This window comes from Streptomyces sp. NPDC024698 (genome assembly GCF_055559015.1).
The window spans coordinates 296,909-351,738 of record NZ_JBVHLK010000006.1; the positions used below are offsets into that span (position 1 = coordinate 296,909).

Consider the following 54,830-nt stretch of genomic DNA (forward strand, 5'->3'; position numbering starts at 1 on the left):
CGCTCGCCGCGGCCGCCGTGAAGTCGCCGTAGTAGGCCCCCAGCGACACCGACAGGAGCTCCATGAGCTGGTCCGTGTCCACACCGCTGGTTCCTGTCATGTGACCCACCCTACGCCAGGAAGTTTGACCATCTCAAATATTCACGGCTACGGTCAGATCATTGCTTGAAGTTCTCAAGCATCGAGGTTGTTAACTAGTTAGGGCAGACTTTCCGTGTCTCACACACAGCAAGCGGCGTCGCCGAGGTCCTCCGGGAACACCCGGATCGTCCTCGTGCTCGGGCTCGCCGCCATGGTCGTCTCGATGATGCAGACCCTGGTCGTCCCGATCCTGGGCATGATCCAGAGCGACCTGAAGGCCAGCACGGCGAACGTCAGCTGGGTGACCACCGCCACACTGCTGTCCGCCGCCGTGTTCACCCCGCTGCTCGGCCGCTTCGGTGACCAGCACGGCAAGAAGCCCACGCTCGTCGGTGTGCTGGTCGTGATGATCGCCGGGTCGGTGCTCGCCGCCACCACCACCTCGCTGACCTGGCTGATCGTCGGACGGGTGATGCAGGGAGCCGCGACCGCGATCTTCCCGCTGGCCCTCTCCGTCCTGCGCGAGGAGATCGCGCCGGAGAAGCTGCACGGAGCCATGGCCCTGGTCAGCGGCACACTCGCGTTCGGCAGCGGGCTCGCCCTGGTCGGCGCCGGCCTCCTCACCCAGGGCTCCCACCCCGACTACCACCGGCCCTTCTGGCTGGCGGTCGTGCTCGCCGTGGTGGCCCTGATCGGCGTCCTGGTCGCCGTGCCCGCCTCCCGGACGAAGACGGGCGGGCGGACGGACTGGCTCGGCGCGCTGACCCTCGGCATGCTGCTGGTGCTCCTGCTGCTGCCCATCTCTCAGGGCCACGAGTGGGGCTGGACGTCCGGCCGCACCCTCGGCAGCTTCGCCGGTGCCGTCGTCATGGCGGGCGTGTGGGTGCTGACCGAGAACCGGGTCAAGGAACCCATGGTGGACATGAAGATGTTCGTCCACCGGCCCGTGCTCTTCACCAACCTGGCCGGACTGCTGCTGGGCTTCGCGATGTTCACCCAGTTCATCGGCGTCTCGTACCTCGTGCAGATGCCGGACCGCCTCGTCGGCTACGGCTTCGGCGCCTCCGTGCTCGCCGCCTCCGTCGTGTACCTGCTGCCGACCACGCTCGTCTCCCTCGTCGGCGCCCAGTTCGGCGGAGTCCTGGTGCGCAGGCTCGGCGCACGCGTCACGCTCGCGGCGGGCGCCTGCTTCGGAGTGCTCGGCTTCGCCTGGCTGACCGCCGCCCATGACACCAGCGCGTCCGTCATCAGCGCGGGCATGCTCATCGGTCTGGCGATCAGCTTCGGCTACGCCTCCATGCCGGCCCTCATCGTCGCCGGCGTCCCGGCGCACCAGACCGGCATCGCCAACGGCATCAACTCCATCTCCCGCTCCGTCGGCAGCGCCGTCGCGAGCGCGGTGATCACCTCGCTGCTCGCGTCCAAGACCGTACGGCTGCCGGCCGGCATGCCCGCCCTGCCGCAGGAGAGCCAGTTCACGCTGAGCTTCGCCATCGCCGGAGCGGCGTTCATCCTGGTCGCCGTCGTCGCCCTCGTCGGACTCAAGGCGGCGCACGCCCCTCGTACGGCCGTCGTCCGCGAGTCCGCCGCGCCGGAACCCACGGCGCCGGAGTCCACCACGCCCGAGCCCGCGGAGCTCGCGGCGGCCGGATCCGAGGCCAAGTCCGCCTGACCAGGCCCTCGTTCCCCTCGTAGAAAGGCACCCGATCGATGAAGTCCCCGGACAACGGCGCACAGACGGCGACCCCGGTCGACCACCGTGCGGCGATCACGGCGCAGACCGCCCGGTTCGTCGCGGCGCTCGACAACGCCGACTCGACGACCCCGGTGCCGAGTTGCCCCGGCTGGACGCTGGCCGACCTGGTCAAGCACACCGGCAGTGTCCAGCGCTGGTTCTCGGCCCTCCTGCACGCCCGTGTTCAGGAACCCCCGCGATCGCGTGACGTCGACCTGCGCCTTCCGGAACGGTGGGACGGCTACGCCGACTGGCTGGCCGAGAGCGCCACGGTGGCGGCGGAGGCCTTCGCGGCCACCGACCCGAACCTCCCCATGTGGGCCTGGGGCGTCGACCAGCACGCCCGTTTCTGGGCCCGGCGGATGCTCTTCGAGACCCTGCTGCACCGGATCGACGCCGAGGTGGCGCTCGGCCTGCGGCCCACCGTCGACCGCGCGCTCGCGGTCGACGGCATCGACGAGTTCCTCGTCAACCTGCCGTTCGCCACCTCCTTCGCACCCGACGTCGCCAACCTGCGCGGTCCCGACCGGACCATCCGCTTCCGGGCGACCGACGGAGACGGCGACTGGCTGGTCCGGCTGCGGCCCGACGGCTTCGGGCTCGACGGCTTCGGGCCCGACGTGTCCGGCGCGGCGGCCGGAACCGCGGAGGCGACCGTCCGGGGAACGGCAGCCGACCTGTTGCTGCTCGTCTACGGCCGCATCCGGCGCGACGCCGGGACCGTCACCTGCGACGGGGACGAGGACCTGCTGACCCTCTGGTTCGACAACTCTGCCTTCTGACAGACGAGTTGGCGGAGTCGGTGGGCGGAGAACCGTCGGGGCGGGTGCGAACGCGTGCCGTTCGCACCCGGCGACGGTTCCCGCCCGCCGAGGGGGCGGGGCTCTTCGGGGGCGCGGTGGGTCGTCGGCGGCACGGGTGAAGTGGTCCCGTTCCGGGGCGGTCCGTACAACCAAAACCTTGACCGTCATGTCGTACATGGCAGGCCCACAGAGAGCCGCGGAACAAAGGGGAACCCCATGCGTACGAGACGATCCATGGCGGTGCTGGCCGCCCTGACCATGGCGGGCGCGGGCCTGGTCGTGGCCGTGCCCACGACAGCGGGCGCGGCCACGACGACGGTCACCTGTCCGACCGGCTGGGGCAGCCTCGCGAAGACGGCGGCCGACACCGACGACGGGTCGCTGACCGACATCAGGACCGGCCGGCACGACTGCTACGACCGCATGGTCCTGGACGTGCCCACCGCAGGCACCACGGGGATCGGGTACACCGTGCACTACGTCGACGCCTTCCACCAGGACCCGTCGAACATCCTCATACCGGTCTCCGGCGGGGCGATCATCGAGATCCTGGTGTCCGCCCCCTCGTACGACCCGGAGACCAACGCCGCGACCTACCCGGGGCGTGGCGGCCAACCCCTTCCGGGCGTCGACCTGACCGGCTACCAGACCTTCCGGGACGCGAAGTTCGGAGCCAGCTTCGAGGGCGTCACCCAGGTGGGACTCGGAGTACGGGCCCGGCTGCCGTTCCGGGTGACCCAGCTCTCCGGGCGTCTGGTGATCGATGTCGCGCACTCCTGGTGAGTGAGCGTCTTCCGCATACGGGACGGTGACACACGGCGGTAGCCGTGTACGTGGCGACCGCCCGGCTCGTGGCGGTCGCCGCCCCCGCGTCACCCACTCGGTCGTCATCGCCGCGCCCACCTCGGCAGCGCGCCCACGGCATGCCTACATTCGAACCGGAACAGATCGGTTCATGCCGTCCGCCACCGTGACCGGTGCGGGTCGACCGGGTCGGAGGACAGATGGCCAGGACACGTCGTCCCAACATCCTGCTGATCGTCACGGACGAGGAACGCGCGGTCCTGCCCCGCGCCCAGGGATACACCCTGCCGGCCAGGGACCGCATCGCCGCCCGGGACGTCACCTTCGACCGCTACTACACCGCCTCAAGGGCCGTTCCCTCGTACCGGCGTTGCACGGCGAGCCGGTCCGCGAGGGCGTCCTCGCGGCCATCGAGTCGATCATGATGCTCGACGCCTCCTTCTGGTTCGAGTTCGCCGACCCAGACGCCCCCGGGCGCGTCGCCGCCGGGGACCTGCGCCCCGACTGGAGCAAGCGCGGGTTCCTGCGCGCCTGCATGGATCACCGGTACTCGTTCGGCCGCTACTTCGCCCCGCTCTCCCCGAACCGGCCGACGACTCTCGACGAACTCCGCGCCGACAACGACGTCGTCCTCTACGACCGTAAGGAGGACCCCGCCGAGCTGCGCAACCTGGCCGCCGACCCCGCCCACGACGAACTCGTCGGCCGGTACAGCGCACTGCTGGAGCGCCTGATCGACGAGGAGATCGGCGAGGACTCCCGTGCCTGGGTCACCGAGCGGCCCCGGCTGCTCGGCTGGCCCACCTGGCACGGCGACACGGACCAGCCGTCCTCGTCCCGAGCCGCCGCGGGAGGCTGATCCCGGTGGCCCGGTGGCCCGGTGGCCCGGTGGCCCGGTGGCCCGGTGACCCGACCCGGTGGGCGCCTTGGTGGTGGATGCCGGGGCGGGGGCCTGTACGGAGCTCAGGTGCCCGGTCGAGGGTCCGGCTCACGATGTCCGGCGCGCCGGCTCTCGTAGAACGTGGGCCAGAGCGTGACCGCGACGAGCAGCCAGACCACGGCCACCGTTCCGAGTTCCGCGCCGAACCCGGCGATCAGCAGCGGCACTGCGGCGCACGGCAGGACGACGGAGAGCAGCAGCCGGCGCCGGGCACCGACGGGCTGCCGTGGCGCGGCGACTCCGGTGAGCAGGAAGTACCCGGCGAGCGAGGAGCACAACAGCCATCGTGTGCTGTCGGGCAGCGTCTCCAGGTGCTCCGCCGCCGCGCCGAGACCGGCCGCGAGAGCCGCCAGACAGCCGGACACGAAGCAGTGCAGGGGGAGCGCCGCCCGGGCGGGCAGGGACCGTGCGGTGAGGTAGGGGACCCCCGCGTAGCCGTGCCGGAAGGACAGTGACCACAGGGCGACCAGGAGGAAGAACGCGGCGGTGGCGAGGCCGTAGAGCCGTCTGTTCCACGGGGCCTCGGACGCGGCCTCGATCATCTGGGCGACGCCCTCACCGAGCACGATGATCACGAACAGGCCGAGCCGCTCGCTCAGGTGGTCGGCGTCCGGCGCGGCCACCGACACGGGCAGGACGGCCTCGCGGCGCCGGGAGCGGGTCTCCTCGCGCCGGTCGTGTGCTCGCCGGGCCTCGATGATGTCGCGCGCGGAGACGGTGAACGTGACGTACAGGTCGAGGGCGATGCCCAGGGCCCAGAGCCAGTAGCGGGCGGGTTCGTGCGCCCACAGGGAGACGATCCACGGGATCACGCCCAGGGACATCTGCGCGGCCGGCCAGTCCGCGAGGATCTCCCGGCGATGCCGCCAGGCCCCGTTGGCGAGGAAGCGGACCACGACGTAGGCGAGCGCCAGGGCCCTGGCCTGGCCGTCCTCGCCGGCGTGGACGCCGGGCACGGCGGCTGCCATGACGGCCATGCCGAACATCGCGGCCAGCACCGTGCGGGTGTGCGTGCGCTCTCCCGCCACGTTCCCGTACAGCGTGAAACAGATCCACGCGGTCCAGAACGCCAGGAACAGCAGGACGTACAGCCCGAGATCGGCGGCGCCGGGTTCACCGTGCAGCAGATGCGCGATCTGGGCCACGCCGGCCACGGCTACCAGGTCGAAGAACAGCTCCAGCCAGGTGGCATGCCGTTCCTCTCCCGACGCGGGAATTGCGGGCGTCACCTCGTTCACACCAGTCCCTGTGCTCTCACCAAGACATCGGGGCGTTCCCCGGTCGTACGAGGTGCCCGCGCCGTCCGCCGGACCGTCGCGCGCATCGCGCCGAGGAACCGCCCACATTAGCCAAGCGGCGGCGCCCACCCTCGCTGTCACCGCCAGCGGCGTGATGTGTCAGTGCGGGTCGAGGACGCAGAACTCGTGGCCCTCGGGGTCGGTCAGACAGGTCCAAGGGGTGTCGCCCTGGCCGATGTCGAGGTCGGTGGCGCCGAGCGTCCGCAGCCGGGCCACCTCCATCTCCTTGACGTCGCCCGGATACGGCAGCAGGTCGAGGTGGAGGCGGTCCGGCACCGTCTTCACGTCGGGGGTGCGCAGGAATTCGAGATACGGGCCGACTCCCTTGCCGGAGCGCAGGGTCGCGTGATCGTCGGCCACCTCGTGCAGGGTCCAGTCCGTCGCTTCGCCCCAGAACCGGGCCATGGCCCGCGGATCGACGCAGTCGACGACCACCGCCGCGACCGGCCCCGTGTCACGGTAGACCTCGCGAGGCTCCAGCACGCAGAACTCGTTGCCCTCCGGGTCGGCGAGGACCGTCCACGGCACGTCGCCCTGGCCCACGTAGACGGGCGTCGCGCCGAGCGTCCTCAGGCGCTCGGTCAGCTCCGCCTGATGGGCCGCGGAGGTCGTGGCGAGATCGAGGTGCACCCGGTTCTTCGTCGCCGTCTTGGGCTCCGGCACCGGCACGACATCGAGGCCGAGGAAGACCGGGTCCGGCCAGACGAGGCCGCCGGGAGGCCCGACGTACGTCGTCACGCCGGGGCTGTACGCGCTCCAGCCGAGCGCCTGCGCCCAGAACCGGCCGACCGCCGCGCTGTCGCGCGCCTTGACGATGACATGAGCGGGTCGCAGTGCCATGCCGGCGATCCTATGCGGCAGGCAGCCGGACGACCGCGATTCCTCCGTCGAGATCCACCGTCGTCCGGTTCGGCGGGGCCCCGTCCTCCTCGTCGTCGCGCAGCAGCAGGGCCGACTGGCGTTCCTTCAGCTCGGACTGCTTGCCGGGCGAGAGGCTCGCGTGCAGCTGCTCGAACCCGGTCGCCGAGATCTGACCCTGACGTGCCGAGTTGCGCCAGGGAAGGACACCGGCCTTGCTCGCACGCAGCAACAGCTGATCGACGAAGGACAGCGCCGTCAGCAGGATGACCAGTCCGGGCAGGGTCATGAAGACGAGGAATGCCATGTCCGCAGTATTCCGGCCGGAGCGGGCGGTGTCACCGCCGGGCGGGAGTCCGGATCGCTCCCGTGACCCCGTGGTGAGGCGCTGGCCGTGACGCGGGCGGCCGGGAAGAGTGTCAGGTCCATCATGCCTGCTCGGGGGGCGTTCGCGGTAGGACGGAGCGCACGTCCGTTTGACCTTGGCACGGGCACCGGCCTGCCCGCAGACTCGTCGTCATCCATCCACCGGCGTACGTGCCGGCACCCGACTCGGGCTGCCGGTGCGCTCGTTGTGCTGTCCCGTCGGGTGACGGGGCGGGCCGGGGGTGGTGGAGCGAAGGGGGATCGATGGATCAGGACATGGTCATGCGGGCGAGGGTCATGCTGCTGAGCGCCAACGTGCGGGTGGTGCGGGGTGGGAAGGGACTGTGGATCTACCGGATCCTGACACCGGTCGAGCCGGAGGCCTACGGGTCGAAGCTGGCGTACGTACTGGTGGAGGCGAGCGCCTCCCCCTTGGTGCGGGACCTGCCTGAGCGGCGGCTGGCTCTGCTGGACGAGGCGGTGGCCGTGGCGGCGGCCCTGAGTCCCGCGAACCCGTTCCGGGACAAGGTGCTGGGGAAGGCGCTGGCCGCCAGGCGACGCGAGGCCGAGGGACCGTCGGTGTCCTAGCGGGGGAGGAGGCACCCGCCGGGCACGGCGGCCGGGCCGGGCGACGACCGTCGGTGCGACGGTCGTCCGCCTCGGCCGGCCGTGTGCTTCAGTCGCTCGGCGTCAACGACATGAGGAGGCGGTCGGCGCCCGGGCCGAAGTGGTCGGGGCGCGTGCCCGCGGGGTCACGGACGAACCCCAGGGATGCGTAGAGCGCCATGGCGTGGTCGTTGGCCGGCTCCACCCACAGGAGAACGGTCCCTGTCCCGGCGGTACGCGGGGACTTGAGCGTCTCCCGCATCAACTGCCGTCCCACGCCCATGCCTTGCTCGGCCGGGTTGACCGCGAGACCGACGATCCAGCACGCGGCCGCTTCGACGGGCCCCTAGCGGGGTGGATCGGTGTCGTAGTCGAGTCGGGCCCGTTCGACCCTGTCCAGGTTGGTGGCGGCCCAGCCCGCGAGGTGGGCGAAGAGCGGGGCCAGGCTGCGGCCGAGATCGGTGATCTCGTACTCGACCCTGGGCGGGACTTCCGGGTGATAGGTGCGCAGGACCATGCCGTCGCGTTCCAGCTGCCGCAGCCGCTGGGTCAGCACCTTCGGCGTGATCGTGCCGATCCGCCGTTCCAGTTCGACGAAACGCAGTCGGCCGTGGGTGTTGAGCGTCCACAGGACCGGGGTGGTCCACCGGCTGAACACGATGTCCACGACCGCGCTGGTGGGACAGGCGAGTTCCGGGTCGGTCGCGGCATCCAAGACCCGGTCGGTGCTGTCGGCCACGTACGCCCCCTCGGGGTAGTCACTTTCCTCTAGGTACCTACTATATCGGCGGTGTTAGCGTCCCCGTGTCGCCCGGAGAGCAGCTCTCCGCGGCGGGTCCCGTCCGATCGTGCGGGACAACCACACTGAAAAGACACGGGAGTTGTTCATGCTCGTAGTGACGGGGGCAACCGGCAACGTCGGTAGGTCGCTGGTGAGGATCCTCACGGCAGCCGGGGTTCGGGTGGCCGCGACATCCAGGGGGATCTCGGCGGCGGACGTACCGGACGGCGTCGCGTACGCGCGGGCGGACCTGGCCGATCCCGAGAGCCTGCGCCCGGTGTTCGACGGGGCCGAAGCGCTGTTCCTCCAGAACGGGGGCCCCAGCGCTCATCGGTTGAGCCCGCGGGACATCCTCGACGTCGCCAAGGCCGGCGGCATCGGCCGTGTCGTCCTGCTGTCCTCCCAGGGAGTCGCGACCCGGCCCGGGTCGGCCTCGCACGGGGACACGACGCGTGCCATCGAGGACGCCGTACGGCAGTCGGGCCTGGACTGGACGATCCTGCGGCCCGGAGGCTTCGACTCCAACGCCTACGCCTGGGCCGAGTCGGTCCGCGCCGACCGGACCGTCGCCGCTCCGTTCGCCGACGTCGGCCTCCCGACGGTCGACCCGGACGACATCGCGGAGGTCGCCGCCGCCGTTTTGCGGGAGGACGGCCACGCCGGACGGATCTACGAGCTGACCGGGCCGGTGCCGAACACGCCCCGGCAGGCTGCCGAGGCGATCGCCGACGCGCTCGGCGAGCCGGTCCGGTTCATCGAGCAGACCCCGGACGAGGCCCGTGCGCAGATGCTCCGGTTCATGCCGGAGCCGGTGGTCGCCACGACGCTGTCCATCCTCGGCGAGCCCACCCCCGCGGAACAGCGCGTCAGCCCCGATGTCGAGCGGGTCCTCGGCCGCGCGCCCCGGACCTTCGCCGACTGGGCTCAGCGCCACATCGCCGCCTTCCGGTGACCCCCGCGACCGGTGGGCGGCCGACCGCCTTCCGCGTCCGACGGGGGGAGGTCCGTTGCGTCAGATGCCGCGCGCCTCGGCCAGGACTGCGGCCTGTTCGAGCATGCGGGTCGGCTCGCGGCCGTTGCCCCAGGCGTCGTTGAAGGTCGGCACGGACTCCACGTCCGGGCCGAACTGTCTGCGGATCGCCTCCAGCAGCACGGTCATCGCCTGCGCCTCCAGGTGACGGTCGCCGCCGGACTCCCTGCGGATCGCGCCCTGCGAACACAGATGACCGTCCTCATCGGTCAGCGCTCCCGCGCACCAGCCGTCCGTACGCAGCCGCAGTGAGGCGCGGTGCAGGAGGGCGGCGATGGGCGTGGCGTGCGGGGTGAGGGCCGGGGGAGCGGTGGGGGCCGACGGGAACGGTGCGGCGGGAGCGGGCGCACCGGGTGTCCCGGGTGGCGCTCCGATCCGGGTCCAGTCGACCAGGGGCGTCTGGATGTGCGCCGTGTTGACCTCGTAGGCGACGGCCGCCAGGGCGAGACGGGCGTCCATCTCCCCTTTGACCGCGTCCAGGCGGGCCTCCAGGCTGTCGACGGGAGGCCCGGGGTGAGGCCGCTCGGGCTTCTCGGCGGCCGGTGGAGCGGCGCCGGCGCGTTCGGGCCCCGCCGCCTCGGCGGAGGGGGCGATGGCGACGGGGTGTGGAGTGGGGGACTGCATGAAAGATGGATTCCTGGCACGCCCCGCGTTCAGCGCCGCCGAACGGGCGGTACCGACCGCGGGGCGGCCGGTACCGGGATCAGCTCGCTCGCCAGTATCCGAGCGCGTTGACCCGATGACGCGGCACGGCCAGCTCCTTGCGGACATGTGCCGACAGCGTCCGTGTGGTCGCCGTGTCGCACGCGATCCATACGTAGGGCTGCGGGCTGTCCTTCAGCAGCTCGGGCAGGGCCGTCCTCACCTCTTCGGCCAGATGGCGTCCGGCGTCCCTGCGCGCCACCTCACGCACGTCGTGGTGCGCCGCGGCCGAGAAGGGCAGGCCCTCCAGGCTGCCCTCGAACCAGATCGTCGCGGGGACCGCGCCCAGCGCGGTGAGCAGGGAGTTCAGAGCCGGCAGGGAGGCCGGGTCGGCGACGGCGAAGACATGGGAGGGCGCGGGCTCGGGGTGTTCGAAGCCGGTGCCCTGGACCGTCGCCTCGATGGTGTCCCCCGGTTTCGCCGCCCTGGCCCAGTCGCTCGCGCGGCCCTCGTGCAGGGCGAACTCCAGAGTGAAGGTGCCGGCCGAGGGATCCGGGTCGACCAGGGTGTACGCCCGCTGGTGGGGCTTGCCCGCGTTGTCGAACCACAGCCGTACCCACATCGTCGGGTGGACGCCCGTCGCGGCCAGCATGCCCCCGTCGGTGAAGCGCACGCGGCGGTATTCGGGAGTGACCTCCTGCGAGTCCGTCACGGTGAACACGTAGTCCTTCGCACGCAGCAGTTTGAGAACCGCGCCTTCCCAACCCCGCCCCTGCGCCTGCCCCATCACTTCTTCACCCCTCGGTACGACATCACCTGGTCTTTAGTTAGGTGAGCCTAACCTAATATGGCGATGTGACGCACAGGACGGTCACAGGGAACCGCCGGCGCGCGACCGTGACCGGCTGAACGGAGGAGACCGATGTCCCGCACCCACGCCACGCGCGCGGCCCTGTACGAGCGGTACGTGGAGGGCTACGGCACCGTCCGTGTCCTGCCCCTGGACGCCACGCTCGACGGTCCGGTGGTCCACGACTGGGTGAACGCGGAACGGGCCGCCTTCTGGGGCATGAGAGACCTGACCGAGGATCAAGTCGTCGCGATATACGCCCACATGGAGACGCTCGACACCCATCACGCCCACCTTCTCGTGAAGGACGGTGAGCCGGTCGCGCTGCTCCAGACCTATGAGCCGGGGGCCGATCGCGTCGGCGCCTGCTATCCGGTGGAACCCGGCGACATCGGCGTCCATCTGCTGCTCGCCCCGGCCGGACCCGGCGGCGGGCGTCCCGGCTGGACCACGGCCCTGCTGAGCGCGGCGGCGTCGTACGTCCTGCTGGGCCTGGACCGTGAGCGCGTGGTGGTCGACCCCGACGTGCGCAACGAGAAGGCCATCGCCCGCTTCCACCGGCAGGGCTTCACTCCGGGGCCCGTCGTCGTGCTCCCGGAGATCGACCTTCCCGACGTCCACCTTCCCGAGAAGCGCGCCCAACTCGCCTTCCTCTCAAGGGAGTCGATGTTCCCGGCCAGAGGCCTGGACCGGGCGCGAGCGTCGGACCGCGGCTGAGCGCCGTCAGGCGAGCGTGACCTCGACCGGCAGCTTCTTGATGCCGTTGACGAAGTTGGACAGGACGCGGGGAGCGTCGCCGGCCAGCCTGATGTCGGCGATCCGCGGGATCAGCTCCTCGAACATGATGCGGATCTCGGTGCGGGCGAGCAGGTTGCCCAGGCACAGGTGAGGGCTGCCCTTGCCGAACGTGATGTGGTCGTTGTCGGTCCGCGTGACGTCGAAGTCGTACGGGTTGCCGAAGACCTCCTCGTCACGGTTGCCGGAGGCGAACCACATGACCACCTTGTCGCCCTCCTTGACCTGCTTGCCGCCGAGTTCGACGTCGTGGGTGGCGGTGCGGCGGAAGTGGTAGACGGGGGAGGCCCAGCGCAGGAACTCCTCGACCGCGCCCGGGATCAGGGACGGGTCGTCCCTCAGGCGGGCGAGCTGCTCGGGGTGCTGGAGGAGGGCCAGCATCGAGTGCGAGATGGTGTGGCGGGTCGTTTCGTTGCCCGCGACGACCAGGAGCAGGAAGTAGTTGTCGAAGTCCTGCTCGGTCAGCGGGATCCCGTCGCGCGGAACGGTGTTGACCAGCTTGGAGACCAGGTCCGTGCCGTTGCCGCCGCGGCGCCGGCGGGCCAGCTCCCGCCCGTACTCGAAGACTTCGAGGGACGCGGGCGAACGGAACGGCAGGTCGCGGTACTTGTCGCTCTCCGCGCTGTGCAGCAGCACGTCCGCGTAGTCGGGGTCGGTGTTGCCGATGATGCGGTTGCCCCAGTCGATGAGCCGCTGGTTGTCCTCCGGCGGCACGTCGAGGAGGCGTGCCAGGACGTTGATGGGGAAGTCTGCGGAGACGTCGGCGACGAAGTCGAAGGTGCCCTTGGCCAGGGCCGCGTCCAGGGTCTGCGCCGTCAGACCGCGCAGGAAGTCGCCGTAGCTGTTGATGACGCTCGCGCCGAACTGGCGCTGGATGACGCTGCGCATCGCGCGGTGGCGGACACCGTCGAGCTCCAGGATGGACGCCCGCTTCTTGATCTGGTCGTCGTCCAGCTCTTCGAGGTTGACGAACTTCGAGGACGTGAAGGTCTCCGCGTCACGGTCCACCCGGGCGATGTCCGCGTGCCGGGTGACCGCCCAGAAGCCGGAGTTGGGGGCCTCCTCGGGCTGCCAGTGCACCGGGTCCTCGTGGCGCAGGGTGTGGAACATGCGCCACGGCTTGATGCCGTCGGCGAAGTTGTCGAGGTTCGCGAGGTCCACCTCTTCGAGCGGCAGCGGCTCGGCGAGAGCGGCGCGCAGTTCGGCCTGGGTGGTGGGCGTGGCGGGAACGGTGGGGCTGGTCATGGTGGTTCTCCTGGACCGGGCTTCGAAGGGGTCAGAGGTGGTAGGCGTACTCGGTGAACTCCCAGTCGGTGACGTGCCGTCCGAAGCGTTCGACCTCGTCCCGCTTGTAGGTCAGGAAGGACGCGGTGAAGTCCTTGCCGAGGAGGTCGGTCAGAGCGGTGTCCGCCTCCAGCGCGTCCAGCGCGGCTGCCAGGCTCGTGGGCAGCAGGGCGGAGCGCGCGGTGTCGTAGCCGTAGCCCTCCAGGGGGGCCTCGGGCTCGTCACCGGCCTGGACGCCGAGCAGGGCGGCGGCGATGGTTCCGGCGATCAGCAGGTAGGGGTTGGCGCTGGCGTCGCCGAGCCGCAGTTCCAGGCGGGCGCCCGAGCCGCGCTCCGGCGGGATGCGGACCATGGCGCTGCGGTTGTCGAGTCCCCAGTCGATCAGCCAGGGCGCGAGGGTGTCGGGTCCGAAGCGCTTGTACGAGTTGACGGTGGGGTTGGCGAGTGCGGCGAGCGCGGGGGCGTGGGCGAGGATGCCCGCGATGGCGTGGCGGGCGGTGGCCGAGAGGCCGTACGCGCCCGTCGGGTCGTCGAAGACGTTGTCGCCCTCGGTGTTCTCGCAGGACAGGTGGAGGTGGAAGCCGGAGCCGCCGGCGTCGCCGAAGGGCTTGGCCATGAAGGTGGCGAGGTTGCCTTCCTGGCGGGCGAGTTCCTTGACGGCGGCCTTGAAGCGGAAGGCGCGGTCGGCGGCGTCCAGGGCCGGGGAGTGGGTCAGGTTGATCTCGTACTGGCCGCCGTCGAACTCGTGGTTCCCGGTGACGACCCCGAGCCCGAGGTCGCGCAGCCGGCGCAGGGTGCGCAGCAGATGGTTGCCCGGGTCGGCGCGCAGTCCGGCGGTGTAGACGGCGCCGGTGGCCTCCGGGGAGCGGCGCCAGCCGGTGGGGGTGCCGGAGGCGGGCTCCAGCAGGAAGTACTCCAGCTCGGGGCCGACGACCGGGCGCAGTCCGTGTTCGGCGGCCCGGGCCAGGACGCTCCGCAGCAGGTCGCGCGGTGATTCGGGCGCGGGGGCCGAGGTCGCCGGGTCGGTGACCTCGCCGAGGCAGGTCGCGACCCCGGGCTCCCAGGGCAGTACGGCCGCCGTGGACAGGTCGGGGCGTACGGTCACGTCGGGCAGGCCGGTGTCCAGGCCGCCCGCGACGGGGACCACGTCGCCCTGGGGCGTGGTGTGGTAGACGGCCCGGCAGAAGGCCAGCCCGTGCTCGCAGGCCGAGGGCAGATGGCCGAGCAGGACGTCACGGGCGCGGTCGGTGCCGATCAGGTCGGGATAGACGACCCTGACCACGTCGACGCCCTCGGCGGCGAGCCGCTCCATGTGCCGGCGGATGTCTGGGGTGTCGGATGCGCTCACCGTTGTCTCCTTGGCGGAAGGTGGGGCGTCCCCGTGGCCCGAGGCACCGGGGACGCGTGGTGTGCAGAGAACGGGAGCCGGGGGGCGGGGGAGATGTGCCGGACCCCGAGCAAGTCGTTTGAGCCCGAACGGTATGAGTCGGATTCGGGTCCCGCAAGGGGGTCGCGGAAAGAATTTATCCACCTGGACAGGTATTGACCAGGGTCCGGCGGCTTCCTATGTTGTTTGAAGCCAAACGAGTCAGGGACGCGGTTCCGCGTCCCTTTGGCCGAGGGGCCCGGTCCGACACCGGCCGGGCCCCTCTCATCCCCCTTCACTCCCTGCTCCGACGCCCGCATCCCCAGGAGGACCGGCCATGAAGGTCGTCGTCGACATGATCAAGTGCCAGGACCACGGCCAGTGCGTCTTCGCGGCCCCCGACGTCTTCTCGATGGACGACGCCGGCCACCTCGCCTACGTCTCCGACGTGGAGGAGGCGCTGCGCGACGAGGTCGAGGAAGCCGCCGACGTGTGCCCGCTCCAGGCCATCCGGATCGAGGGCTGAGGGCCATGACCGGACGCGTGGTCGTCGCGGGCGCCTCGATGGGCGGCCTGCGCGCCGCCGAACAACTGCGCGCGGCGGGCTGGACCGGCGCCGTCACGGTCGTCGGCGACGAGCCGCACATGCCCTACAACCGGCCTCCGCTCTCCAAGGAAGTCCTCGCGGGCAAGGCGTCGTTCGCCTCCCTCGCCTTCACCCCCAAGGCAGCCGCGGCCGACGTGGAGTGGCGGCTCGGGACACGGATCACCGGCGCCCGCCTCGACGAGCGGTTCGTCGAACTCGCCGACGGCGAAAGGCTCTCGTACGACGGACTGGTCGTCGCCACCGGAATGCGCCCCCGCCGGCTGCGCTGCCACGGCCCCCTCGTGGGGCGCCACACCGTCCGCACCCTCGCCGACGCCCAGATCCTGCGCGACGCGCTGATCAGGCCCGGAGCGCGCGTGGTCGTCGTCGGCGCCGGATTCATCGGCTGCGAGGTCGCCGCCACCGCCGTAGGACTCGGCGCGGCCGAGGTCACGGTCGTCGATCCGTTGCCGCTGCCCATGGCCGGACCGCTCGGCGACCTGCTCGGCCGCGCGCTGCTCAAGCGGCACGAGGAGCGCGGCGTGCGCTTCGCGCTCGGCACCGGAGTCGCCGGATTCGAGGGCGGCGAACGCGTCACCGGGGTCGTCCTCGGCGACGGCACGGTCCTCCCGGCCGACGTGGTCGTGGAGTCGGTCGGCTCGGTCGCCAACACCGAGTGGCTGGACGGCAACGGACTCGACCTGTCCGACGGCGTCCTCACCGACGCACATCTGCGGGTCGGCGGACGCCCCGAGGTCGTCGCGGTCGGCGACGTCGCCCGGTTCCCCAACGCCCGCTACGACGGCGTACCCCGCCGGGTCGAGCACTGGTCCATCCCGACCGACACCGCCAAGCACGCCGCCAGGATCCTCGCCGGTCATCTCGACGGCGGTGAAGCGGAGTCGGCGCCCTTCGCCCCGCTGCCCACCTTCTGGAGCGACCAGCACGAGTTCCGGCTCCAGTCCTTCGGCTCACCCCTGCTCGGGAAGGACGACGTACGGATCCTCGAAGGCGACCCGGAGGGTGACGTCGTGGTCGGCTACCACAGCGGCGACCTGCTGGTCGGTGTCGTGGCCCTCGGCGGCCAGTCCGCCGCGATGCGCGCGGCCCGCTACCGCGCCCAGCTGCTCAAGCAGCCCGCCCTCACCGCGTAACGAAGCGTAAGGAACCCCAAGTGACCAGTGTCCGTGGATTCTTCCACCCCAAGACGGCGACCGGTGCCTCGTCGCTCGTCCCCTCGCCGCCGTGGCGCTACTCCGGCGACCTGCTCACCGTCGAATACCGCACGGATCCCGCACGGGTCCGTGAACTCCTGCCCGAACCGCTGGAGTTGGCGGAAGAGGACCCGGGCGCGGTCGCGCTGATCTGGGCCGACTGGCAGTCCTGCTCCGGCACCGCCGAGGAACTCCTCGACCCGGTCCGCGCCCAGTACAAGGAGGCCTTCGCGGTCGTCCGCTGCCGGTACCGGGGACAGACCTACAGCCGCTGCGTCTACATCTGGGTCGACAAGGACTTCGCGATCGCCCGCGGACTGCACCAGGGCTACCCGAAGAAGCTCGGCTCGATCCACCAGACCCGCCCGCACCCCTACGGCCCGGCCCCGCGCATCGAGGCCGGCGCCCGCTTCGGCGCCACCCTCGCCGCCGCCGACCGGCGCCTCGCCGAGACCGTGGTCACCCTGCGCGAGCCCTCCGAGACCAACGGCTTCGTCAACGGCCACCCCATGGCCCACCACCGCTGGCTGCCCTCCGTCGACAAGGGCAAGGGCCTCGCGCTCGACGAACTCATCGAGACCGGCGCGGCCTCCTTCGAGGCCGGACAGGCCTGGACCGGCGACGCGGACCTGAAACTGTTCGAGGCGCCCACCGAGGAACTGGCCCGCCTGGAGATCCACGAACCGATCGCCGCCTACTACCGGCAGGTCGGCGTCGTCTGGGACGGCGGACGCCTCCTGGAGTCCGGCACCTCCGGCGCCGAGTGACCCCGACCACCGTACCCACCACAGGACTTGGAGTCCGGACATGACCGAGCACACCCTCACGGTGGCCGGGGTCGCCGTCGACACCCGGCACTGGATCGGCGGCGAACGCGTCGCCTCCGCCGAGACGTTCACCGACGTCTCGCCGATCGACGGAAGCGTCCTCGGCGAGATCTCCCGCGGCACCGAGCGGGAGGCCCACCTGGCCGTGGCCGCCGCCAAGGCCGCCTTCCCCGACTGGGCCGCCACCCCCCGCGCCGAACGCGCCCGCATCCTGCACGCCGTCGCCGACGGCGTGGAGAAGCGCATCGAGGACCTGGCGATCGTCGAGACCACCGACAACGGCGCCCTGCTGCGCTCGCACCGCCGCGGTGTGATGCCGCGCGTCGCCCACAACTTCCGCTTCTTCGCCGACTGGCTCCTGACCCTGGACCACGAGGACTTCGAGACCCGCGGCCACACCAACCACGTCAGCTGGGACCCGGCAGGGCCCTCGGTGCTCATCACCCCCTGGAACGCCCCGCTGATGCTGTCGACCTGGAAGGTCGCCCCGGCCCTCGCGGCGGGCAACACGGTCGTCCTCAAGCCCGCCGAGTGGACCCCGCTGACCGCGTCCCTGCTCGCGGACATCGCCGCCGAGGCCGGACTGCCCGCCGGCGTCCTCAACGTCGTCCAGGGCTACGGCTCCGAGATCGGCGACGCCCTCACCTCGCACCCCGACGTGCGCCGCATCAGCTTCACCGGCTCCGTGCCGACGGCACAGCGGATCACCCGGTCGGCCGCCGTGAACCTCACCCCGCTCAGCCTCGAACTCGGCGGCAAATCACCCCTGTTGGTCTTCGCGGACGCCGACCTGGACCTCGCCGTCGACCTCGCCGTCGAGCAGTACGACAACGCGGGCCAGGTCTGTCTCGCCGCCACCCGCATCCTGGTCGAGGCGTCCGTCGCGGAGGAGTTCACCCGCCGCTTCGCCGAGAAGGCCGCGACGATCGTGCAGGGCGACCCGCGCGACGAGTCCACCGACATCGGCCCGAACATCCACGAACGCCAGCTGGAGAAGATCGACGGCTTCGTGCGGCGCGCCCTCGACGCGGGCGCCCGAGCGGTCATCGGCGGCCATCGCGGAGAGGGCCGGTACTACCCGCCGACCCTGCTCGCCGGCGTCGCCCAGGACTCCGAGATCGTCCAGGAAGAGGTCTTCGGCCCCGTCCTGACCCTCCAGACCTTCTCCACCGAGGACGAGGCCGTCCAGCTCGCCAACGACACCCGCTTCGGGCTCGCCGCCACCCTCGCCACCGGCGACCGGGACCGCGCCGCCCGTGTCACGCGGCGGCTGGTCGCCGGGACGGTCTGGGTCAACTGCTTCTTCGTACGCGACCTCCAGGCACCCTTCGGCGGCTCCCGGCACTCCGGCGTCGGCCGCGAGGGCGGCACCTGGAGCTTCGACTTCTACTGCGACCTGAAGAACACCGTGACCGCGCCGAAGGGATGGATGGACCATGGGTGAGATCGTCGGGGCGGGGCTGCTCGCCCATGTCCCCACCATCGTGCTCCCCGAGGAGACCCGGCGAGAGCTGAACGAGGGCAAGGAGATCACCCTCGTCACCGGCCTGGAACAGCTCCGCGCGGACGTCTTCGAACGCGACGACTACGACACCGTCGTCGTCCTCGACTCGCACTGGGCGACCACCGTCGAGTTCGTCGCCACCGCCCAGCACCGCAGGGCCGGCCTGTTCACCTCCGAGGAACTGCCGCGCGGCATGAGCCGGATGCCCTACGACTATCCGGGCGACCCCGAACTCGCCCACAACATCGCGAAGTTCGCGGACAAGCACGGCACCTGGATCACCGCGATCGACGACGCGTACCTGCCCGTCTACTACGCGACCGTCAACCTCTGGAAGTTCCTGGGGGAGGGGCTGCCCGACAAGCGGTGGGTGACCATCGGGGTGTGCCAGACCGGTGACATGGAGGACCACCTCCGGCTCGGCCGCGCCCTCGCCGACGGCATCGCCGCCACCCCCGGCCGGCGCGTTCTGATCGTCGCCTCCGGCGCCCTCTCGCACACCTTCTGGCCGCTGCGCGAACTGCGCGACCACGAGTCGAGCGACCCGGCGCACATCTTCACCCCCGAGGCCCGCGAGGCCGACCTGGAGCGCATCGACTGGTTCAAGGACGGCCGCCACGACAAGGTCCTCGCCACCATGGACGCGTTCTGGAAGTACAGGCCCGAGGCCAAGTTCTTCCACTACCTGATGATGGCCGGCGCCCTCGGCGAACAGGCCTGCGTCGCGAAGGCCCGCCAGTACGGGGAGTACGAGAACTCCATCGGCACCGGTCAGGTCCACCTCTGGTTCGACCGTCCGGCCGACGGCTGGACCGGCGCGGGAGCACCCGCCCCGGCCGCCGCACCCCACAACCCGCACCGACGCTCCTAGGAAGGCAGCCATGCCCGAGTACCGCCGCATCCTCCTCGACGGCGCCACCGTCGAGGTCACCGTCGACGGGGACGAACTCGTCGCCGGTGACGGCCGCCGCGTCAAGACCGAGGAGGCGCACCACCTGCCCCCGGTCGTGCCCTCCAAGGTGATCGCCGTCCACCTCAACCACCGCAGCCGGGTCGACGAGTTCGGGATCGAACTCCCGCCCACCCCCACCTACTTCCACAAGCCGACCTCGGCCCTCAACTCCCACAAGGGCGCGATCGTCCGCCCCGAGGGCTGCAAGTGGCTCAACTACGAGGGCGAGGTCGCCATCGTCATCGGGAGGACGGCGCGGAACATCTCCCCGGCGGAGGCGGGGGAGTACATCGCCGGCTACACCGTCGCCAACGACTACGGCCTGCACGACTTCCGGGACACCGACGCCGGTTCCATGCTCCGCGTCAAGGGCTCCGACACCCTGTGCCCGCTCGGCCCCGGCCTGGTCACCGACTGGGACTTCCGCGGCAAGAGCCTGCGTACGTACGTCAACGGCGAGGTGGTCCAGGACGGTTCGACCGACGAGATGCAGTGGGACATGCACTACCTCGTCGCCGACATCGCCCGCACCATCACCCTCCACCCCGGTGACGTCCTGCTGTCGGGAACCCCGGCCAACTCCCGCCCGGTACAGCCCGGTGACGTCGTCGAGGTCGAGGTCGAGGGCCTGGGACGGCTCACCAACCACATCGTGACCGGCCCGGCCGCGATCCGCGCCGACGTGGGCGCCCAGCCGACCGAGTCCGAGGAGGTCCTGTCCACCGCGCTCGGCGGGGACTGGGAGTTCCGCGGCGTCCGCCCGCCCCGGCGCTGATGCGGGCCGCACGAGCGCGCCGTACCGGGCGTCAAGGAGAAGGACGCCCGGTACGGTGTTCCGGCCGGTGGCGCGTGGAGGCCACCGACGGCAGGCACACCCGCGCGGGCTTCGCGCCGGGCCCCGTGAGCTGGCGGGTAGGGTCGCAGCCATGACCGAACCCGCCGAGACCCCCGAGGGCGGCAAGCCGCGTCGGCGCATGAACTACGGAGAGGGCCGCGAGGCCCTGCTCAACGCCGCCGTGCGCGTCGTGGCCCGGGGCGGCCTGCGCAAGCTCACCTACCGGGCCGTGGCGGAGGAGGCGGGCACCACGCACGGACTGGTCGTGCACCACTTCGGTTCGCGGGACGCGCTCATCGAGGAGGCGGTCGCCCACGCCATCCGCACCTCCCTGAACACCAGCGCGCTCGAACCCGGCACCGGCCGGATCGAGGAGTTCTCGGTGGGGGTGTCCGAGATGGTCACGGCCGACCCGGACATACAGTCCTTCCAGTACGAACTGCTCCTGGAGGCCAGGCGCCGCCCCGAACTGCTCCCGCATCTGCGGGCGTTGTACGACGAGTACTTCGACGCGACCGGACGCGAACTGGCCCGCATGCTGCCGGGCCGGGCCGGACAGCCGCTCACCCGGCTCGTCTTCGCCGCCCTCGACGGGCTGGTGCTGCACCAACTCGTCTTCGACGGCCCCGAGATCACGGACGCCGCCGTGGAGGAGCTGCGCTCGCTGCTGCGGCTGCTCCAGGACCGGTCGGACGCCCCCGCCGAGAGGCGCGACTGACGCTCCGACCCGCATGTTTCAAGGCCCCGGACGACGGTCGTCCGGGGCCTTGCGCATTCGGCCCAGGAAACCTGCCGCAGCCCCTTGTCAAACGGATAGTTCCAGCCCAGTATGAGGCAACTCGTTTGGCCTGAAACGAATCCCTCTTCCTCCCTGGCAGGTGATCCGAGTGGACAGTCAGACGGCGGTCGTGAACCCGACCGCGCCCGACGCCTCCACAGCAGGCAAGCTCAAGCCCAACTCGCTCGGCGTCCTGGGCATCCTCTTCTTCGTCCTCTCCGCCCAGGCGCCGCTCACCGGCGTCGCGGGTGCCGTGCCCATCGCCGTCGGCGTGGGCAACGGCGCGGGGGCGCCCGCCGCCTATGTGGTGGCGGGCCTGATCACGCTGCTCTTCTCCGTCGGCTTCGTGGCGATGGGCCGGCACGTCGTGGACGCCGGTGCCTTCTACACGTACATCGGCAAGGGGCTCGGCCGGACGGTCGGCACCGGCAGCGCGGGTGTCGCGCTGTTCGCCTACTGCGCGATCCAGGCGGCCATGTACGGGCTGTACGGAGCGACCGTGAACGGCCTGCTCGCCCACTACACCGGGCTCGACGTGCCCTGGTGGGCGTGCGCCCTGGTCACGATGGTGATCGTCCAGGTGCTCGGCAGCGCCGGCATCGAGATGGGCGCGAAGGTGCTGGCCGTCTTCGTCCTCGCGGAGTTCAGCATCCTCAGCGTCTTCGCGCTCGTCACCTTCTTCAAGGGCGGCGGACCCGAGGGGCTGGCCTTCACGCAGTCGTTCTCGCCGAGCGCGGCCTTCGAGGGCGCCCCCGGAGTGGCCCTGATGTTCGCCGTCGCGTCGATGATCGGCTTCGAGGCCACCGCCATCTACGGCGAGGAGGCACGCGAACCCCGCAAGACGGTCCCGCGGGCCACCTACACGGCCGTCGCCTTCGTCACCGGCTTCTTCGGCTTCGCCTCCTGGATGCTGGTCTCCGCCTACGGCCCCTCGAAGGTGTCCGCGGCGGCGGGCAAGGCGTTGGAGAGCGGCGACTCCACCGGCTTCGTCTTCGCGCCCATCGCCGACCTGTTCGGCGGCTGGGTCAACGACGTCCTGCCCGTCCTGCTGGCCACCTCCCTCTTCGCCGGCATCCTCGCCTTCCACAACTCCGCCAACCGCTACCTGTTCTCGCTCAGCCGCGACGGACTGCTGCCCAAGGCGCTCTCGAAGATCAACAGCCGTCACTCGCCCAGCGCGGCCGGCCTGGTCCAGACGGCCGTCGCGGTCCTGCTGGTCGTGCCGTTCGCGCTGGCCGGCAAGGACCCGGTACTGACCCTGTTCTCGTGGGGCAGCGGCGTTGCCGTCCTCGGCATCATGGCCCTGTATCTGCTGACCTCGGTCTCCGTGGTGGCCTTCTTCCGCCGGGAACGCCTGGACACCCGGCCGTGGAACACCCTGATCGCCCCCTCACTGGGAGCCCTCGGAGTGGCCGTGGCGATCTGGCTGATCGTCCAGAACTTCACCACGCTCATCGGGGGCGAGAGCAGCACCGCCCTCGTGCTCGAACTGATCGTCCCGGCCGTCCTCCTCCTGGGCGTCGTGGCCGCACGGCTCACCCGCGGCAGAACCGGGACGGCCGGCGGCTGACGCCGACCGGGCCGGTCAGCCGGCCCGGTCCGCCACCTGGTCGGGGAAGCCGTCGACCAGGCGGCGGGCGTTCGTCCGGGCCGAAGGGGAGTGCGCGCACGTGGCACTCCCTTCCCCGTGGGGTCCGCGGACGCGCCGGATCGATGCGAGGGGCTCTTGCCCCGATTCCGCGCCCAGCCTATCGTTTGGGTTCAAATAATATTCTGGAGGTCCCGCATGCTGGACGTCACCCACGAGGAGTGGCTGCGCCGGGCCAAGTCCCTGAACCCCTCCGGCGCCCATCACATCGACGGCGCCGACGAGGACGGATCGGGAGCGGTCTTCGACGCCGTCTCGCCCCGCGACGGCCAGGTACTCACCCAGGTCGCCGACGCCGGCACCGCCGAGGTGGACGCGGCCGTCGCCGCCGCTCGCCGAGCCTTCGACGCCGGCCCGTGGCCGCGCCTCGCGCCCGCCGAGCGCGGCGCGATGCTGCTGCGCATCGCCGACCTGCTCCAGGAGCGCCGGGCCGAGCTCGCGCTCACCGTCAGCCTGGAGATGGGAAAGCCCGTCACCGACGCGTACGGGATCGAACTGCGCGCCCTGATCAACACCTTCCGCTGGTACGGACAACTCGCCGACAAGGTCACCGACGAGTCTCCGCACACCGCGGTGGACGCGCTCGCCCTGGTCACCCGCGAACCCGCCGGAGTCGTCGGCGCGGTCGTCCCGTGGAACTTCCCCCTCACCCTCGCCGGCTGGAAGGTCGCCCCGGCCCTCGCCGCCGGCTGCACGGTCGTCCTGAAGCCCTCCGAGAACTCACCGCTGTCCGCACTGCTCCTGGCCCGGATCGCCACCGAGGCCGGACTGCCGCCGGGCGTCCTCAACGTCGTGGGCGGCACCGGACCCGTCGCGGGCCGGGCGATCGGCCTCCACCCGGACGTCGACGTCCTCGCCTTCACCGGCTCCACCGCCGTCGGACGCCACTTCCTGCACTACGCCGCCGACTCCAACCTCAAGCGCGTCTGGCTCGAACTGGGCGGCAAATCACCCAACATCATCCTTCCCGACGCCTCCGACCTGGAGAAGGCCGCCGCCACCGCGGCCTGGGGCATCTTCTTCAACCAGGGCGAGATGTGCACCGCCCCCTCCCGGCTGCTCGTGCACACCTCGATCGCGGAACAGGTCACCGAGTCCGTCGTACGGCGGGCACGGGAGCTGCGGATCGGCGACCCCCTCGACCCGTCCACCGAGATGGGCGCCCTCGTCGGCGAAGCCCACCTGGGACGCGTACAGGACCACATCGCCGCCGGTCTCGCCGAGGGCGCCCGACTGCGTGCCGGCGGCAACCGCACCCTCACCGACACCGGCGGCAGCTTCCTGGAACCGACCGTCTTCGACCGGGTGGACCCCGGTATGCGGCTCGCCCGCGAGGAGATCTTCGGCCCGGTCCTCTCGGTTCTCACCTTCGACGACGTGGACGAGGCCGTACGTCTGGCCAACGACACCGAATACGGCCTCGCCGCGGGGCTCTGGACCTCCGACCTCTCCACCGCGCACCGGGTCTCCCGCGCCCTGAAGGCCGGCACGGTCTGGGTCAACTGCTACGAGGAGGGCGACCTGACCGTCCCCTTCGGCGGCATGAAGCAGTCCGGCAACGGCCGCGACAAATCCGCCCACGCCCTGGAGAAGTACACGGAACTCAAGACCACCTGGATGCAGTTGTGACGCGCCCCCTGATCGCCGTTCCGGCCCGCTTCTCCGCGACCACCTCCGCGCTGCGGTACGCCGCCGAGGTCAACGCCCGTGCCCTGATCGAGGCGGTGTGGCGGGCGGGCGGTGAACCGGCGACCATCCACCCGACCGACCCCGCCGTCACGGACGTCGCCGGACGCCTCGCCCGCTTCGACGGCGTCCTGCTCCCCGGCGGCGGCGACCTCGCCCCCCACCGCTACGGGGCCGCAGGTACGCACGACAGCGTCTACGACGTCGACGACCTCCAGGATGCCTTCGACCTCGAAGTGGCCCTGAGGGTGCTGGACTTGGGCCTTCCCCTGCTGGCCGTGTGCCGCGGTCTCCAGGTGGTGAACGTCGCTCTCGGGGGCACCCTGGAACAGGACATGGGCGGTCCCGAACGCGAACACCGGCACGTCGTGCACCCGGTGGCCCTCGAACCCGGAACCCTGCTGGAACGGGCCACCGGCGCCCAGAAGGTGGAGGCGTCCTGCTACCACCACCAGCGGGTCGAGCGCCTCGGAACGGGCCTCACGGTCACCGCGCGCGCGGCGGACGGAACAGTGGAGGCCCTTGAACTCCCCTCCACGGAGGGGTGGTTCACCGCCGTGCAGTGGCACCCGGAGGACACCGCACACGAGGACCCGGTCCAGCAGGCGCTGTTCGACGCACTGGTGGATGCGGCCCGGAACCCGCGTGCGGGACGAGGTCGATGTATGACCCGCGGAGGACGCTGACGGCTGCGGGAGCCGACGGTCCTCAGCCCTCAGCCCTCAGCCCTTGGCCCGGCGGCCGCTGCGGCGGCGGGCCGGTTCGGCGCCGTCGAGGAGGGTGAGACGGCGTTCCTCGCCCTCCTCCTCGACCTGGCGTACGACCTGCCGCAGGCCCTCCGCGACGCTGTGGCACTCCTCGGCGCTGAGCCGTGACGCGACGAACGCCTCTTCCTCGTTGAACCGCGGGAACAGGCGCTCCATCAACGCCTCGCCCTCCTCGGTGAGGCTGAGCAGCTTCAGCCGGCCGTCGGACGGATGGCCGGCCCGTGTCATCAGCCCGCGTCCCTCCAGGGTTCGCGAGACGCCGGTGAGCGTGCCCTTGGAGATCCCGGCCTCCTCCGCCACGTGCCGGGTCTCCGTCTCGCCCCAGATCCAGACCACCCAGAGCACGACGAAGGAGGTCCAGGTCAGATCGGCGTCGCGCAGCACCGAGTTCTCCAGGTGCTGGCGGACCGCGGACGCGGCACGGTAGATGTTCGCGACCACCGCCATCTGCTCGCGGTGTATCGGTATGCCGCCCAGCTTCGCAGCTGCCAGCTTCTCCGCTTCGGTGATGGACCGATGGCCGGGCACAGGCGGACTCCCTTGGTCGTTCGGACCCAAATTGTACGGGACGTGTCCAGATTTCCTTCGGAGCGATGTCGAGAGCGGCTCGGCGGCTCTGTTCGAACGTGCGCTCGGGCGGGAGCCTCGGCACGCGTGGTCACCGACGGTGTCCTCGGCGTCGAGGACCGACCGACCGCCGCGACCGGCCGCCGTCTACGTCCTCCGAGGGCGAACTCGTAGGCTGCGGAGGCACGCTCACGAATTTGAGAACACCGGCAGAGTGAGGAACGCGACATGTCCACGTGGACCCGCACGTTACGCGAGGCCGGCGTCACCGAGCCGGACCTGTGCGCCGCGTACGGCCGACAGCGCGCGTTCGTACGGCGCTTCAAGACTTCCGAGTACCTGACCGTCCGGCTGCTGCTCCCGGCTCACCTGCGCCCGTCGGTCGTCGCCGCCGTCGCCTTCATGCACGAGACCGACGAGCGCGTCGACACCGGCACACGCGAGGCGCGAGGCGCGGCCCTGGAGTTGTGGGCGGCCGCCACACGTGCGGTGCTCGACGGCGGGCCCGCCACCGACGCGACGCTCAGGGCGCTCGCGGACACGGCCACACGGCACCCCCGACTACCGTGCTACGTCGAGGGCTTCCTGCGCGGAGCGCGGCACGAGGTCGACTACGACGGCTTCGACACCGACAACGAGCTCCAGTCCTACGTCGACGGATACTCGCTGCCCGGGTTCATGCTCCTGACCTGCCTCCTGGAGCGAGAGGAGTCCGCGGAGGACGAGGCGTTCGTACGCTGCTGCCGTGACCTCATCGAGGCGATGCAGCGCATCGACTTCCTCGACGACCTGGCCGAGGACGCGGCGCAGGGACAGGTGGGCATCCCGAGGAAGGACCTGGAGCGCCATGGCCTGTCGGTCGAGGTCCTGCGGAGTCCTACGGACGCCGACCGTGCGCGGCTGGGTCGGCTCATCGCGGAACAGGTCGAACTGGCACGCCCACGACTGGCCGCGAGCGCGGAGTGCGTGGACCTGGTGACACCGCGGACGCGCCCCTTCGTCACCGCCCTGCTGGAGGTGCAGGAACTCCGGCTGCGCGCGGTCGAACGGAAGGGCGGCGGCCTGGTCGACGGCGGCGCGCGTCCGTCCGTACCCACGCTGCTCGGTGTGCTGGCACGCCAGTACCGCGTCGCACGGCGGATACACTAGAGCTCGGCCGGTCCGGGCCCAAGTGCCCCCGTTGGTCAGCCCCTTTCGGCGGGCTGCCCGACCGGCCGCAGTGGGCATCCCGTGCCGATGCGCGTGACCAGGTCGGCCCGCAGCGTGGCGAGTTCGGCGATACGGGTGTCGACGATCCGAAGCTTCTCCTCGAAGAGCGCGGACAGTGCCTCCGCGCTGTCCGGTGCGTCGCGCAGTGTCTCGCCGGTCCGGGCGATCTCCGCCAGGGAGAAGCCGAGAGCCTGCGCGGTACGGACGTACTCGAGCCAGGCCACCGTCTCGGGCCCGAAGTCGCGATACCCGTTGGGCAGGCGCCGGCCCGTGACGAGGCCGACCTTCTCGTAGAACCGGATCGTGTCTCTGGTCATGCCTGCCTGCTCGGCAAGCTCACCGATGCGCATGCCCCTCCACCGGATAGCGGGCTTGACCTTGGAGCGTAGTCCACTGTTTAGCGTGAGGCGTCACTGTCACAAGACCAGCAGGAGTCCTGTCGTGAGCCGTCTTCGCACGCCCGAACGCCCCGGCTACCTCCGCGTCGTGCGGGCGAGTGCCTGGTACGACCTGGCCGTCACGGCCGGATTCGCAACTCCGTGGACCTTCGCCCTGGTTCACGACGCACTGTCGTCGGGCGGCGACGCGCTCGGCCTCGGCGCCCTGCCCGAACTCGACGCGTGGCAGGTCCTGTTCGCCAATCTGATGGGCTCGGTGGTGGTGGTCTGGGCGGTGTTGCGCATTGTCAGGCCGCTGCCGGAGCATGGACTGTTCGACGGCATCGCGCGCGCCCTGTTCGCGACCTGGCAGGCCTACGCACTGGCGCAAGGTGTGTCGCGGCTGGTCTGGCTCTTCCTCGGCATCGAGGTGGCCTTCGGCGTCCTCCAACTCGCGCCGTGGATACGGAGCCGGGACACAGACCCCGTGGGCAAGGGGACAGCCCGACCGACGGACGCGCTCTCGGCACCGTGAGCCGGTGAACCGGAAGGCTCATCCGTCCCGCGTTGACTGCCACGGCCCAGGCCCCGCCGCGCCGGTTCGGAGCGGCGGGGCCTGGGTCCCGTGAGGTCAGTTGGGTGGGTAGTTGAGTGTGCCGGAGTCGGCGGCGTCGACGTATCGGCCGGCGAGGTCGGTGTAGTACGCGTCGGACGGGTTGCCGTCCGAGAGGTCGGCTGTCTTGACGGTCGAGGACGTGGCCGTGCCGTCGGTGGAGACCGCCGCGGCGAAGTCGATGACCCGGCCGGGGTAGTTGTCGAGCAGGGTGGTGTTGACCTGCTCGCGGGCGGCCTCCTGGGCCGCGGTGCCGGGGTGGGCTGCGGTGAACGGCGGGATGGTGGCGAGGTAGACGGTGATGTCGGAGTTCTGGGTGACCGGCTGCTGGTTGAGGTAGATCTGGCCGTCGTCGGTGGCGTACGAGCTCAGTTGGCCGTCGAGGGAGGACAGTCCGCTCTCCACGTCGGTGGCGCAGGTGTCGGCATTGCCGGTGCAGTTCAGGAGGTCGGCGGCGCCGATGGAGACGAGGACGGTGCGCGCGTTGCCTTGGGCCAGCACGCTGCGGTCCTGGGGGTTGAGCGCGTTGACCGGGTTGGGACTGTTGGTGATCCGCGGCAGCAGGCTGTCGCTGTCGTTGCCCGCGTCGAGCACGCCGTAGCGCACGGAGGTGTCTCCGTGGGGATCGCCGACCAGGGCGTCGGTGATCGCGTCGCTCAGGTGATGCCGGCCGTCGTCGCTCGCGGTGTCCCCGTCGACGCTCCGGTCTCCGTAGAGGACCAGCGAGCCGGTGGGGTCGGAGGTGGAGGTGGTGACGTCGATGCCGGAGAGGTACGGCAGGCCGGTGTACGTGGTCCGCGTGTAGTGGGCGGCGGTCGTGTCACCGGTGCGGTCGGCGCGGTCACTGACCCAGACGGGAGTCCGGGCCACGGAGCGGCCGGGCATGGCGGGCGCCTCGCCGCGCACCTGAAGGCTGACGAGCACGGTTGCCTGCTGCGGGACGGTCAGGGTGACCGGGTCGCTGGTGGCGTCGGCGCCTGCCGGAATGGTGACGGAGAGGGAGCCGCCGAAGGTCAGGGCCACTGGTGCCGCGCCCGCGGTGGCGCCGTCCGTGGTGGTGTCCTGGAGGGCGACGGAGGCCGCGTGGAAGGTCACCGGGGTGGCACCCATCGCGTTGGAAAGGTGGATGCGCGCTCCGCTTCCGTCGCCGGTGCCGATGCTGACGTGGGCCGGGATGCGAAGGGTCTGGCTGTCGACGGCCGCTGCGTTGCCGTCGGACAACCGCACCTTGTCGGTGTCCTGGACCGAGGCCCAGGTGCCGACCCAGTGCTGGGCGCTGGATCCGCTGCCGGTGAGGGTCGTCGGCCGTATGCCCAACCCGAGGATGTGCAGGGCGGGTTGGCCCGCCTGGACACCGTCGGTGAACCGGGGAAGGGAGATCTTGCTGACGACCGAGCCGGGGCAGACCAGCGGGACGCTGACGGCGTAGACCTTCGGGCCGGAGCTCGGGCTGGTCTGGGTGTGGTCGCCGTGGTTCTCGTGGACCAGGGTGATCGAGGCCGCGGAGGACGGCCCGGAGAGCCAGTCCGGCACGGTGTCCAGTTCATAGCTCTGGTCGGTCGGGTCGCCGTTGGGGTCCAGGCAGTTGTTCTTGGCGTAGGTGATGGTGCCGGTGGCGCCCTTGGCCGCGTCGCCTGTGGCGAAGGCGAGGAAGACCACGGCGTCGCCGGTGTTGACCACGCCGCTGTCCGGCAGGGTGACGGTCTGCCCGGAGGCCAGCATGTTGTCGTAGGTGCCGGTGCCGAACTTCGGCAGCGTGATGGTGGCGCCGTCGATCGTGACGGCTGTGCCGCTCCGCCAGCCCGCTGTCCTCGTCAGATCGGCGGCGTTGAAGCTGTTGCCGGAGCCGTCGGCGTCGGCGGGGCTGGTCGCGGTGGTGAAGGTGCTGGTGGCGGTGTTGTTCAGACAGCCGCTGGTGTCGTTGATCGCACAGCTCGGCTGGGCCGCCAGCGGGGAGCGAGTGCTGTGCGACGGAGTACGGGATTGAGCCGGGGTGCCGGACGCGGCGTGGGCCGGTGCCGTGGTCGTCAGAGACCCGGCGGCCAGCGCCGCGGCCACGACGGTGACGGCGACGATCGGCCTTGACGCGGAGCGTCTGGAAGCAGGCCTGAATAAGCGGAAGACGGACATGGACGTCGGGATCCTTCCCGGGACACAAGCGGGCCCCCCGTGGGTCCGCGACGCTGTGCATTCTGTGAGGCCGGTATGTGCACAGTCCATTGCTATTCGATCGCCACGAGCCGACCTGTGGTCCGTTTTTGGATCATGTGGCTGGAGATGCGTCGAGAGTTGGGTGATTCCTTTATTTTCCCAGGGACGATTCTTTGCGTTCCGTCTCGCCTTCGAGTCGCTCGTTCCAGGCGCGCAGCTTCTCCGGGTTGCGCACGCCCCAGATACGGGTGATCCGGCCGTCAGCGATCTCGAACGCGGCCACGTTCACGGTCAGCTCCCCGCGCAGCGCCACCAGGCCCGGCCGGCCGTTGACCGAGAGGACCCGTAGCTCCATGCCGGGCGCACGGACGCCGATGTCCGCGATGTAGCGGGCGATCCGCGCCGCACCCTCCACCGGTCGCAGCGTCGCGCCGACCAGGCCGCCGCCGTCCGCGACCATCACCGCGCCCGGGTCCAGCAGGCCGACCAGGGCGGGGATGTCCTGCCGCTCCCACGCCTGTTTGAATTCCCGGACGATCCGCGCCTGCTCGGCGCTGGGCACCGGCGCGGACCGCACGGCGCGGACGCGGCGGCGTCCCGAGGAGGCCAGCTGCCGACAGGCGGCCGGTGAGCGCTCCACGATCGCGGCCACGTCGTTGAAGGGGTACTGGAAGACGTCATGCAGCACGAAGGCCACGCGCTCGGCCGGAGTCAGCGCCTCCAACACGACGAGGAAGGCCATGTCCACCGACTCGTCCAGCACGATCTGGTCCGCCGGGTCGGTCGTCTCCGCTCTCCGCCCCGGCAACTGTGCGGCGTCGGGCAGCGGTTCGGGGATCCACTCGCCCACGTACCTCTCGCGTCGTGCACGGGCTGAGCCCAGCACGTCCAGGCAGATACGGCCGGTCACCGTGGTCAGCCAGGCCCGGGGCGAGGCGACGTCCGCGCGCCGCTCCGGCGTCAACGCGTACCAGCGGGCGAGCGCTTCCTGCACCGCGTCCTCGGCCTCGGCCAGCGAGCCCAGCATCCGATAGGCGACGTTCGTCAGCCACGGGCGCTCCTGTGCGACGGCGTCGGTCACCGTGTCTCCCTCACTCGAACCCGATGCCCATCATGATCGTCACCGGCCCCGCTAAGGGCAACGGATCGGGTCGCCTCACATTCTCGGCACCTGCGTCGTCGTATCCGCGACGGCACACAGGCGAGCAGAGGAAGACACCGTGGCCACGCAGACCATCTCCCAGCCGAGCAGCACCTTCTACCCGGCGTTCGTCCGTATCGCGGTCGCCGCGCAGACACTGACGTTGTTCTTCCAGGCGGCCACCGCCGGCCTTCTGCTCTCGCACCACCTCGGCGTCCTGCACGCGGTCGGGGCACGGGTCATGTACGGCGCTGCCATGCTGTACGTCCTGGCCGCCATACTGGCCTGGCGCCCGGGTGGCGGCTCGCCCAAGCCGATCCTCTACGGCGCCACGTTCCTGGTCCTCGCCTCGGTGCAGGTGGTTCTCGGGATCACACACACCTTGAGCCTGCACGTTCCACTGGGTGTGCTCATGTTCGCCATGAGCTTCTACCAGCTCGGCCGCGAACTGGCGGCCCGCCACCGCGTGGGGTGAGGCCGGTCCGGTTCGTCGCCGTCTCACGTCGAAGGGGAGGCACGGTGCAACGCAAGGCTGTCGCGGTCCAGGGGGACCGCGTTTCGGAGTGGGGCTGGTTCCTGGCTTGGCTCGCGGTCGGCGGGTGTCTGGCCCTCGGGCTGGCCGCCCTGCTGTCGGTGGGGGTGGCCCTGATCGCCCTGGCCGCCGTGGCCGCGGTCCTCCTGCTCCGGAAAGGGCACAGAAATGCCCTGGTCGGAGCCGTCGCGGGCCTCGCTCTGCCGCTCTTCTATCTCGCCTACCTGAATCGTGGCGGTCCGGGGGACGTGTGCCACGCCACGGCCGGGGGGAGTACGTGCACCGAGGAGTACACACCGGTGCCGTTCTTGATCGCCGGTTGCCTCCTCTTCGCCGCCGGCGTCGTGACCTTCCTCGTACTCGATCGCCGGCGCAGGGGTGGGCGCCGACCGAGGGCGTAGCCCGGCCGACAGGAGGGGTGTGCCCCAGCCGCCGCTTCTTGATCGATCCGGGCCCCGAAAAGCGTTCGTCGGCGTCTTCCGGCCGCGCTAGCCTCGCCGGTCATGGGAGCACGAGCGCAGTACGTGGTGGTCGAGAACGGTGCCTGGCAGCGGTACTACTCGCACTGGGCCGCCAACCGGATGGTGCACGACCTCCTGCCCGGTCCGGCCGCGGCGACACGCTGCTTCCGTGCCAACCAGGAGACCGACGAATGGCTCGACGACGTGTGGTGCGAGGGCGCCGCACTCGTCGACCACGATCGCCGGGTCCTGCTCTGGTTCGCCTTCGCGGAGAGCTGGGCCGACCACCTCGCCGCCCGCGCCGTACTGGCCAGGACCTGGCCCGGCTGGGACGTCCGCTTCGCGCACGACGGGATGGGCGATCTGACCCACCACCTGGGCCTCGAAAGGGACTTGACCCGTTCGCCCGGTTGGTTCGAGACCTTCGAACCTTCCTGGTTCGCGGACACCGAGGACACCGAGCCCTGGTCCGTCGTCTCCCTGCGTCTGCCCGACGGAAGCGTTCGCGCGTGGGGCAGCGGTCGGGAGCCCGTCGAGCACGTCGCCGACGGCCCCGGTCTGATCGACCTGCTCCTGGCGTCGCCGGCCACCCCTCGTCTCACGGACATGCCGTACGGCGGCGTCCACTTCGAGCCGCGGGCCCGCACCGTCTCCCTCTGGGCGGTGGGGACCGTGGCCGGCATCCACGACTGGCCGTTGCCGGGCTGGGAGAACTGGACCCTGGACTTCCGCGGCGACGACCACACCCAGCAGGCCCGCTTGCTCCCGGTGGACTTCCCCTTCCCCCAACCTCCGCTCACGACCGCGCTGTTGAGTCTCGGCAACAGGCTCGGGAACCCGTCTCCCGACAACGGCGCGCTCATGGCCCGCGCCACGAGCGCACCAGGTCCGGAGGGGACCACCCCTGTGGTGAACCCCGCCGCACTGGTACCGCACGAGCCGGTCGATCCCACCCCGGCCGAACTGGCCATGCTGAGCACGGCAGTTGACGCACTGGTCGCAGGGACGGAGGCCGGCTGATCACCACGTCAGCGGCACGGGGGCAGCTCCCGCGGCCGCCGCGGTGCCGTCCATCGGCCCCAAGGGTGACGCGGAGGGTGTGGACGGCGCAGATGGTCAGGCGGGTGGCAGCGGCTGCTCCGTCCAGACGGTCTTGCCGTCGTGGGCGTAGCGGGTGCCCCACCGCTCCGTCAGCTGCGCGACCAGGAAGAGCCCGCGGCCACCCTCGTCCGTACTGAGGGCCCTTCGGAGGTGAGGGGACGTGTGGCTGGTGTCGGACACCTCGCAGATCAGGCACTGCGTACGGATGAGGCGCAGGGTGACGGGGCCGTCCCCGTACCGGTAGGCGTTGGTGACGAGCTCGCTCGCGACCAGCTCGGTGGTGAAGACCATGTCCGAGAGCCCCCACTCGGTCAGTTTCGCCGTGATCAGCTCCCGGGCGCGGGAGGCGGCGGTCGCTTCCAGGGGCAGCTGCCATGTGGCGACGTTCTCCGGCGGCAGTACCCGGGTGCGGGCGATGAGCAGCGCGATGTCGTCGGTGGGGCGGCGGTCGACGGGCAGCAGCGCTTCGACCACGCCGTGGCAGGTGCTCTCCAGGGGATCGTCGCAGTGGGCGAGACATGTGTGCATCTTCTCCAGCGCGGCATCGATGTCGCCGTCGCGCGCCTCCAGGAGACCGTCGGTGTAGAGCGTGAGCAGGCTGCCCTCGGGGAGGTCGAGTTCGTACATCTCGAACGGCAGCCCGCCCAGGCCGAGCGGTGGTCCCGCGGGCAGGTCGAGCACGGTCACCTGGCCGTCCGGCGTGGACACCAAGGGTGCCGGATGGCCGGCGCGTGCCAGGGAGCATCGCCGGGAGACCGGATCGTAGACCGCGTAGACGCACGTGGCCCCGAGCGTCTGCTCGATCGACGCCGGGTCGCCCTCGGCGTTGGTCTCCAGTTCGGCGGCGAGCAGGCTGACCAGATCGTCCAGCCGGGCCACCACCTCGTCCGCCTCCAGGTCGAGGCTGGCCAGGGTGCGTACGGCGGCGCGCAGACGCCCCATCGAGGCCGCGGCGTGGATTCCGTGGCCGACCACGTCACCCACCACCAGGGCGACCCGGGCCCCGGACAAGGGGATCACGTCGAACCAGTCGCCGCCGATGCCCGGTTCGCCGCTCGCCGGGAGGTACCGGCAGGCCAACTCCGCGGCCGGCAGGTCGGACACCGCGCCCGGCAGCAGGCTGCGTTGCAGCGTCAGAGCGGCGCTCTGCTGCTGGGTGAAGCGGCGCGCGTTGTCGATGCACACGGCCGCACGCGAGGAGAACTCATGGGCCACCGTGGCATCGTCCTCCTCGAAAGGCTCCGAATGGCGTACGCGCCACAGGCTCACGACGCCCAGTACGAGGCCGCGTGCGAGCAGGGGTACGGCGATCAGGGAGTGAACGCCGAGACCTACGGCGATCTCGATGCGGCGCCGGTCCATGGCGTACCACTCGGGGCGCAGCGACAGGAGCCGTTCGAGAACCGGGCGGCGCTCCGCCAGGCAGCGCGCCTGCGGGGAGTCCGGGAGGAGCGGGACCACCTCGCCCTCCTGGTACGGGACCCTTGATTCGGGGGGCGACAAGGCCACTCGCAGGAGCGCGCCGGCCGTGTCCGAGGGCAGCTCGTCACCGAGAGCCACCGGCTTCAGGAGGTCGACCGAGCAGTAGTCGGCCAGTCCTGAGGAGGCCACCTCGGCCAGTTCCCTGGCCGTCTGCGTCACGTCGAGCGAGGTTCCGATCCGGGCGCTGGCCTCGTTCAGCAGAGTGAGCCTGCGTCGGGCCTGATAGCGCTGGGTGATGTCCTCGATCGTCTCCGCCACGCCGAGGACCCGGCCCGAGGAGTCCTCCATCCGGAACGCGGAGACGGACACCATCCGTTCCCGCCCCGGAGCATGGCGTGTCCGGGCCGACTGCTCCGTGAAGATCAGCGGCTCGCCGGTCTCCAGGACGTGGCGAACCCGCTCATCGGCCGGACCCGCGTCCTCGTCGACCAGGAACTCACCGGAACGACGGCCCACCGGCGCGTCGGCTGTGATGCCGCTCGCCTTCGCGATCGCGCGGTTGATCCGGATCACCTTCCGGTCCGGGCCGTGGATGGCCAGACCGATGGGGGACCGGTGGTACAGGCCGTCCAGCAGCGCGCGGTCCCGCTGCCAGGCGGCGACTTCCGTGGCAGGGGCACCGACCAGGAACCACTCCTGACGGTCTCCCTCACGGGTGATCGCACGGGCCCGGAACCCCATTTCCACACGCCGCCCGTCGCGGTGCCGTACGCGCAGGACTCCGAACCAGCCGCCCGCCCTCATGGCACTCACGACGACGGACCGCGCGACGGGCAGGTCACGCGCGTCGACCAGGAGGTCCCGCCAGGGCCGTCCGATCACTTCCTTGGTCCGGTAGCCCAGCAGCTCCTGCGCACGGCCGCTCCAGCCCACCACCGTGCCGTGATCGTCGAGCACGGCCCAGGCGGCATGCCCGAGGGCGAACGGATCCTCCGGACTCTCGCTGAAATCCATCGAAGGTGTCCCCATAACCACCTCTTCGTCTCAGTGACTCCGATGTTCCTCCTCCCGGTCCCCGTCCGCGACTCTCCCTGATCCATGACGAGCCGTGTCGGCGAGCGCTTTCGGAAGGGTCGGCCCCCGTCAGCCGGCCGCGGGGATCAGCCCGACCCGGTAGGCGAGGACGACCGCCTGGACCCGGTCGCGCAGGCCGAGCTTGGCCAGGATCCGTGAGACGTACGTCTTGACCGTCTCCGGGGTGATGAACAGCGCCGCGGCGATCTCCGCGTTCGACAGCCCCTCGGCGATCTGCCGGAGCACGTCCAGCTCGCGGGGTGTCAGCGCGCGCACGAGCCCTTCCCTGGCCGCCGGCCGGGCGGTGTCGGCCGGCCGCAGGTGTTCGGCGAAGTGACCGATGAGGTGGCGCGTGACGGCGGGCGCCAGCAGGGCCTCGCCCCGGGCGACCGTCCGGATCCCGTTGACCAGCTCCGCGGGAGGCGCGTCCTTGAGGAGGAAGCCGCTGGCTCCGGCCCGCAGCGCGTCGTAGACGTAGGCATCGATGTTGAACGTCGTGACGACCAGCACCTTCGGAGGGGTCCCGGCGTCGGGACCGGCCAGTTGCCGGGTCGCCTGGATGCCGTCCAGCAGGGGCATCCGGATGTCCATCACCACCACGTCGGGCCGCAGCCGCCGTGCGGCGTCCACCGCCGCGTGCCCGTTCTCGGCCTCCCCGACGACCTCGATGTCGGGCTGCGCGGAGAAGATGGTGACGTAGCCGGTCCGTACCAGTGCCTGGTCGTCGCAGACGAGTACGCGGATGGGTTGCGGCGCATCGCTCACGGGGTCACTCCTGAACGGGCTTGGACGGAAGGGTTGCGCGGACCTCGAACCCGCCCTCGGGCCGGGCTCCGGCCTCCAGTTCACCATCGAGCATCCTCACCCGTGCGCGTAATCCGGCCAGACCTCGTCCGCCCGCCGGGCCGGGCTTTCGCGTGACCGGTACGGTCCCGGGGGAGGCGGCGGGCGCGTCGGTCGCCACCTCGATCTCGACGTGCTCCGCGCGGTGCCGGACCAGGACGTGGGTCCTCTGCCCGGACGCGTGCTTCATCGCGTTGGTGAGCGCTTCCTGCACCACGCGGTACGCGGCCAGCTCCACGTCCACGGACTGTGCCCGCCGCTCGCCCTGCTCGCTGAACTCGACCGGCTGACCCGACCTGCGGGCCTGTTCGACCAGGTCGGCCACTCGTCCCAGGGCCGGGGCCCGGTCCGCGCGCGCCGGGTCGGCGGCCGCGGACTCACCGGTCGCCTCCAGTACGCCGAGCAGGTACCGCAGTTCCGTCAGGGCCAGGCGGCCGGTGTCGCTGACGGCCGCCAGCCCTTCCCTGGCCCGCTCCGGCGCGGAGGTGAGCAGGAACTGCGACGCGTCGGACTGGACCACCATGGCCGTCACATGGTGGGTGACCACGTCGTGCAGCTCGCGGGCGATCCGTGCCCGCTCCGCGGCCGCGGCCGATTCGGCGGCCAGCCGCCGCCGCTCCACCTCTTCAACTCGTCGCGTCCGCGCGGCACTTCCCACCAGCCAGATCGCGGCCAGCGTCAGATAGAACGCCAGATAGTCAGGGAATTCCAGGGGCGAGCCGAGGTGGTTCAGGACGACGGCCAGTACGGCGTAGGCCGTACTCGCCGCGACGGTCACCGTGCGGCGGAGGCCGGCCTGATGGGCCCCGGTGGAGTACAGCGCGAGATACAGCCCCACACTCCCGAACGTCGTCGCGAAACCCAGCGCCTGGTGCACGGCGAACGCGCCCGCGACGACGGCCAGACAGGCGGCGGGCCACCGGCGGCGGGCCGCGAGCGGCAGGGTCTGCGCCAGGATCAGCCCGACGCCCAGCGCGTTCGCCGGCCGCTCGGGCAGATCGCCGATCTGCCCCCCGATCTTCGACAGGGTCGGCACGAAGGCCAGCAGGGTGAGCACCAGGGCAAGGACGCCGTCCTTGACGGAGGCGTCCCGCTCACTCCACCAGACAACCGGGGCCCGGAGCAGCGGCGGACTCCACAGCGTCTGACGGGACATCATTTCCCTTTCCTCCAGCCGGACTTGCTCAGTGCCGGGCCCGCCGCCGCGGCAGCAGACCGCCGTTCCGGCGGGCGAGGACGATCATACGGACGGTGATCAGTACGCTGAGGGCGATGGGCACGATCGACGTCTCCAGGCCGAAGGCGCCGCCGTTCAACAGGGCGGAACCATGGACGTCGACGGTGTAGAGACCCTCGGGCGTGTGTCCGGAGACCGGGATGCCGAGCAGTTGCTCGGCGGTGTTCCAGGTGAAGTGCAGGCCCGCGACGAACCAGATGCTACGCCGCCACAGGAACGCGGCACCGAGCATGACGCCCGCCTCGACGGCGATCGCCACCGCGCTCCACCCGTTGGCCCCCGGAGCCACCAGGTGGGCGACGCCGAAGAACAACCCGGTGATCGCGATGGCGGCCCGGCTGCCCCACAACCGCTCCAGAGCCTGGACCGCGAGGCCGCGGAACAGCAGCTCCTCGGTGACCGCGGCGCCGATCTGCACCATGACCGCGGACCACACGACCGGCACGAAGCCGTTGCCCGCCCAGGAGAACGAGTAGCCGCCGAAGATGGTGATCAGGAGGGTGGACACGAGGATGAAGCCCAGACCGATCCCGCCGCCGAGCACCACCTCCCGGCCCGCCCCGCGCCGGGCGATCTCCGGCGTGGAGCGTCGTGCGACGAAGCGCATGACCGCCCAGTACACGGCGACCGCGGTGGCCGCTCCCAGCGCCGGCACCGGACCGGGGCCCGTCGCGGTCAGGCCCGAGACGAGACCGACACCGACCATCCCCGTCAGCATCCAGCCGAGCGGCGACCGAACGATCCGGCCGAACCGGCCGCCCCGGCCGTCGACTTCCTCGACCGGGCCCGCGTCTTCGCCCTGCGGTGCGGTGGACGTCCTGTCCATCATGGCCTCCCCGTGTGGTGGTGGTCGCGCCGGCGGCGACCTGACCACCACGCTAGGGACGGGCCGGCGTCCGCGATTCACCCCCATGGGGACAATCCCTGTAGCTCTCACGGGGGATGCGGCGACACCACCCGCGGATCACGACCTGGTAAAAGGAGTACCCCGTGGGGGGCTAGGCGGCGCGGGCGAGGGCACACGGCATTCCGCGGCACCGATCGGTGCCGGTCCTCGAAGGAAGAGAGAAACCCGTGTACGTGAGCCTGGGAACCGTCGTCCTGATCATCATCGTGGTCGCCGTCGTCATGATGCTGCGCCGTCGCTGAGCCGCGCCGGCGGACGGGTCCGTCGAAGGGGACCACCCGGTGTTCGTGAAGTCGTCCTGGAATTGCCCGGCATGCCTTCCCGGAACCCGGGTACGTGAACTGGCGCCGATCGCCAAGAGGCAGCGGTACGGGGGCTACAACGCATGGGAGGGCTCTGAGATGACGGTCACCGAGGTGGCGGAGGCGCGGACAGTGGCGCTGCCGGAGATAGCGGACCCGTCCCAGGTCGCTCCCAAGGACGCCCGCCGGATGTCCCGGCTGTTCTTCGATCAGCTCGCCGTTCTCGAAGAGGGCACGGCGGAGTACCAGTACGCCCGCAACACGCTGATCGAGATGAACATCTCCCTGGTCCGCTTCGCCGCGGCGCGTTTCCGCAGCCGCGGCGCGGACGAGATGGAGGACATCGTCCAGGTCGGCACCATCGGACTGATCAAGGCGATCGACCGGTTCGAGCTCACCCGCGAGGTCGAGTTCACCTCCTTCGCGGTGCCCTACATCGTCGGTGAGATCAAGCGGTTCTTCCGCGACACCTCCTGGGCCGTGCACGTGCCCCGCCGGCTCCAGGAGGCCCGCGTCCAGCTCGCCAAGGCCACCGAGGAACTGCGCAGCCGGCTCGGCCGTACCCCCACGGTCAAGGAACTGTCCGAGCTGATGTGCCTGACCGAGGAAGAGGTCAACGAGGCACGCCTCGCCTCCAACGGCTACAACTCCAGCTCCCTGGACGCGGCCATCAGCACGAACAACAACGACGGCGAGAGCGCGCTGGCCGATTTCATCGGCATGGAGGACAACGCCCTCGAACTCGTCGAGGACTTCCACGCGCTCGCCCCGCTCATCGCCCGACTGGACGAGCGTGAGCGCCGCATCATTCACATGCGGTTCGTCGACGAGCTCACCCAGGCACAGATCGGCGAACACCTCGGCGTCTCGCAGATGCACGTCTCCCGTCTGATCTCCCGTACCCTCGCCAAGCTGCGCCAGGGGATGGCGACCACGGGCTGATCCAGAGCGCCGACCGAGGAGTCAACTCTTGAATACGCGGCCCGGTCCGAGGCGTTCGCGCCGTCGGGGTTCGAAAACTCCGGGCCGTCGGACGGGGTCCAAGCGGTGACGTAGGGGCCGGTGCTGGAGCCGAGAAGTCAACTGCGTTGGTTTCAGCTTCAGTTGTTGACGTCTGGAGGGTGCGGAGATACAACCCGGAGAGAGCGCTCTCCGTCTGCTGTAGCTCCGCCCCCCACACGCCGACCCGGCATGAGGAGATCCCGCATGCAGTCCTTGGCCAGCGCCCCACCGCAACGACCGCCGGGCGGAACCGCCCGCCCCCGTACGGCTCTCGCTCTCGTCGTCGTCCTGCTCGCCGCCTGCGTCGCCTTCCTGAGCCCCGCGCCCGCGCACGCCGCCGACCAACTGCTGTCCCAGGGGAAGCCCGCCGCGGCCTCCTCGACCGAGAACGGCTCGTTCCCGGCCGGGGCCGCGGTCGACGGCAACACCGGCACCCGGTGGTCCTCGGCCTTCGCCGACCCGCAGTGGCTGCGCGTCGACCTCGGGTCGGTCCAGCAGCTGACCCGCGTCACCCTGAACTGGGAGGCCGCCTACGCCACCGCCTTCCAGATCCAGACCTCCACGGACGCGAACACCTGGGCCACCGTGTACTCCACGACGGCCGGCACCGGCGGCACCCAGAACATCACCGTCACCGGCAGCGGCCGCTACGTGCGCATCCTCGGAACGACGCGGGCCACCCCGTACGGCTACTCCCTGTGGGAGTTCCAGGTGTACGGGCCCGGAGGCACCACCACCCCGCCGGACTCCTTCTGGGGCAGCACCGGCGACATACCCGCCGCGAACAACGCCGTCGAGGTGAAGATCCTCAACCGCACCAACGGCAAGTACCCGGACAGTCAGGTGTACTGGAGCTTCAACGGCCAGGTGCACTCCATCGCCGAGCAGCCCTACCTCGACATGCCGGCCAACTCCGCGGGCCGCATGTACTTCTACCTCGGGTCGCCCAACGGCCCGTATTACGACTTCATCGAGTTCACCGTCGGCAACAACGTCTTCAACGGCAACACCACCCGGGTCGACGCCTTCGGCCTCAAACTGGCCATGCGCCTGCACTCCAAGGACGGTTACGACGTCGAGGTCGGTGAGAACCGGCAGACGTTCGCCGAGGACCGCGCGACGACCTTCCAGCGGTTCACAGCAGCCGTCCCCGACCAGTTCAAGGTACTGGCGCAGACCCAGTCCCCGTACCGGATCATCGCCCCCGGCAGCGACCCGAGCTTCCGGGCCGGCGGCGCCAACGCCAACTACTTCACCTCCTACGCCCAGTCCGTGGGCGTGAACGCCGCCACCTCCGACATCTTCGGCTGCGCGGCGGCGCTCGCGGGCAACCCGAACATGTGCGCCGCCCTCAACCGTCACGTGGCGACGCTGCCCGCCTCCCAACAGGGCGATGCCGCGCAGTTCTTCAAGGCGGCGCCCGCCAACTACTACGCCAGGTTCTGGCACGACAACGCCATCAACAACCTGGCCTACGGCTTCCCCTACGACGACGTGGCGGGCCAGTCCTCGTTCGTCTCCCACGGCAGCCCGCAGTGGCTGCTGGTCGCCGTCGGCTGGTAGCGGCGGCAGCGGGCGCGGGGCGGCTCGGCCCCGTGCCCGCGGCGAAGGAGCCGATTCAGCGCAGAGGGTCGATCACGACGCCGGGATTGAGGATTCCGGACGGGTCCAGCACGGCCTTGCCCGCCCGCAGGGCGGCGGCGAAGAGGTCCGGGCGCTGCCGGTCGTACCACGGCCGGTGGTCCCGGCCCACCGCGTGGTGGTGCGTGATGGTGGCCCCGTGCGCGAGCAGCGCCTCGGACACCGCCCGCTTGATCTCGTCCCACTGCTCCACGGTCCTGCCCCACGCTCCCGCGGCGTAGACCCCGAAGTACGGGGCGGGACCGTCGGGATAGACATGGGTGAACCGGCAGGTCACGACCCCCGTGGCGCCGACCTGGCGCATGGCGTCCCGGGCCGCGCCGTCCACGGCCGCGCGCAGCGCGTCGAACCGGTCCCAGGTACAGGCCGTCTCGAACGTCTCGACGATCATGCCCTGGGCCGCGAGGGCGTCCCGCTGGTACGGCATCCGCAGGAACGACGAGCGCCAGGTGTCGGCCGCCGAGGTCCGCGCGGCCGTGTCCGCGGTGTCGGTGTGGCGTGCCGGCTCCGACAGCGTGCCCCCGTGATCGTGGCAGAGTTCCAGGGCGCGTTCCATCGAGGCGGTGACGGGGTGGTCGGCGGACTCGAAGCCGAGGACCAGGACCGCGGTCGGACTGCCCGCGTTGATGAACGCCTCCATCGGGTCCAGCAGGCGGCAGTTGGCCGGATCGAGCCCGGACTGAGCGAGGGCGCGTACGGCCCGGACGCCCGCCTCGTAGTCCTTGAACGCCACCGACGCCCCGGACCGCCAGCGCGGCCGGTCGTGAAGGCGTAGCCAGGCCTGGGTGATGACACCGAGCGATCCCTCGGAACCGAGGAACATCCGGTCGGGCGAAGGACCGGCACCCGATCCTGGGAGACGGCGGCTCTCGACCACCCCGGCGGGAGTGACCACCCGCAGCGACTCGGTGAGGTCGTCGATGTGCGTGAGGCGGGTCGCGAAGTGGCCGCCGGCCCGGGTCGCCAGCCAGCCGCCGAGCGTGGAGAACTCGAAGGACTGGGGGAAGAACCGGAGCGTGTACCCGTGGGGCCTGAGCTGCTCCTCCAGGTGGGGGCCGAGGACGCCGGCCTGGACGAGCGCCGCGCGGCTGGTGCCGTCCACCTCCAGGACCCGGTCGAGGGAGCCGAGATCCAGGCTGACCACCCCGGCGTACTCCGCGCCCGTACGGGGTTCGACGCCTCCTACCACCGAGGTGCCGCCGCCGTACGGGACGACCGCGATCCCCGCGCCGTCGCACCACTCCAGCGTCCGCAGGACCTCGGCCTCCGAGGTGGGGCGCACGACGAGGTCCGGCACATGGGGCAGCCGGCCGAGCAGCGCGCGCACGACGTCACGGAACGCCTGGCCATGGCTGTGCGCCAGCCGGTCGCGGGTGTCGTACGAGGCCAGCCGGGCCAGCGCAGGCGGAGCGGTGACCCCGCTCGGGGCCACGTCGAACGACTCCACCGGTGGGGCCTCGTGGACGGTCAGGTCCGCGTCCGGAAGCAACTCGGCCGTGCGGCGGGTGAGTTCGGCGCGCTCGGCCCCGGTCACCGCGTCCTCGACGTTTCCCCAGCCCCACCACGAACGCGTCCTGCCGCTCATCGTTCTCCCCAGGTCCCTTGAATGGAACATCGCCGTATCGGATGCACTGAACTGAACTTCGGGTAACTTACCGGTCGGTCACTTTGGCATAGGGTGGGAACATGAGCAAGCAGGCGAGGGCCACGCAGGGCGTGGGCACCAAGGGGATGCCCCGCAAGGACCGGGAGCGGCTGATCCTGGAGGCGGCCGCCGAGGAGTTCGGTGCGAAGGGCTACGCGCGCGGGTCGACCGCGCAGGTGGCGGCACGGGCCGGCATCACCAAACCCATGATCTACGAGTACTTCGGGTCCAAGGACAGCCTCTATCTGACCTGCCTCGACGAGGCCGGCACCCATCTGGTCGACGCCGTCGCGTCCGCCCAGCAGGGACCCTCCGACCTCTCGCGCGCCGTGCGCACCCTGGAGGCCGTCTTCCGTGCGCTCGAATCGCGCCTGCACGACTGGGAGCTCGTCTACGACAGGACGCTCCCGGCCGAGGGCCCGCTGCCCGCGGCCGCGGCCGGGTACCGGAGGGAACTGAACCGGATGGGCGCGGTGGGCGTCGCGGAGTTCCTGCACGCCTCCCCGGCCGTCGAACCGCTCGACGCCGACCTCGTCACGCATCTCTGGTACGGGACCGTGAGCGCCGCCGTCGCCTGGTGGCGGCATCATCCCGAGCAGACGGCCGACGAGATGGCGGCGCGCTTCGAACGGATCGTCGCGGTGCTCTGCCCGGACCTGTGGGCTGCGCCCGCGCCTCTCACGCCCTGACGGAGCATCCCGTCGGCGGGGCCTTTCGGCGGGACCCCTCAGCGGGACCGGAGGTTCTCAGACGTGCTCAGCCGCGGCCTCCGCCCCCGTGACGGACGCCGCGGCTCGGCGGGGGAGGAGCACAGGGGTCGCCAGCAGGAGCACCCCCGCCAGGGCGATCGCGGTGCGCGGGCCGAGCAGCGCGCCGAGTACGCCCCACAGCGCCGTCAGCAGCGCGGTCGAGGCCTTGGTCGTCACCGCCCAGGCGGTCAGCGTGCGGGTGACCCGGTCGTTCGCGGTGCGTTCGAGGCGGTAGGTGGAGGAGACGGGGTTGAACACCCCGCAGCAGAAGATGAGCCCGAGCTCGACACCCATGACCAGCAGCAGCCCTCCCGTGCCCGGCCTCAGGAAGGCCAGGCCGATCGGCCAGACGGCGCGCAGAGCCCCGGACGCGGTCATGACCTGGTGCTGTCCGAACCGGGTGACCAGCGGGCGGGCCAGCCGGGAGCCGAGCAGACCGCCGATCGAGGGCGCGGCGAACGCGAGACCGTACTGCCACGGTGAGAAGCCGAGCCTGCCGAGCATCAGGACGGCGACCAGCGGCTGGGCGGCCATCACCAGGGCGTTGAACGAGGCGGTGTTGAAGAACAGCGGACGCAGGGTGGGGTCGGCGAGGATGTACCGCCAGCCGTCGAGCAGGTCCGAGGCCCGCATCCGCGCGGCCCGACGGTGTTCGGGCCGCGGCTCGTGGCCGCCCGTCGCGCGGATGCCCAGAGCGGAGAGCAGATAGCTGACCCCGTCGGCCACCACCGTCGCCACCGGACCCAGGAGCCCGACCGCCGCGCCGCCGAGCGGTGGGCCGATGATCGTGGTCGTCCAGGCCGTCGACTCGAACCGGGCTCCGGCGATCAGCAGGTCCCCGGCCGGTACCAGCGTCTTCAGATACGCGCCGGACGCGGCGCGGAAGGTGATGTCGGCCGCCGCGACGACGACGGAGACCAGCAGGAGCTGGACGAAGGTGAGCGCATCGAGCGCGAAGGCGACGGGGACCGTCGACAGTGCGGCGAACCGGACCAGGTCCATCGCGATCAGCACCGGACGCTTGCGGCGGAACTCCACCCACGGGCCCAGCGGCACCGCGACGGCCGCGCCCACCGCGGCCCCCACCGAGGCGAGAGCGGCCACCTCGGCCGGTCCTGCGTGCAGAACGCGGATGGCGATCAGCTCGAAGGAGCCGAAGGCGAGCCAGGTGCCGAGCGCGCTGGCCCCGTAGGCTCCCCACAGCCACCCGAACGGCCGCCCCAGCCGGTGCCCGCTCCTCATGCCCGACACCCCTCGCTCCGCAACCGTACCGCCGATCCGTGTCCGAGGACCGATCCGTGTCCGAGGACCGATCCCTGTCCGCGGACATCAAAGCGAGAACCGCGACCGGGGATCAAACAACCGCGGGACCACAGGCCACAACCAACGGTTGTAGCGCCGGGCCGTGTCCGCCTAGGGTGGGCAGGTGGACCTCGACACTGTCAGGACCTTCGTCGCCGTCGCCGACGCGGGGCGGTTCCAGGAGGCCGCCGCCGACCTCGCGGTCACCCAGCAGGCCGTCTCCAAACGCGTCGCCGCGCTGGAACGGGCCCTGGGAGTGCGGTTGTTCACCCGCACCCCGCGAGGCGCCGAGCTCACCATCGACGGGCAGGCGTTCCTGCCCCACGCGCGCGAGCTGCTGCGGGTGTCCGAACGGGCGGTCGCCTCCGTGCACACCGGCCGCCGTCCGCTGCGTGTCGACATCATCGCCTCGCGCGGCGCCGCCTCGGGCCTCATGCGCGGCTTCCACCGTGCGCACCCCGAGGTCGATCTCGACGTGGTGATGCTGTTCGACATCGAGAAGGCCGTCGGGGCCGTCCTGTCCGGCGAGCTCGACGCGTCCTTCCGCGCCGTCGCCGCACCGGGCAGACCGCTTCCCGAGGACATCGAGTCCGTACGGGTTCTCGACGAACCGCTCCTGCTGCTCACCGGTCCCGCCCACGCGCTGGCGGGAGCCCGTTCGGTGACCGTCGCCGAGCTCGTCGGGCACCGGATCTGGATGCCGGGCATCGTCCCCGGCACCGAGTGGGCCGCCTATTACGACGACCTGGTCGCCGAGTTCGGTCTCACCATCGAGGCGACCGGCCCCAACTTCGGCTCCGACGCGCTCCTGGAGGCCATCGCCGACACTCCGGCGCTCGCCACCTTCATGAGCGAGCGGACTCTTCCCCGGCTGTCCCCGGCGGGTACCCCCGGCGTCGGGGCGGCCGGGCACGGTCTGCGCCTGATCCCGGTGACCGACCCGACCCCCGTCTACCCGCACTCGCTGCTGTGGCACCGCGACCATCCGCACCCGGCACTGGCCACCCTGCGCGCCCACCTCGCCACCGCGTCGACCGGCCACGACGCGGCCGGGACCTGGACCCCGGACTGGGTCATCCCGCGCTGAGTCGTGCCCTCCACGATCGTCAGGGCGCGGTGGGCCCGTCTGCCGTCGCCCGCAGGAGCTGGTCCAGCGAGGTCGCCCGGTGCCCCGTGAGGTCCTCGACGGCGGTGGTCACGGCGGCGAGCGATCCGTCGGCGATCGCCGCGTAGGTGGACACCCAGGCGTCGAGCTGCCAGTCGGGAGCCCCGTACACCGCGCGGGAGGTGTAGGCCTCCTCGGTCGTCTCCGGGACGTAGGAGACCGGCCGCTCGCCGACGGCGGTGAGGATACGGGCCACTTCGCTGAGGGTGAGGGACTCCGGTCCCGTGAGCTCGTACGTACGGCCGGTGTGCGGAGCCGGATCGCGCAGCACCGCCACCGTGGCGTCGGCGATGTCGTCCTGGGCGACGACGGCCGCCCTGCCGTCGCCGGCCGGCCCCCGGATGACGCCGTCGGCGCCCACGAGAGCGGGCATGAAGTCGGCGTACAGGTTGTCGCGCAGGAAGGTGAACGGGATTCCGCGGGCGCGGATGTGCTGTTCGGTGTGCCAGTGGTCCCGGGCCAGGGTGAAGGTCGCGTCGGGTGCGGCCCCGTAGAAGGAGATGTAGACCAGGTGCGCGACACCCGCCCGGGCGGCGGCGTCGATGAACGTGCGGTGGTCCCGGAGCCGGTCGGGGGACTCCGAGGCCGAGACCATCAGGACCCGGTCGGTGCCGCGCAGGGCGTGGACGAGGGCTTCCTGGTCGTCGTAGGCGCCGGGCACGGCGATCGCGCCGGGCAGCTGGGGCGCCCGGGACGGGGTGCGGGCCAGGAGGGTCTGCGCGATGCCGGCGGCGGCCAGCCTGCGGGCGACGCGTCCGCCCAGGCGGCCGGTGGCTCCGGTGATCGCGTAGGTGGCATCGGGAGCCAATGTTCTCCTCCTTGAACGGGCACCGAGGTGGCTTCACCCGACGCTACAACCCGACCGCCTCGTACGACTCGACGTAGGAGTCGCCGTCGGCGCCGAAATACGTGCAGGTGCGGGCCGCCAGGTCGACGTCGTACCGGACGACCCCCGCCGCCCAGCAGCCCTGGACGAACTCGGGGAACGTCGTGCGGCCCGCCTGGTCGGCGCGCAGCGCCGCGATCAGCGCGTCACGGTCGAACGGCGGGACGTCGGTCATACCGGTGATCAGCGGCTCGCCCTGGACGGCCACCGGCCCGGCGGCGGTGAGGTAGAGCATCGCGTTGGACGGCACGGCCATCCGGCAGTGGGTGACGCCTGCCTGGCGCAGCACTTCGGCGAGGTGGGGGAATCCGCCGACCTGGGGGCGGACGGTCTCGGCGCGCGCCAGCGCGGCCCGCAGACGGTCGATCGCGTGGGTCATGGTGCTCTCCCGGGTCAAGGTGTGGGGGCGCCGCGGAGCGGACACCGCGTAGTACGATGACAACCAATGTACAGACTGACAACATGCTGTCAAAGTGAAGGAGGTGGCCGGCGTGCCCCGAGTGCCGGACGAGATGGCCCTGCTGGTCGCCGACATCTATGAGGCGGCCGGTGTGCTGCGCAGGTCGGGGGAGACGATCGCGGCGGCCGAGGGGCAGACGCAGGCGCGCTGGCAGGTTCTCAGCGTCGTTTCCGACGAGCCTCTGTCCGTCGCCCGGGCCGCCCGCCGCCTGGGCGTCACCCGCCAGGGGGTCCAGCGCATCGCCAACGACCTGGCCCGCGACGGACTGGCCGACTTCCGGCCCAACCCCGATCACCGGAGTTCGCCGCTCCTCGGTCTCACCCCCCAGGGGCGCCGTGTACTGGACGGGATCACGGACCGCGCCGCGGTGACCCACCGGCTGCTCGCCGCCGGGATCGAATCCGCCGAGATCGTCGCCGCCAGGGATCTGCTGCGCCGGGTGATCGAGCAAGTGGGGCGACAGCAGGGCGAGTAGACGCTGCCCGATTGCCGATTGCCGATTGCCGATTGCCGATTGCCGTTTGCGATTGCCGGTTGCCGGTTGCCGTCGTCGGGTCGCCGATCACCGTCGTCTGGACGGCGGCTGGCCTCCGCGTCACGTCTCCGGGGTCGTCAGCCATCGGCCCGGATGGCCGGGCGGCAGCTGGAGATCCTCGCGCACGGCCACGTAATAGCCTTCCCGGCCCCGGCGTTGGCGTTCCAGGAGGGCCTGCCACGCCTGGGGGTCGCGGGTGCCCGCGCGTTGGAAGCGCTCCATCTCCATGACCACGGTCACCCAGACCCTGGCCCGGTCCACCACCTCGCGGCTGCCCAGCATGATCAGCGCCTCGCCGGCGGGATCGCGGTCGTCGGTGGCCCGGGCCAGGAGCGGCTCGGCCTCGTCCAGCGGCAAGGGGTGCGGATGCGGGTCGTTGCCGATGTGGGCGGCCACGCGGTAGGTGAGGGTCACCGACTTCTTCAGCGACCGCGCGTACTCGGAGTACACGGCCAGGCGCCGCTCGTCCCACCGGTCCGCACGGTCCCGTTCGAAGCGTGCGCGATCACTGCGGACGAGGGCCAGATACGACCCCAGGGCGCCGATCACGACGCCCACGAGAGCGGGGAGTTGCTGAAGAAATGCGGACATGTGCGCACCGTACCCGGCCAGTTGGACGCACAGGCGGTCGTCGATGATCTTCCGCCGTCGCCGGGCCGTCCGACGCCAGGACATCAACCGGGCCTCACCACACGCCCGCCGCCTCGAAGACCTCCGTGACCGACCCCATGCCCTCACCTCGGCCAGGGGCCGGCTCCGACGGTACGGGCCCGACCTCACGGCACACCTGGTGCCGCCGGTACGCGATGGGTCAAGCTGGCCCGCATGGACTGGTTGCCACTGCTCTCCACCCTGGCCGGGGCCGCGATCGGGATCGGTTCCACCGTCGTCGCCGACCGGAACCGGTGGAAGCGCGAGGACGCCAAGGACGGCCTTCGGCTCAGACTCGACATCTACACGCAGTACACCACCACCGTGAAGGTTCTCGGCGAGACCCTGCGGGCCCTGGCCGAGCGGCAGCACCCCTCCGACGACGAGCGCGCGCTCGCCCTGCGCCAGGCCTTCCGGGACTCCGGCATCGGCGTCGCGTCGGAACGCATGTGGCTCATCGCGCCCCAACCCGTCGTGAAGGCCTGCGACGGCGTGTTCCACTGCCTGCGCCGCATCTGCGAGGGGTACGCCGACGGCTCCGCGGTCGGCGGTCCGGAGGATCGCGCCCGCTGGGAGGCACGCGGCCTGGCGGCGGCCAGGATGCGCAAGCTCATGCGCGAGGACCTGGGCGTCGGCCCCCTCACCGAACGCCACAGCCCCCTCCTCGACGGCCAGGACAACGCGGCCCTGCCCTGACCGCATCGGGTCAGGGCAGGATCTCGACGTACCCGTCGGTGCCGTGGACCCGGATCCGCTGCCCGTCCCGGATCCGCCGGGTGGCCTGGTCCACGCCCACGACCGCGGGCAGGCCGTACTCCCGGGCGATCACCGCGCCGTGGGTCATCAGGCCGCCCACCTCCGTCACCAGACCCGCGACCGCGACGAACAGCGGTGACCAGCTGGGGTCCGTGAACGGAGTGACCAGGATGTCGCCCGCCTCCAGATCGGCCTCCGCCATGTCGAGGATCACGCGGGCTCGCCCCTCGACGGTGCCCGCGGAGACGGGCAGGCCGACCAGGGCGCCGGCCGGCACGTCGTCGCGACGGTACGCCCCGTCGACGGCCTCACCGTCCGAGGTGAGCACCCGGGGCGGGGTGAGCGCCCGGTACGAACGGAACTCCTCCTTGCGCCGCTCGATGAGCCGTTCGTCCACCCGGTGCGTGCGTACGACGTCGTGGAACTCCTCGAACGTGAGGTAGAAGACGTCCTCCTTGCCGGGAAGCACCCCGGCCCCCACGAGACGTTCGGCCTCCTCCAGCAGGGCCCGCTTGTAGACGAAGGAGCGGCTGACGATGCCGTACTTCGGATACTCCCGGTAGCCCGCGAAGGCCCTGACCTGGTCGATCATCCGCTTCGTCTGCTCGGCCCTGCGCTCACCGTCCGGCAGTGCGCGCAGGCGTGCCAGCACGTCCTGTTCCTTCGCCGCCGCCCTTTGCCGCCCTTGCTCGAAGCGCCGCTCCGCCGCGCCCGGTTCGAAGTTCCTGACGTTGTCGAGGATCACGGGCACCAGCGTGCCGGGGCGCTCGCGCCACCGTGGCCGCGTGATGTCGATCTCGCCGACGCAGCGCATGCCGTACCGGTCGAGATAGGCCTCGATGGCCTCACGGGCCTCCACCCCGCCCGCGACCTTCACCAACGCGTTCAGGAAGTCCTCGTCCTCGACGTCCCGCAGGATCGCCACCACCTCGGGCCGCGCCCGGATCACGTCGGCGACGTCGAGCAGCTCAAGCCCCATCTCCGAGGTGATGTTGTCGGGGGCGGACAGCGTCAGCGTGTCGGCCGCGTTCTTCTCGCCCAGCCACTCGAGCAGCCTGTCGTTGAGCCACCAGGTGGCCTCCATCCCCGCCATGATCGCCTGGATGTTCAGCGGATCGCCGAGGACCCGCCTGTGCTCCGCGAAGGCCTCCAGCAGGAAGGCGAACAGCGCCGGTCCCGTCTTCGCGCGGATACCGCGCTCCAGAGCCGCCACGGACGCCTCGCTGCGCTCGATCAGTCGGGAGACGAGGGCCGGGTCGGCTTCGGTTGGGACGGTGGAGGTATCTCCCGCCGGTGGACCGGCAGGACCCGCGTCCGGGAGCGAGGGGACGACATCGCCCTGGTCGAGCACGGTCTCCAGCGCGTCCCTGACCAGCGGATCGCCCCTCCCCATGACCTCCAGGAGCGCGGCGCGGCTCGCGGGCGAGGCCAGGCGCGGGGCGACGTCGACGAACAGCCGTCCGCCGGCCTCGTGCATCGGCACCATCGCCGTCAGCCGCCACATGGACAGGCCCAGGGGCCTCATGGGGTCGGTCATCATCTGCTGGTGGCCGACGGACACGTAGACGTGGCTCTCCTCGTCGCCGCGCTCAGGAACGGGGAACAGCGTCGTGATCGGCCGGCTCTGGACGATCCGGAAGCCGTCGTCCGCCAGACACCATTCGATGTCCTGGGGACGGCCGAAGTGCGCCTCGATCCGCCGCCCCAGCCGTACGAGCCGTACGGCCTGGTCGTCCGTCAGCGCCGGGAGTTCCTGTCGCCGCGGGTCGATCGCCGCTTCGCGCGTCCCGCCGTCGGGCACGGCGTGCACGGCGAGCCGCTTGGCGGCGATCGTCCGGGAGACGACCCGGCCGTCGCGCACCTTGAAGACGTCCGGGTTCACCAGTCCGGACACCAGGGCCTCGCCGAGGCCGAAGCCGGCTTCCACGGTGGCGACCTTCCGGTTCCCCGTCACGGGATCGGCGGTGAACAGGATGCCGGACGCGTCCGGGACGACCATCCGCTGGACGACCACGGCCATATGGACCGTGCGGTGGTCGATGCCGTTCCGCCGGCGGTAGGTCACGGCCCGCTCCGTGAACAGCGAGGCCCAGCAGCGGCTGATGTGCCGCAGGATCTCCGCCGGTCCCACGACGTTCAGATACGTGTCCTGCTGGCCCGCGAACGACGCCGTCGGCAGGTCCTCCGCCGTCGCGCTGGACCGGACCGCGTACGCGGACCCCCCGCCCAGCCCGGCGAGCGCGCCGGTGACCGCCTCCGCGAGATCGACCGGGACGGCCGTGCCCTCGATGGTCTCGCGGATCCGGGCGCTGAGCGTGCGGATCGCCTCCCGGTCGTCCGGGCCCACCCGCGCCAGCTCGTCGAGCGGTTCCTCGACCGACGGCGCCAGCGCCATGATCCGCCGGAACGCGTCCGTCGTCACGCAGAAGCCGTCCGGCACCCGGGTGCCCTCGATCCGCGACAGCGCGCCCAGGTGCGCGCCCTTGCCGCCGACCTCCGCGATCCGCGTCTCGTCGACCTCTTGAAGATCCAGCACGTACGGCTCTGTCATCGCCACGCCTCCGAGGCGGCCGTGCTCCGTCGTCCCGCGATGTCCGATCGCGTCACGGGCGCCTCCCACTCCGTCGAACCCCTTGTCGTGCACGTTCTCATCCCTGATCGCCGATGGCCTGCCCGCTGATGCCCCGTCGACTGACGAGTCGTCCGCTGACGAGTCGTCCGGCCGCTCCGCCGGGCGGGCGGCGCACCGACGCGTCCGCGCAGGCCGGGGCACAGGCCGACGATTGTGCGCCCCGACCGGGGCCTTGCGGCAAGCCCCCCTGTGCGCTATACCTTGAGAGAGGCAAGGAGAGGGCTCTCCTTGCCTTCGCCATGTCCCGTCCCGTCGGGGACCGTGGGCGCTTCCGGCGCCGAGCACTGGCGTACCGGCGTTGCAACGGCTCGCCGGTCTCAGGCGACGATCAGACGCAGGCCGAGTTCCGCCGCGTCGAGGGCGAGCAGGTCGCGGTTGCGTTCGGCCCACCGGCCCGAGGCGAGGTCGTCGCGCAGTCCGGTCACGGCCCGCTCCTCGGCCCGCGGCCCGACCCTGGTCCACACCGACACCGCGCGACGAACGGACTCCTCCAGGTACGCCTCGGGCCGACGCCAGTGGGCCTCGAAGAAGCCGTCGGCGCAGTCCCACGGAATGAGCACCGGCTCCGCCCTGCCCCCGATCGCACGGGTCAGTTCGGCCAGCGAGGGCCAGTCGGCGACGAGCCCGGCGACCTCGGGCAGATAGTCGCGGGTGAGCCAGAACCGGTCGCGCCATGCCGCGTCGCTGCCGTCGTGCGTGAACACCACCACGCGCCGGGCCACCCGCCGCATCTCGCGCAGCCCGGCGATCGGGTCCCGCCAGTGATGAACGGTGCTGAAGGCCATCGCCGCGTCGAAGGCCCCGTCCTCGAACGGGAGGTTCTCCGCGTCGGCGGCCACACAGGGGGCCGCGCCCGCGGGACGCTGCGACCGCATGACCGACGAGGGTTCCACCGCGGTCACTTCGCGGTCCGGAGGTTCGTACGAGCCGGTGCCCGCGCCGACGTTCAGTACCGTTCGCGCGTCCCCGAGCGCATCCCAGACGCGAGCGGCGATCCGCGGCTCGGTCCGGCGCGTCGTGGGGTAGGCGGAGCCGATGGCGTCGTACAACCGTGCCCCGAACATGGCGAGTTGGTCCTCCGGTGCCGTCCTGATCCCCATGGCCCGTGCCTCCAGTTCCCTGTCGATCGCCATCACGGTCGCCGTCGCATGGTCGCGCTGTCGCAGCGACAGGGCGCGCAGATGGCGCAGATGCGCGACCGTGTCCGTCCCGGGGTCGTCGACCAGCCGCGCGATCTCCCGTAGTCCGAAGCCGAGCCGCCGGTAGGCGATCACCTCCCGCAGCCGCTCCACATCGCCCGCCGCGTAGGCCCGGTATCCGGCCGGGGTCCGTGCGGACGGCCGTACGAGGCCGATCGCGTCGTAGTGATGCAGCGTGCGGACGCTCACCCCGGCCAACTCCGCCACGCGCCCGACGGTCAGGTGTTCTTCCACGCCTCCGACCATGCGGCCTGACGCCGCGTGAGGGTCAAGAGGCTGGGTCCCCGGGCTCTGCGTGACCTTCGTGTGGACTTGTCAACTAGGCATGCACACATCGATAGTTGTCCCGTTCGGCGTGGTTGGGGCGGGTGGCGAGGGGGCGGACTCTTGAGGCGGGACGAGGGTGTGGGGGAGCTCGGTGAGAGACGCGGGACCTATCCGGTAGCGAGCGTCACCGGGGCCCTGCTTCAGATGTTCCGGCGGTTCGCGGTGCTCTTCTGCCTCATCGTGCTGGGATTCCTGATCTTCAAGAGGCCGGACGGGGGACTGTCCAAGGGGCTGATCACGGTGGCCGTGATCCTCGGTCTGGTCGGTCTGCGGGCCGCGTGGGGCTGGTTGTCCGCGCGGCTCGGGGTGCGGGTGTGTCACATCCACACCGGCGGCCTCGCCGTCACCGGTCTGTTCGGCCAGACGAAGCACGTCGTGCCGTGGGACCGGGTCACCGTCCTGAAGCACATGTCCAACACGTCACCCCTGCTCACCTTCCATCGGTTCGAGCTGGTGCGCCGCGACGCCAGGACGGTGGCGATCCTCGTCCTCCGGGCGAACCCGGAGTTCGTGCCGGCCCTGAAGCGGGCTTCGGCGCTGGGTGGCATGCGGGAGGAGTGACGGCGGGGCTGTCTGTTCGCCGAGCGGGCCGTTGGTCGATCGAGCCGGTGGGTCAGAGACTCGGCGGATCAGAGGCTCGGCGGGTCAGAGGGGCAGAGGTCAGCAGTCCGGCGCGGCGCTCGGCTCGGACCACCCCTTCCTGCTCCCCGGACCGGGAGGTCACGCGGTGCCGGGAGCGCGTGGGTCGTCCATGCGGGAGAGCCAGGTCGTGAGCAGCGTCTCCAGCGATGCGGCCTCGGCCGCGGTCAGCAGATCCAGCAGGCGGCGTTCATTGCGCATGTGGTCGGTGAACGCCTGGTCGATCAGTTCGCGTCCGGGCCTGGTCAGGGCGACGATCCGGCCGCGC

The 54,830-nt window shown here is 71.2% G+C and carries 56 protein-coding genes (2 of these 56 running past the window's edge); 30 read left to right on the forward strand and 26 right to left on the reverse strand.

The window, feature by feature from the left end:
* A protein-coding gene (locus tag ACZ4AA_RS16945) for a MarR family winged helix-turn-helix transcriptional regulator (protein WP_467601949.1) crosses the window boundary here: on the reverse strand, positions 1–100 show its beginning. Its footprint begins 350 nt before the window's first position; the window shows 100 of its 450 coding nt (coding positions 1–100); its start codon is at positions 98–100; the stop codon falls past the left edge of the window.
* A gap of 114 nt (positions 101–214) precedes the next feature.
* Between ACZ4AA_RS16945 and ACZ4AA_RS16950 the strand changes: the two genes are divergently transcribed.
* From ACZ4AA_RS16950 to ACZ4AA_RS16970, 5 genes are all read left to right on the forward strand, one after another.
* A complete protein-coding gene (locus tag ACZ4AA_RS16950) occupies positions 215–1,753 on the forward strand; it encodes an MFS transporter (RefSeq protein WP_467601952.1) in 1,539 nt (512 codons plus the stop codon).
* Positions 1,754–1,791: 38 nt separating this feature from the next.
* On the forward strand, positions 1,792–2,598 hold the full coding sequence (locus ACZ4AA_RS16955; protein ID WP_467601955.1) for a maleylpyruvate isomerase family mycothiol-dependent enzyme: 807 nt from the start codon (positions 1,792–1,794) through the stop codon (positions 2,596–2,598).
* A gap of 237 nt (positions 2,599–2,835) precedes the next feature.
* On the forward strand, positions 2,836–3,402 hold the full coding sequence (locus ACZ4AA_RS16960) for an AMIN-like domain-containing (lipo)protein (RefSeq protein WP_467601958.1): 567 nt from the start codon (positions 2,836–2,838) through the stop codon (positions 3,400–3,402).
* 221 nt (positions 3,403–3,623) lie between these two features.
* On the forward strand, positions 3,624–3,848 hold the full coding sequence (locus ACZ4AA_RS16965) for a hypothetical protein (RefSeq protein ID WP_467601961.1): 225 nt from the start codon (positions 3,624–3,626) through the stop codon (positions 3,846–3,848).
* The gene (locus tag ACZ4AA_RS16970) at positions 3,794–4,282 is read left to right on the forward strand and encodes a hypothetical protein (RefSeq protein WP_467601964.1); all 489 of its coding nucleotides are present in this window, start codon (positions 3,794–3,796) and stop codon (positions 4,280–4,282) included. Before ACZ4AA_RS16965 ends, ACZ4AA_RS16970 begins: the two co-directional genes overlap by 55 nt.
* 104 nt (positions 4,283–4,386) lie before the next feature.
* Here the strand turns inward: ACZ4AA_RS16970 and ACZ4AA_RS16975 are convergent, their stop codons facing one another.
* From ACZ4AA_RS16975 to ACZ4AA_RS16985, 3 genes are all read right to left on the reverse strand, one after another.
* On the reverse strand, positions 4,387–5,601 hold the full coding sequence (locus ACZ4AA_RS16975) for a low temperature requirement protein A (RefSeq protein WP_467601969.1): 1,215 nt from the start codon (positions 5,599–5,601) through the stop codon (positions 4,387–4,389).
* 159 nt (positions 5,602–5,760) lie between these two features.
* Positions 5,761–6,501 carry a VOC family protein gene (locus ACZ4AA_RS16980; RefSeq protein ID WP_467601975.1) on the reverse strand — a complete coding sequence of 247 codons (741 nt, stop codon included), beginning with the start codon at positions 6,499–6,501 and terminating at the stop codon, positions 5,761–5,763.
* Positions 6,502–6,511: 10 nt separating this feature from the next.
* Positions 6,512–6,826, reverse strand: coding sequence for a DUF6191 domain-containing protein (locus ACZ4AA_RS16985; RefSeq protein WP_467601979.1), 315 nt, complete (start codon positions 6,824–6,826; stop codon positions 6,512–6,514).
* Positions 6,827–7,149: 323 nt separating this feature from the next.
* Between ACZ4AA_RS16985 and ACZ4AA_RS16990 the strand changes: the two genes are divergently transcribed.
* The gene (locus ACZ4AA_RS16990; protein ID WP_467601982.1) at positions 7,150–7,473 is read left to right on the forward strand and encodes a hypothetical protein; all 324 of its coding nucleotides are present in this window, start codon (positions 7,150–7,152) and stop codon (positions 7,471–7,473) included.
* A gap of 88 nt (positions 7,474–7,561) precedes the next feature.
* On the opposite strand, the gene ACZ4AA_RS16995 is transcribed toward ACZ4AA_RS16990, so the two are convergent.
* Together ACZ4AA_RS16995 and ACZ4AA_RS17000 are read right to left on the reverse strand one after the other, a co-directional pair.
* Positions 7,562–7,810, reverse strand: a complete 249-nt coding sequence (locus ACZ4AA_RS16995; RefSeq protein WP_467602483.1) for a GNAT family N-acetyltransferase — start codon at positions 7,808–7,810, stop codon at positions 7,562–7,564.
* A gap of 27 nt (positions 7,811–7,837) precedes the next feature.
* On the reverse strand, positions 7,838–8,230 hold the full coding sequence (locus ACZ4AA_RS17000) for a winged helix-turn-helix transcriptional regulator (protein ID WP_467601985.1): 393 nt from the start codon (positions 8,228–8,230) through the stop codon (positions 7,838–7,840).
* Positions 8,231–8,378: 148 nt separating this feature from the next.
* Here ACZ4AA_RS17000 and ACZ4AA_RS17005 point away from each other — a divergent pair, with 148 nt between their 5' ends.
* Positions 8,379–9,224, forward strand: a complete 846-nt coding sequence (locus ACZ4AA_RS17005) for an NAD(P)H-binding protein (protein WP_467601988.1) — start codon at positions 8,379–8,381, stop codon at positions 9,222–9,224.
* Between the two features lie 60 nt (positions 9,225–9,284).
* Here the strand turns inward: ACZ4AA_RS17005 and ACZ4AA_RS17010 are convergent, their stop codons facing one another.
* A complete protein-coding gene (locus tag ACZ4AA_RS17010; RefSeq protein WP_467601991.1) occupies positions 9,285–9,926 on the reverse strand; it encodes a DUF6197 family protein in 642 nt (213 codons plus the stop codon).
* Positions 9,927–10,005: 79 nt separating this feature from the next.
* On the reverse strand, positions 10,006–10,731 hold the full coding sequence (locus tag ACZ4AA_RS17015) for a siderophore-interacting protein (RefSeq protein WP_467601994.1): 726 nt from the start codon (positions 10,729–10,731) through the stop codon (positions 10,006–10,008).
* Between the two features lie 135 nt (positions 10,732–10,866).
* Here ACZ4AA_RS17015 and ACZ4AA_RS17020 point away from each other — a divergent pair, with 135 nt between their 5' ends.
* Positions 10,867–11,511, forward strand: coding sequence for a GNAT family N-acetyltransferase (locus ACZ4AA_RS17020; protein ID WP_467601998.1), 645 nt, complete (start codon positions 10,867–10,869; stop codon positions 11,509–11,511).
* Between the two features lie 6 nt (positions 11,512–11,517).
* On the opposite strand, the gene ACZ4AA_RS17025 is transcribed toward ACZ4AA_RS17020, so the two are convergent.
* Positions 11,518–12,834: a cytochrome P450 gene (locus ACZ4AA_RS17025; protein ID WP_467602001.1), complete on the reverse strand. Its 1,317-nt coding sequence runs from the start codon at positions 12,832–12,834 to the stop codon at positions 11,518–11,520.
* Between the two features lie 31 nt (positions 12,835–12,865).
* Complete coding sequence (locus ACZ4AA_RS17030; RefSeq protein ID WP_467602004.1) at positions 12,866–14,221, reverse strand: glutamine synthetase family protein; 1,356 nt, start codon at positions 14,219–14,221, stop codon at positions 12,866–12,868.
* Positions 14,222–14,576: 355 nt separating this feature from the next.
* Here ACZ4AA_RS17030 and ACZ4AA_RS17035 point away from each other — a divergent pair, with 355 nt between their 5' ends.
* The 10 genes from ACZ4AA_RS17035 to ACZ4AA_RS17080 all read left to right on the forward strand — a co-directional run bounded on the left by ACZ4AA_RS17035 (position 14,577) and on the right by ACZ4AA_RS17080 (position 24,955).
* Entirely contained in the window at positions 14,577–14,765 is a 189-nt protein-coding gene (locus ACZ4AA_RS17035; RefSeq protein ID WP_467602007.1) for a ferredoxin, read from the forward strand.
* 5 nt (positions 14,766–14,770) lie between these two features.
* Positions 14,771–15,979, forward strand: coding sequence for an NAD(P)/FAD-dependent oxidoreductase (locus ACZ4AA_RS17040; RefSeq protein ID WP_467602010.1), 1,209 nt, complete (start codon positions 14,771–14,773; stop codon positions 15,977–15,979).
* Between the two features lie 20 nt (positions 15,980–15,999).
* Positions 16,000–16,806, forward strand: coding sequence for an acetoacetate decarboxylase family protein (locus tag ACZ4AA_RS17045; RefSeq protein ID WP_467602013.1), 807 nt, complete (start codon positions 16,000–16,002; stop codon positions 16,804–16,806).
* 40 nt (positions 16,807–16,846) lie between these two features.
* The gene (locus ACZ4AA_RS17050; RefSeq protein WP_467602016.1) at positions 16,847–18,310 is read left to right on the forward strand and encodes an aldehyde dehydrogenase; all 1,464 of its coding nucleotides are present in this window, start codon (positions 16,847–16,849) and stop codon (positions 18,308–18,310) included.
* Complete coding sequence (locus ACZ4AA_RS17055) at positions 18,303–19,241, forward strand: 3,4-dihydroxyphenylacetate 2,3-dioxygenase (RefSeq protein WP_467602019.1); 939 nt, start codon at positions 18,303–18,305, stop codon at positions 19,239–19,241. Before ACZ4AA_RS17050 ends, ACZ4AA_RS17055 begins: the two co-directional genes overlap by 8 nt.
* A gap of 10 nt (positions 19,242–19,251) precedes the next feature.
* Positions 19,252–20,097 (forward strand): fumarylacetoacetate hydrolase family protein, encoded by an 846-nt coding sequence (locus ACZ4AA_RS17060; protein WP_467602021.1) that lies wholly within the window; start codon positions 19,252–19,254, stop codon positions 20,095–20,097.
* 151 nt (positions 20,098–20,248) lie between these two features.
* Entirely contained in the window at positions 20,249–20,875 is a 627-nt protein-coding gene (locus ACZ4AA_RS17065; protein ID WP_467602024.1) for a TetR/AcrR family transcriptional regulator, read from the forward strand.
* A gap of 169 nt (positions 20,876–21,044) precedes the next feature.
* Positions 21,045–22,505, forward strand: coding sequence for an APC family permease (locus ACZ4AA_RS17070; protein ID WP_467602029.1), 1,461 nt, complete (start codon positions 21,045–21,047; stop codon positions 22,503–22,505).
* Positions 22,506–22,721: 216 nt separating this feature from the next.
* A complete protein-coding gene (locus tag ACZ4AA_RS17075; RefSeq protein ID WP_467602032.1) occupies positions 22,722–24,212 on the forward strand; it encodes an aldehyde dehydrogenase in 1,491 nt (496 codons plus the stop codon).
* Complete coding sequence (locus ACZ4AA_RS17080) at positions 24,209–24,955, forward strand: gamma-glutamyl-gamma-aminobutyrate hydrolase family protein (protein ID WP_467602035.1); 747 nt, start codon at positions 24,209–24,211, stop codon at positions 24,953–24,955. Before ACZ4AA_RS17075 ends, ACZ4AA_RS17080 begins: the two co-directional genes overlap by 4 nt.
* A gap of 36 nt (positions 24,956–24,991) precedes the next feature.
* On the opposite strand, the gene ACZ4AA_RS17085 is transcribed toward ACZ4AA_RS17080, so the two are convergent.
* The gene (locus tag ACZ4AA_RS17085) at positions 24,992–25,564 is read right to left on the reverse strand and encodes a MarR family winged helix-turn-helix transcriptional regulator (protein WP_467602038.1); all 573 of its coding nucleotides are present in this window, start codon (positions 25,562–25,564) and stop codon (positions 24,992–24,994) included.
* Between the two features lie 267 nt (positions 25,565–25,831).
* On the opposite strand from ACZ4AA_RS17085, the gene ACZ4AA_RS17090 reads away from it, so the two are divergent.
* The gene (locus tag ACZ4AA_RS17090; protein ID WP_467602041.1) at positions 25,832–26,752 is read left to right on the forward strand and encodes a phytoene/squalene synthase family protein; all 921 of its coding nucleotides are present in this window, start codon (positions 25,832–25,834) and stop codon (positions 26,750–26,752) included.
* 35 nt (positions 26,753–26,787) lie between these two features.
* Here the strand turns inward: ACZ4AA_RS17090 and ACZ4AA_RS17095 are convergent, their stop codons facing one another.
* Positions 26,788–27,162 (reverse strand): MerR family transcriptional regulator, encoded by a 375-nt coding sequence (locus ACZ4AA_RS17095; protein WP_467602044.1) that lies wholly within the window; start codon positions 27,160–27,162, stop codon positions 26,788–26,790.
* A gap of 91 nt (positions 27,163–27,253) precedes the next feature.
* Here ACZ4AA_RS17095 and ACZ4AA_RS17100 point away from each other — a divergent pair, with 91 nt between their 5' ends.
* Positions 27,254–27,724, forward strand: a complete 471-nt coding sequence (locus ACZ4AA_RS17100) for a hypothetical protein (RefSeq protein ID WP_467602047.1) — start codon at positions 27,254–27,256, stop codon at positions 27,722–27,724.
* A 96-nt stretch (positions 27,725–27,820) separates the two neighbouring features.
* Here ACZ4AA_RS17100 and ACZ4AA_RS17105 read toward each other — a convergent pair whose 3' ends face one another.
* Both ACZ4AA_RS17105 and sigJ read right to left on the reverse strand, forming a co-directional pair.
* Positions 27,821–29,932, reverse strand: a complete 2,112-nt coding sequence (locus ACZ4AA_RS17105) for an SGNH/GDSL hydrolase family protein (RefSeq protein ID WP_467602050.1) — start codon at positions 29,930–29,932, stop codon at positions 27,821–27,823.
* A 172-nt stretch (positions 29,933–30,104) separates the two neighbouring features.
* Complete coding sequence (sigJ, locus tag ACZ4AA_RS17110; RefSeq protein ID WP_467602053.1) at positions 30,105–31,034, reverse strand: RNA polymerase sigma factor SigJ; 930 nt, start codon at positions 31,032–31,034, stop codon at positions 30,105–30,107.
* 139 nt (positions 31,035–31,173) lie between these two features.
* Here sigJ and ACZ4AA_RS17115 point away from each other — a divergent pair, with 139 nt between their 5' ends.
* The 3 genes from ACZ4AA_RS17115 to ACZ4AA_RS17125 all read left to right on the forward strand — a co-directional run bounded on the left by ACZ4AA_RS17115 (position 31,174) and on the right by ACZ4AA_RS17125 (position 33,107).
* Positions 31,174–31,569: a hypothetical protein gene (locus ACZ4AA_RS17115; RefSeq protein WP_467602056.1), complete on the forward strand. Its 396-nt coding sequence runs from the start codon at positions 31,174–31,176 to the stop codon at positions 31,567–31,569.
* A 44-nt stretch (positions 31,570–31,613) separates the two neighbouring features.
* Positions 31,614–32,027 (forward strand): hypothetical protein, encoded by a 414-nt coding sequence (locus ACZ4AA_RS17120; RefSeq protein ID WP_467602059.1) that lies wholly within the window; start codon positions 31,614–31,616, stop codon positions 32,025–32,027.
* A 102-nt stretch (positions 32,028–32,129) separates the two neighbouring features.
* Entirely contained in the window at positions 32,130–33,107 is a 978-nt protein-coding gene (locus tag ACZ4AA_RS17125) for a hypothetical protein (RefSeq protein WP_467602062.1), read from the forward strand.
* A 96-nt stretch (positions 33,108–33,203) separates the two neighbouring features.
* On the opposite strand, the gene ACZ4AA_RS17130 is transcribed toward ACZ4AA_RS17125, so the two are convergent.
* The 4 genes from ACZ4AA_RS17130 to ACZ4AA_RS17145 form a co-directional block, all read right to left on the reverse strand.
* Positions 33,204–35,624, reverse strand: coding sequence for a SpoIIE family protein phosphatase (locus ACZ4AA_RS17130; protein ID WP_467602065.1), 2,421 nt, complete (start codon positions 35,622–35,624; stop codon positions 33,204–33,206).
* Positions 35,625–35,753: 129 nt separating this feature from the next.
* Positions 35,754–36,449, reverse strand: coding sequence for a response regulator (locus ACZ4AA_RS17135; protein WP_467602069.1), 696 nt, complete (start codon positions 36,447–36,449; stop codon positions 35,754–35,756).
* A 4-nt stretch (positions 36,450–36,453) separates the two neighbouring features.
* Entirely contained in the window at positions 36,454–37,686 is a 1,233-nt protein-coding gene (locus tag ACZ4AA_RS17140) for a sensor histidine kinase (RefSeq protein ID WP_467602072.1), read from the reverse strand.
* Between the two features lie 25 nt (positions 37,687–37,711).
* Positions 37,712–38,590, reverse strand: a complete 879-nt coding sequence (locus ACZ4AA_RS17145) for a lysostaphin resistance A-like protein (protein ID WP_467602075.1) — start codon at positions 38,588–38,590, stop codon at positions 37,712–37,714.
* A 482-nt stretch (positions 38,591–39,072) separates the two neighbouring features.
* On the opposite strand from ACZ4AA_RS17145, the gene ACZ4AA_RS17150 reads away from it, so the two are divergent.
* Positions 39,073–39,915 (forward strand): RNA polymerase sigma factor SigF, encoded by an 843-nt coding sequence (locus tag ACZ4AA_RS17150; RefSeq protein ID WP_467602078.1) that lies wholly within the window; start codon positions 39,073–39,075, stop codon positions 39,913–39,915.
* 264 nt (positions 39,916–40,179) lie between these two features.
* Positions 40,180–41,538, forward strand: a complete 1,359-nt coding sequence (locus tag ACZ4AA_RS17155; protein WP_467602081.1) for a beta-1,3-glucanase family protein — start codon at positions 40,180–40,182, stop codon at positions 41,536–41,538.
* 55 nt (positions 41,539–41,593) lie between these two features.
* On the opposite strand, the gene ACZ4AA_RS17160 is transcribed toward ACZ4AA_RS17155, so the two are convergent.
* Entirely contained in the window at positions 41,594–43,201 is a 1,608-nt protein-coding gene (locus tag ACZ4AA_RS17160; RefSeq protein ID WP_467602084.1) for an FAD-binding oxidoreductase, read from the reverse strand.
* A gap of 101 nt (positions 43,202–43,302) precedes the next feature.
* Between ACZ4AA_RS17160 and ACZ4AA_RS17165 the strand changes: the two genes are divergently transcribed.
* Positions 43,303–43,950 (forward strand): TetR/AcrR family transcriptional regulator, encoded by a 648-nt coding sequence (locus ACZ4AA_RS17165; RefSeq protein ID WP_467602087.1) that lies wholly within the window; start codon positions 43,303–43,305, stop codon positions 43,948–43,950.
* A gap of 57 nt (positions 43,951–44,007) precedes the next feature.
* Here ACZ4AA_RS17165 and ACZ4AA_RS17170 read toward each other — a convergent pair whose 3' ends face one another.
* Positions 44,008–45,252 (reverse strand): MFS transporter, encoded by a 1,245-nt coding sequence (locus tag ACZ4AA_RS17170; RefSeq protein ID WP_467602090.1) that lies wholly within the window; start codon positions 45,250–45,252, stop codon positions 44,008–44,010.
* A 184-nt stretch (positions 45,253–45,436) separates the two neighbouring features.
* On the opposite strand from ACZ4AA_RS17170, the gene ACZ4AA_RS17175 reads away from it, so the two are divergent.
* On the forward strand, positions 45,437–46,399 hold the full coding sequence (locus tag ACZ4AA_RS17175) for a LysR family transcriptional regulator (RefSeq protein ID WP_467602094.1): 963 nt from the start codon (positions 45,437–45,439) through the stop codon (positions 46,397–46,399).
* Between the two features lie 19 nt (positions 46,400–46,418).
* On the opposite strand, the gene ACZ4AA_RS17180 is transcribed toward ACZ4AA_RS17175, so the two are convergent.
* Positions 46,419–47,285, reverse strand: coding sequence for an SDR family oxidoreductase (locus ACZ4AA_RS17180; protein ID WP_467602099.1), 867 nt, complete (start codon positions 47,283–47,285; stop codon positions 46,419–46,421).
* Between the two features lie 43 nt (positions 47,286–47,328).
* A complete protein-coding gene (locus ACZ4AA_RS17185; protein ID WP_467602104.1) occupies positions 47,329–47,742 on the reverse strand; it encodes a DUF1398 family protein in 414 nt (137 codons plus the stop codon).
* A 112-nt stretch (positions 47,743–47,854) separates the two neighbouring features.
* Between ACZ4AA_RS17185 and ACZ4AA_RS17190 the strand changes: the two genes are divergently transcribed.
* On the forward strand, positions 47,855–48,298 hold the full coding sequence (locus ACZ4AA_RS17190) for a MarR family winged helix-turn-helix transcriptional regulator (protein WP_467602108.1): 444 nt from the start codon (positions 47,855–47,857) through the stop codon (positions 48,296–48,298).
* 120 nt (positions 48,299–48,418) lie between these two features.
* Here the strand turns inward: ACZ4AA_RS17190 and ACZ4AA_RS17195 are convergent, their stop codons facing one another.
* Complete coding sequence (locus tag ACZ4AA_RS17195) at positions 48,419–48,949, reverse strand: hypothetical protein (protein WP_467602112.1); 531 nt, start codon at positions 48,947–48,949, stop codon at positions 48,419–48,421.
* A 234-nt stretch (positions 48,950–49,183) separates the two neighbouring features.
* Between ACZ4AA_RS17195 and ACZ4AA_RS17200 the strand changes: the two genes are divergently transcribed.
* Positions 49,184–49,705 carry a hypothetical protein gene (locus ACZ4AA_RS17200; protein WP_467602115.1) on the forward strand — a complete coding sequence of 174 codons (522 nt, stop codon included), beginning with the start codon at positions 49,184–49,186 and terminating at the stop codon, positions 49,703–49,705.
* Positions 49,706–49,715: 10 nt separating this feature from the next.
* Here the strand turns inward: ACZ4AA_RS17200 and rph are convergent, their stop codons facing one another.
* Both rph and ACZ4AA_RS17210 read right to left on the reverse strand, forming a co-directional pair.
* Positions 49,716–52,316, reverse strand: coding sequence for a rifamycin-inactivating phosphotransferase (gene rph / locus ACZ4AA_RS17205; RefSeq protein WP_467602486.1), 2,601 nt, complete (start codon positions 52,314–52,316; stop codon positions 49,716–49,718).
* Between the two features lie 398 nt (positions 52,317–52,714).
* The gene (locus tag ACZ4AA_RS17210; RefSeq protein ID WP_467602119.1) at positions 52,715–53,842 is read right to left on the reverse strand and encodes a MerR family transcriptional regulator; all 1,128 of its coding nucleotides are present in this window, start codon (positions 53,840–53,842) and stop codon (positions 52,715–52,717) included.
* Positions 53,843–54,001: 159 nt separating this feature from the next.
* Between ACZ4AA_RS17210 and ACZ4AA_RS17215 the strand changes: the two genes are divergently transcribed.
* Positions 54,002–54,484 (forward strand): hypothetical protein, encoded by a 483-nt coding sequence (locus tag ACZ4AA_RS17215; protein WP_467602122.1) that lies wholly within the window; start codon positions 54,002–54,004, stop codon positions 54,482–54,484.
* A gap of 159 nt (positions 54,485–54,643) precedes the next feature.
* Here ACZ4AA_RS17215 and ACZ4AA_RS17220 read toward each other — a convergent pair whose 3' ends face one another.
* Positions 54,644–54,830 carry the end of a MarR family winged helix-turn-helix transcriptional regulator gene (locus tag ACZ4AA_RS17220; protein WP_467602124.1) on the reverse strand. The gene runs 338 nt beyond the window's last position, so only the last 187 of its 525 coding nucleotides appear in the window; its start codon lies off the right edge, out of view; it ends in the stop codon at positions 54,644–54,646.

What these genes read in the sequence shown, in the direction of transcription:
- ACZ4AA_RS16955 (WP_467601955.1), top strand. Translation starts at nt 1,792, where the DNA reads ATGAAGTCCCCGGACAACGGCGCACAGACGGCGACCCCGGTCGACCAC.
- ACZ4AA_RS16960 (WP_467601958.1), top strand. Translation starts at nt 2,836, where the DNA reads ATGCGTACGAGACGATCCATGGCGGTGCTGGCCGCCCTGACCATGGCG.
- ACZ4AA_RS16965 (WP_467601961.1), top strand. Translation starts at nt 3,624, where the DNA reads ATGGCCAGGACACGTCGTCCCAACATCCTGCTGATCGTCACGGACGAG.
- ACZ4AA_RS16980 (WP_467601975.1), bottom strand. Translation starts at nt 6,501, where the DNA reads ATGGCACTGCGACCCGCTCATGTCATCGTCAAGGCGCGCGACAGCGCG.
- ACZ4AA_RS16985 (WP_467601979.1), bottom strand. Translation starts at nt 6,826, where the DNA reads ATGGCATTCCTCGTCTTCATGACCCTGCCCGGACTGGTCATCCTGCTG.
- ACZ4AA_RS16990 (WP_467601982.1), top strand. Translation starts at nt 7,150, where the DNA reads ATGGATCAGGACATGGTCATGCGGGCGAGGGTCATGCTGCTGAGCGCC.
- ACZ4AA_RS17005 (WP_467601988.1), top strand. Translation starts at nt 8,379, where the DNA reads ATGCTCGTAGTGACGGGGGCAACCGGCAACGTCGGTAGGTCGCTGGTG.
- ACZ4AA_RS17010 (WP_467601991.1), bottom strand. Translation starts at nt 9,926, where the DNA reads ATGCAGTCCCCCACTCCACACCCCGTCGCCATCGCCCCCTCCGCCGAG.
- ACZ4AA_RS17015 (WP_467601994.1), bottom strand. Translation starts at nt 10,731, where the DNA reads ATGGGGCAGGCGCAGGGGCGGGGTTGGGAAGGCGCGGTTCTCAAACTG.
- ACZ4AA_RS17020 (WP_467601998.1), top strand. Translation starts at nt 10,867, where the DNA reads ATGTCCCGCACCCACGCCACGCGCGCGGCCCTGTACGAGCGGTACGTG.
- ACZ4AA_RS17025 (WP_467602001.1), bottom strand. Translation starts at nt 12,834, where the DNA reads ATGACCAGCCCCACCGTTCCCGCCACGCCCACCACCCAGGCCGAACTG.
- ACZ4AA_RS17035 (WP_467602007.1), top strand. Translation starts at nt 14,577, where the DNA reads ATGAAGGTCGTCGTCGACATGATCAAGTGCCAGGACCACGGCCAGTGC.
- ACZ4AA_RS17040 (WP_467602010.1), top strand. Translation starts at nt 14,771, where the DNA reads ATGACCGGACGCGTGGTCGTCGCGGGCGCCTCGATGGGCGGCCTGCGC.
- ACZ4AA_RS17050 (WP_467602016.1), top strand. Translation starts at nt 16,847, where the DNA reads ATGACCGAGCACACCCTCACGGTGGCCGGGGTCGCCGTCGACACCCGG.
- ACZ4AA_RS17055 (WP_467602019.1), top strand. Translation starts at nt 18,303, where the DNA reads ATGGGTGAGATCGTCGGGGCGGGGCTGCTCGCCCATGTCCCCACCATC.
- ACZ4AA_RS17060 (WP_467602021.1), top strand. Translation starts at nt 19,252, where the DNA reads ATGCCCGAGTACCGCCGCATCCTCCTCGACGGCGCCACCGTCGAGGTC.
- ACZ4AA_RS17065 (WP_467602024.1), top strand. Translation starts at nt 20,249, where the DNA reads ATGACCGAACCCGCCGAGACCCCCGAGGGCGGCAAGCCGCGTCGGCGC.
- ACZ4AA_RS17075 (WP_467602032.1), top strand. Translation starts at nt 22,722, where the DNA reads ATGCTGGACGTCACCCACGAGGAGTGGCTGCGCCGGGCCAAGTCCCTG.
- ACZ4AA_RS17090 (WP_467602041.1), top strand. Translation starts at nt 25,832, where the DNA reads ATGTCCACGTGGACCCGCACGTTACGCGAGGCCGGCGTCACCGAGCCG.
- ACZ4AA_RS17095 (WP_467602044.1), bottom strand. Translation starts at nt 27,162, where the DNA reads ATGCGCATCGGTGAGCTTGCCGAGCAGGCAGGCATGACCAGAGACACG.
- ACZ4AA_RS17105 (WP_467602050.1), bottom strand. Translation starts at nt 29,932, where the DNA reads ATGTCCGTCTTCCGCTTATTCAGGCCTGCTTCCAGACGCTCCGCGTCA.
- ACZ4AA_RS17125 (WP_467602062.1), top strand. Translation starts at nt 32,130, where the DNA reads ATGGGAGCACGAGCGCAGTACGTGGTGGTCGAGAACGGTGCCTGGCAG.
- ACZ4AA_RS17130 (WP_467602065.1), bottom strand. Translation starts at nt 35,624, where the DNA reads ATGGATTTCAGCGAGAGTCCGGAGGATCCGTTCGCCCTCGGGCATGCC.
- ACZ4AA_RS17140 (WP_467602072.1), bottom strand. Translation starts at nt 37,686, where the DNA reads ATGATGTCCCGTCAGACGCTGTGGAGTCCGCCGCTGCTCCGGGCCCCG.
- ACZ4AA_RS17145 (WP_467602075.1), bottom strand. Translation starts at nt 38,590, where the DNA reads ATGGACAGGACGTCCACCGCACCGCAGGGCGAAGACGCGGGCCCGGTC.
- ACZ4AA_RS17150 (WP_467602078.1), top strand. Translation starts at nt 39,073, where the DNA reads ATGACGGTCACCGAGGTGGCGGAGGCGCGGACAGTGGCGCTGCCGGAG.
- ACZ4AA_RS17155 (WP_467602081.1), top strand. Translation starts at nt 40,180, where the DNA reads ATGCAGTCCTTGGCCAGCGCCCCACCGCAACGACCGCCGGGCGGAACC.
- ACZ4AA_RS17160 (WP_467602084.1), bottom strand. Translation starts at nt 43,201, where the DNA reads ATGAGCGGCAGGACGCGTTCGTGGTGGGGCTGGGGAAACGTCGAGGAC.
- ACZ4AA_RS17165 (WP_467602087.1), top strand. Translation starts at nt 43,303, where the DNA reads ATGAGCAAGCAGGCGAGGGCCACGCAGGGCGTGGGCACCAAGGGGATG.
- ACZ4AA_RS17170 (WP_467602090.1), bottom strand. Translation starts at nt 45,252, where the DNA reads ATGAGGAGCGGGCACCGGCTGGGGCGGCCGTTCGGGTGGCTGTGGGGA.
- ACZ4AA_RS17185 (WP_467602104.1), bottom strand. Translation starts at nt 47,742, where the DNA reads ATGACCCACGCGATCGACCGTCTGCGGGCCGCGCTGGCGCGCGCCGAG.
- ACZ4AA_RS17195 (WP_467602112.1), bottom strand. Translation starts at nt 48,949, where the DNA reads ATGTCCGCATTTCTTCAGCAACTCCCCGCTCTCGTGGGCGTCGTGATC.
- ACZ4AA_RS17200 (WP_467602115.1), top strand. Translation starts at nt 49,184, where the DNA reads ATGGACTGGTTGCCACTGCTCTCCACCCTGGCCGGGGCCGCGATCGGG.
- rph (WP_467602486.1), bottom strand. Translation starts at nt 52,316, where the DNA reads ATGACAGAGCCGTACGTGCTGGATCTTCAAGAGGTCGACGAGACGCGG.
- ACZ4AA_RS17210 (WP_467602119.1), bottom strand. Translation starts at nt 53,842, where the DNA reads ATGGTCGGAGGCGTGGAAGAACACCTGACCGTCGGGCGCGTGGCGGAG.